The sequence below is a fragment of the Paracoccus sp. DMF-8 genome, from assembly GCF_029309835.1.
Classification (GTDB): Bacteria; Pseudomonadota; Alphaproteobacteria; order Rhodobacterales; family Rhodobacteraceae; genus Paracoccus.
Genome location: NZ_JARJHL010000010.1, coordinates 115,344 through 171,176, shown reverse-complemented (window position 1 = coordinate 171,176; position 55,833 = coordinate 115,344). Strand labels below are relative to the sequence as shown.

The following is a 55,833-nucleotide window of genomic DNA, read 5'->3' as shown; positions in this document are numbered from 1 at the left end:
CAGAAAGGCACGTTCGGCGGTGACGCGCAGCGCGCTGTCCTGATCGCCGATCGCGGCCAGCAGGGCGCCGGTCGCGCCATCGTTCAGGCGACGTTCGACCCCGATACAGCCCTGCGCCACGGCGGGCAGCATCTGGTCCGGGTCAATCGCGGAACGCGCGACCCCGGGCAGGCCAAGCCGCGACAGCCCGGCCATAGCAAGGAATGTCGCGACGGCGACGCCTTCGTCCAGCTTGCGCAGCCGGGTCTGGACGTTGCCGCGAAACTCGACCAGTTGCAGGTCGGGGCGGCGATGCAGCAGTTGCGCGCGCCGCCGCAGGCTGGAGGACCCGACCACCGCGCCCTGCGGCAATTCGTCGATCCCGCCGACATGCGGGCTGACGAAGGCGTCGCGCACATCCTCGCGCGGCAGATAGCAGTCGATGACCAAGCCATCCGGCTGGATCGTCGGCATGTCCTTCATCGAATGGACGGCGATGTCGATGGTCCCTGCCGCCAGCGCCTCCTCGATCTCGCGGGTGAACAGCCCTTGCCGCCTGCTTCGCGCAGCGAGCGGTTCTGGATCTGGTCGCCGGTCGTCGTCATCGGGACGATCTGAAAGGCAGCCTCGGGCAACCCATGCGCGGCCATCAGGCGGTCGCGCGTCTCATGGGCCTGCGCCAGCGCCAGTTTCGAGGCGCGGGTTCCAATGCGAAGCGGGCGGGACGGGTCGGGCAGATGTTCCATGCCAAAGCCCATAGCCTCAGCCCGCGCCCTTGACAACGCCCACCGGCTGGCGATGAAGGAAAGCCAAGGAGAAGCCATGACCCAAAAGACCATCCTGCGCGCCCTTGCCGGTGAGCGCCTGCCCGTGCCCCCGATCTGGATGATGCGTCAGGCGGGCCGCTACCTGCCCGAATATCGCGCCACCCGCGCGCAGGCGGGCGATTTCCTGTCGCTGTGCTACACGCCCGAACTGGCAGCCGAGGTCACCCTGCAGCCGATCCGCCGCTATGGGTTCGACGCGGCGATCCTGTTTGCCGATATCCTGCTGATCCCGCAGGCGCTTGGCGCCGATGTCTGGTTTGTGACGGGCGAAGGCCCGCGCCTGTCGACCATCACCGATGCGGCGGGGGTGACGGCGCTGCGGCCCGCCGATCAGGTCCATGAAAAACTGGCCCCCGTCTATGAAACCCTGCGCATCCTGTCGCGCGAATTGCCGCGCGAAACCACGCTGATCGGTTTCGCGGGCGCGCCCTCGACCGTTGCGACCTATATGGTCGCGGGTCGCGGCACCCCCGATCAAGGCCCGGCCCATGCGATGAAAACGGCGGATCGCGTGGCGTTTTCGGCGCTGATCGACCGCATCACGGATGCGACCATCGAATACCTGTCCGCCCAGATCGAGGCCGGGGCCGAGGTCGTCAAGCTGTTCGACAGTTGGGCCGGCAGCCTCAAGGGGCAGGATTTCGACGATTTCGCGCTGGCCCCGGCGAAACGCATCATCGCCGCGCTGAAAACCCGCCACCCCCATATCCCGGTCATCGCCTTTCCACGAGAGGCTGGCCCGCGTTACGCAGGTTTCGCCAAGGCGACCGGCGCCGATTGCGTGGCATTGGACCAGTCGGTCGCTGCCGATTGGGCCGCCGCCCATGTCCAGACCGACGGCTGCGTTCAGGGTAACCTGAACCCCGCCCTGCTGGTCGAGAGCGGGCCGCGTCTGGTCGACGAAACCCGCCGCATCGCCCGCGCCTTTGCCGGTGGTCCGCATATCTTCAACCTCGGCCACGGCATCACGCCGGACGCCGATCCCGACAATGTGTCGCGCATGATCGAGGCGCTGCGCGGCTAGATGCTCTGGATCGCGGCAACCCTGATCGCAGCCGTGGCGCAGACCGCGCGCAATGCCGCGCAACGGCAGTTGACCGGCGAAGTGGGGACGATGGGCGCGACCGCCGTGCGCTTCATCTTTGGCGCGCCCTTTGCGATCCTGTTGCTGGGGCCGCTGGCGCTGCATCAGGCCCTGCCGCTGCCCGGAACCGGGACCCTGCTTTGGGCCTGCGCGGGCGCCCTGTCCCAGATCGGCGCCACCGCCCTGATGTTGCAGGCGATGCGCAGCCGGGGCTTCGGCGTCATCACCGCGCTGATGAAGACCGAGCCCGTGACGCTGGCCATCCTTGGCGCGATCATTCTGGCCGAACCGCTTGGCCCCCTGCGCATGGCAGCCATCGCGGTTGCGACAGCGGGCGTCCTGCTGATGTCCGGCGCCGATCTGCGGCGCGGGAGTTTGGGGCCTGCCCTGCTGGGGATCGGGTCGGGTGTGCTGTTCGGCCTGTCGGCCATCGGCTTTCGCGGCGCGATCCTGGCGCTGCCGGACGGCGATTTCCTGACCCGCGCCGGCACCGTCCTCGCGATCAGCCTGACCATGCAGGCCGCGCTGACCCTGATCTGGCTGGCCGTCACCGACCGGCAGGCGCTGGCGGGCATCGCGCGCCACTGGCGCCATTCGGTCGGAGCGGGGTTTCTGGGTGCCTTCGCCTCGCTGTTCTGGTTCATCGGCTTTGCCCTGACCCCGGCCGCGAATGTCCGCACCCTGGCGCTGGTCGAGGTGGTGCTGGCGCAGATCGTCTCGGGCAGGCTGATGCGGCAGGAAACCACGCCGCGCCAGATCGCCGGGATGGCACTGATCGTCGCAGGCGTCGGTGCGCTGATTCTGGCCAGCCGTTAGCTGATCGGTCCCGGTGTGCAGCGCAACGGGCCGATGATGACGCAGATCCATGCCAGTGATCTGGGCCAGTGATCCGGGCCAGCCGGACATCCCGAGCCTGCGGGAAAAATCGGCCGCGATAAAGTCTGCATGCGTCGCGGATCGTGACGCCCACCGCGAAAGCGCCTCGCGGTTTCCCCTTGATCGCGCGGTTCATCCCTTCGCCGTATCTGTCGTTTCAGGGCATAGTCCGCGCGAGGATCTTGCGCAAAGGCGCTGGTGTCGTCGCTGCGATTTATGGGCTCTGCCCCCTTCCCGACCCTGCCCCCGAAATCCAGCCTTCGCTTTTGCGCCCCTCCGGGCTAATGCTGGCGCATGAATGGTCCCTCGCTCTTTCCCGAACCCGACGCCGCCCCTGCCGACAGCGGGCGCGATCTGCCGACCCTGTCCGCCGATCAGGCCGAGGCCTGGGATACGCTGGCCGAGGCGCTGGCCGCATCCGGCGTCGATCTGATTTCCGAGGAACTGATGCCCCCCGCCCCCGGCAAGGCGCGCGTTCTGGCGGTGATCGGCAAGGCGGGGTCGGGCAAGACGCTGATCCTGGCCGAACTGACCCGCGCGCTGAAAGCGGCGGGGGTCGAGATCGTTTCCGGCGATTACGAGGGCAAGCGCCGCAAGGAGCGCCGCACCGTCGCCGTGCTGGCCCCGACCAACAAGGCCGCTTTCGTGCTGCGGATGCGCGGCGTGCCCGCGACCACGATCCACCGCATTCTGTATACCCCGGTCTGTGACCCCGAATATGAACGCATCGCCGAATGGCTGGCGGGCACGGGCGAGCGCCCCAGGATCGAGGGCCTGACCGATGAGGCGCTGGACCGCGCCAAGGCGTTTTACGACCAGCATGCCTCGATCCCCGGCGCATTGGCGGCGGCAGGGCTGCGCGGTTCGGATTTCATCAAGGGCTGGAAACGGCGCGAAGACCCCCTGGACATCGGCTTGATCGACGAGGCCTCGATGCTGGATGAGCGCCAGTTCGACGACCTGCGTGAAATCTTTCCGCTGCTGGTGCTGTTCGGCGATCCCGCGCAGCTCGCGCCGGTCGGGCAGTCGGGGGAAATGGTCTTTGACCGGCTGGCCGCGCCGCAAAAGCTGATCCTGAACCGCATCCACCGTCAGGCCGATGACAGCCCGATTCTGGACCTTGCCCATGCGCTGGCCGATCCCGCGCTGGATTTCGCCGGGTTCGAGCGCATGATCCAGGACGCCGCCCGCCGCGACCCGCGCGTGATCTGGGCCGAACGCGTCGACAGCGACCTGATGGCGCAAAGCCCGGTGCTGGTCTGGCGCAACGCCACCCGCATCAAGCTGATCCATGCCTTCCGCACCGCCTTTGGCGCGCCGGGCGATGCGTTGTTGCCGGGCGAGCCGCTGATCTGCGACGGGCTGGAACTGCCGCTGAAGCACCGCAAGAAACGCATCGACCTGGAAGCGCGGGGCCTGATCAAGGGCGCGCAGGTCGTCTATCTGGGCCCGGGCCGCAAGCCCGGATTTTCGCGCCTGCATGTCATCGGCGCCGAGGATCCGCGCCTGTCCGCGGCATCCATCGTGAAAATCGAACAGCCCGATGTCGAGGAACCCTTCATCCCCTTTGCCGCGCGCATGGGCGCGGCCTTTCTGCATGGCGCGGCGGTGACGATCCACAAGGCGCAGGGGTCGCAATGGCCCGATGTCCAGATCTTCGGCCCCGACATTTCCGCCGCCGCATGGTCGAACCGGACCGAGGCGGGCGTGCCCTTGTGGAAACGTCTGGCCTATGTCGGTATCACCCGCGCGCAGGAACGGCTGCACTGGATCGTGCGTTCCCGGCTGGCGCGTCCGTCAGGGCCGCTGTCCGTCGACCATCTGGAACAACCCGCGACCCGGCTGGAACTGTCATCGCCCACCGAAGACGACGCCTGACCCTCAGCCTTTCATCGTCCCGTCGCGGATCTATCCGGCGATCTGTCCGGCACTGGCGTTACGGTCGCGCAGCCCGCTGTGGCGAATGTTGAGCGGTGACACTTGGATTGATATATTTCGGCCCAACAGGGGCGAAATCATCACCTGCGGCATGTATGCCGTCATAAATCATTCAATGAAATCAATGGATGGAAAACAGGGATAGGCAGATAAAACCGACCACCGTTCACCTCTTCAGCTCGGGACAGGCTCTTTCTTACCGCCCGCGCGGAGACGATGGGCCTGCCGATGAGCACCCATGACGATGCCGCACATCTAGCGCTGGCAGCGAGGCCCGTGACGGTCCAGAGCACGGACTATGCTCGCGCGGAAACCATGATGTTCATCGCGACGCATGAGGCGGCGGGGCTGAAATGGTGGCAGATTTCTGCCCTGCTGAAGGCGGCGGTGAAAGATGGCGCTGCCGTTCTCGCTCCTTCATATAAGACCAAGCGCCGTTGGAATACGCTGATCGCGGATGTGGATACCGCGAACTGGGCACCGGCTCTGGCCCCGGACTGTCAGGGCCGCACCGCCACTGCGGAACTTTCGCCCGAGGCATGGGCAGGGTTCGAGACGCTGCCTGGCCTTGCCCGCAAGAACGGCACCGGCTGGCCCGTGAAAGAGGCGTGGCGGCGGATTGTGGATCAGAAGGCCGCGCGCAGTTGGATGTGCCCCGGCTATCGCATGGCAATGCGCCGTTGGGGTCGTCAGGACGAGGTTCATAAGCGCGCCCTGCGCATGGGTGTGGACGGGGCTGTGAAATCCCTGATCCAGTATCAACCGCGCATCGTCGAGGGCATGTTCGCCATGAGCCATGGTCGACTGGACGGGTGGGAGGTCAAGGACCGGTTCCGGAACGGCAAGATTGGTTACCCGTGGGGGATCGTCTATACAGATCGGGCGTCTTCGCGCATCTTGCGCTATGCAATCTCGGATTCCGAAAATAAGGAAGCCATCATTCGGGTGTTCGACAATTCGGACCCCGATGGGCTTTCGGCGCACGGTCGCTCGATCTGCCGATTGACTATGAGCATCAGAACGACCGGCCCGAGGCCCGGCTGAATGGCCCGGTTCCGGCGGCTGGCTGGATCAAGGAGCTGATGCGCCAGGCGAACGGTATCTGGGGCCGGGTCGAATGGACCGCCCGCGCCCGCGACATGATTGCGAACCGGGAATATCGCTATCTCAGCCCGGCGATCAGATACCTCATGGCCGGAGGCAAGGTGACGATGATCAAGGGCGCGGGCCTGGTGCATTCGCCTGCGCTGCATCTGACTGCGCTGGCCGAGGAAGGTGAGGGCGACAAGCCGACGATTGCCGCCCAGGTCGTGGCCGAGGCGCTGGGGCTGTCGCCCGATGCCAGCGAGGCCGATATTCTCGACCTGCTGCGCGGCAGGCGAGGCCGGGTGACGGGGGCGACAGGCGCGGTCGCGCAGCTGGCCGAACTCGACCACATTGCGCGCGAGTTCGGCCAGCGTGACCGTCCCGCGCGCCATGCGGCGGGCAAACCGGACCCGGCCCGCTTCGTCCCGGCCGAGCCCCTGCAAGCGGTCCTGACCGAACGCAACGAGGCGCAGGCCGTCTTGCGTGAACAGAATGTCAGGGCGCGGGTCGATGATGCTTTCGCGCGGGGCTGGCTCTCGCCCGCCATGCGGGGCTGGGCCAGGGCGCTCTGCATGTCCGAACCCGACAGTTTCGATCTGTTCATCGAAAAGGCGATCCCGCCATTCGCGCATCTGTTCAGGCCTGCGACCACATCGGCCGCCCCGCCGGACCTTGCGCGCGGCAACCACGCGGGCGGCGCGGCCGAGGAAATCGCGATCTGCGCGCAACTCGGCCTGAAACCCCGCGCGCTTCGGGACTGACCGGATCGGGCCGTGCCTTCGGCGGTGTGCCTGATGCGCCGTCGAAACCCTGCGCGCCGGCCGTCCGGGGAGCCGCGACCGGCGCGCAGACCCACCACAAAAGAACGGACATGACGCGAAACGCCGGTTCAACGCCTGATGAAACCCTGTTGCAGCATGTGGCGGCGCATCGTCCCGGCCGACCCGGAAAGATCGCGCTCGACCCGGAATTGCGCGCCTTCGTCGAGGCACGGCTTGCGCGTATGGCATTCGCCGGGATCGAGATCGAGGTGGCCGCGCATTTCCCGCCCGACCGCCCTCAGCGCAATTCATCGCTGGTGGCAGCGAATGCAGCGGGGCGAAACGTGAGCCAACACAACCGCCCGCCTGCACCGCGCCCAACCGCGCAGGTCGCGCCTTTCGTCCAGGTCCTCGGGCGTGGGGGCGCGATTCGCCTCATCCTCGCCTTCGGTGGTGCCGAGCTTTCCATCGGCAAGAACCCTCGCGACACAAACGAGCCGGTCGCAGATGTTCGGGCGCGAATCCGTCGAGGCGCTGGCAAACCTCGCCACATTGCCCCGCCGCATTCCCCTGGCAAAGCCATGGCGCGCCGCCAATTGCCACCCGCAGGACCTGCCCATCGCCCAAATCGCCCGCAAACTGCGGGTGTCGGGTGTGGCGGTCCGCACCTACCTGCGCCGCGAGGCCGAGAACCGCGAAAGGCTGCGGACCGACGCGGAACGCCGCGCCAGAAAGAGGACGTGAATCATGATTGAAGTCGAGTTCAACGACGCTTCCCGTTGTTGACTTTGCGCGTCATCAGGCTGCATCCTTCAGGTCGGAAGCCGTGTAACCCCGATGGGCAAGGGGATGCGCCGCGCAAGCGGCGGATTGATGTTGGTTCGAGTCCAACCCGGCTTCCGCATCCACCAGCCAATCAGCCCATGGCACCGGCAATCATCTGTAATCGGCTATTCCCATTTGTTCCCACGAAAAACAGGCGCAGACCAAGTAGCATTCCACAGAATGCGGCTCAAAGGTGGCCCCCTCCCCTGATCATCGCGGCCTTTTTCATGATGGCACCGGCCTTGCGCCCTTGGGGCCAAAGCGGCACATCACGGCCGCCATCTGCCCCGCGCAAAAGGAAACATCCCAAAGATTGCGCTTTGGGATGTGCGTTCCTGTATGTCCTGCGCGTCAGGCGGGTTTGCGGGTCAGGCTGAACCGCGTGCCCCAGGGATCGGTCAGTTCCGATGTGGCCAGACCCGGATCCAGCAGCAACTGAACCTCGGCCAGACCGGTTTCACCGCTGGCGCGCGGGCCCGCGCCCTGGCTGTTCCAGATATTGCCCGCCAAGTGGTGGTGATACCCGCCCGAGCTGAAGAACCGCGCCCCCGGCCCGCGCTGCATCACATCCAGGCCCAGATCGCCGGTCATGAAGCCCTCGGCCCGGTCCAGATCGCCGACCTGCAGGTGGACATGGCCGACGACCGAACCGTCCGGCGCACCCGCCCAGGGCGTGTTCGTCGCGGCCATCAGATCCGCCAGATCCAGCCGGATCGAGAACATCCCGACCTCCTTGCCGTCCCAGGGCCACTGGGCTTTTTCGCGGTCGACATAGATCTCGATCCCGTTGCCTTCGGGGTCGCGCAGATACAGCGCCTCGCTGACGCCATGGTCCGAGGCGCCGTCCAGCCGCAGCCCGCGTTCCGCGGCATGGCGCAGCCAGGCGCCCAGATCCTTGCGGTCGGGCAGCAGGAAAGCCGTGTGGAACAGCCCCGCCTGCCGGTGGTCGGCGATCCGCGCGGCCTTGTCGCCGCGCAATTCGATCAGGGTGCGGTCGCCCACGCCAAGCCGGACGGTTTCCGGGTCGCGGGCCAGTTCGGCCAGCCCGATGTCGTCGCGGTAAAAAGCCGTCAGCCGTTCCAGGTCGCGGGCGACCAGCGCCACGCGGCCGATTTCGACAGGTGCATCACTCATCGCCATCGCGATTGTCCTTTCAGAGTTTGGGGTAATCTATCAGGCGTCGCGGCGCAGCGCATGGGCGCCACTGCCCAGCAATGCGATCACGACCATGATCACCGCCCAGAAGACGGGATATTCCCAACCGCCGCCTTCGTTGCTGAAGAAAAAGCCGGCCTTGCCATGGCCAAAGATCGCGGCGCCCAGCAGAACCGGCACCAGCGCGGCCGCAACGACCCGCGTATAGACGCCCAGGATCAGCGCGATACCGCCAGCCAGTTCGGCGGCAATCGTCAGATAGGCCAGAAAGCCCGGCAGCCCGAGGCTTTCGAAATAGGCGGCGGTCCCGGCGAGGGTAAAGACCAGCGCCTTCATCAGGCCATGGGCGATGAACAGCCCGCCGGTGGACAGGCGCAGGATCAGCTTGGCCAGATCGGGGTTGCCGGTATTGGTGATTTGGTTCGACATCTGTTGTCCTTTCGTTTCCTTGCCCAACAGATAGCAGCTTTGACATTCCACGATTAGAAGGTTATTCAGCGGAATATTGCCGCCATTTTGTGGATAGTCATGGACCGGATCGACATGTTGCGCGCCTTTGTGGCGGTGGTGGATGCGGGGTCGTTCACCGCTGCGGGCGAACGGCTGCGCATGTCGAACAAGCTGGTCAGCAAATATGTCGCCGCGCTTGAGGACCGGATCGGCGCGACCCTGCTCTATCGCACGACGCGGGCGCTGTCGCTGACCGCCGATGGCGAGGCCTATCTGGCGCAGGCCCGCCGCGCCCTGTCCGCGTTCGAGGCGCTGGAAGGTGTTCTGGACCGCGATCAGGGCGCACTGTCGGGCAATCTGCGCATCACTGCCCCCGCCACCTTCGGCGAGATATTCGTCACCGACCTGACCCATGACTTCCTGCGCGACCACCCGCGCGTCACCATCGACCTGGAACTGACCGACCGCTATATCAACCTGCCAGCCGAGGCTTTCGACATCGCGATCCGCATCGGAAACCTGGGCGATTCCAGCATGATGTCGCGCAAGCTGGGCCAGACAGAGGCATGGGTCGTGGCATCCCCCGCCTATCTGGCGATCAACGGGGCGCCGCAGGTGCCGGGCGATCTGCGCGACCATCGCTGCATCCGCGACACCAATGATTCATCCTTTACCCGGACCTCTTTCGTGGTCGCGGGCAAGCCGGTCAGCCTGGCGCTGCAATCGCGGATTTCGGTGAACAGCGCGGGCGCGGTCTGCCGTCTGGCGCTGGCGGGCGAAGGCGTGGCCATCGTCCCGGCCTTTGCCGTTCAGGCAGAGGTCGCGGCGGGGCGCCTGATCCGCCTGCTGGCACCCTATGCGACCAGCCAGCTGGACATTCAGGCGCTGCACCTGCCAAGGCCCTTTCCGGTGCCGCGCGTCGCCGCCTATCTGGATTATTTGCGCGAACGGCTGAAACCCCGCCTTAACCCAGAACTGCCCCGGGGTTCATGATCCCAAGCGGATCCAGCGCCGATTTGATCGCCCGCATCGCGGCCAGCCGCACCGGGTCGCCCCACCGCGCCAGATCCCCGACCTTCAGCCGTCCCACGCCATGTTCAGCGGAAAACGACCCGCCGCGTGCGACGACCATTCCGTGGATCGCCGCCGATATCGCGCCGCGCTGGCCGTCATATTCCGCGCGGCTGCGGCCCGGCGCGGGAAAGGCGTTGAAATGCAGGTTGCCATCACCCAGATGGCCGAAACAGTTGATGCGGATATCCCCCATCCCCGCGACCATCGCCCCCGCATCCGTGATGAAGCGCGGAATTTCCGACAGCGGCAGGCTGATGTCATGGCTGGCAATCGCGCCGATCATGCGGTTCGCTTCGGGCAGGTTTTCGCGCAACTGCCAGAAGGCTTCAGCCTGCGCGCCCGGTTGTGCGATCACGCCGTCAAGGACCAGCCCGCGCGCCATCCCTTCGCCCAGCAGGGTTTCCAGCGCGACCTCGGCAGGCAGGCCTTCAGGCAGGCCGACCTCCAGCAGCACGCTCCATTCCGCGTTGGGGAAAGGCTGGCGGATCGCGGGCAGTTTTTCGGCCAGAAAGCCCAGCCCCTGCCCCGAGATCAGCTCGAAACCCGTGACCCCGCCCGCCAGATGCCCTTCGGCCGGGGACAGCAGCGACAGGGCGGCGGCGGGATCGGGGACGACCAGCATCGCCGTGCCTGTGCCCGCAGGCGGCACGACCATGCGCAGGCTGGCCGCGGTGACGATGCCCAATGTGCCCTCGGCCCCGATCAGCAGGTCGCGCAGATCATAGCCGGTGTTGTCCTTGCGCAGCCGTTTCAGGTCGCGCAGGACCGAGCCGTCGGGCAGCACCGCCTCGATCCCCAGACACAGCGCGCGGGCGGTGCCGTGGCGCAGGGCGCTGACGCCCCCGCATTGGTGGACAGGCAGCCACCGATCGCCGCCGTCCCCTGACTGGCCAGCGACAGCGGAAACAGGCGGTCCCGCGCGGCGGCGGCGTCGCGCACCGCTTGCAGGGTCATGCCCGCCTCGGCCAGCAGGACGTTTTCCTCGGGCCAGATGCCGCGCAGCGCGGTCATGCGTTCCAGCGACAGGACCAGCGGTGCCGGGCCGTCCGGCATGACCTGTCCGCCGACCAGCCCGGTCCCGCCCCCGCGCGGCACGATGCCGACACGGCGCGCGGCACAGGCACGCACCACCGCCGCGACCTCATCCGTGTCGCGGGGGGCGGCGACCAGACCGGCACGGCCGTGAAAGCGCCCGCGCGGTTCGTCCAGATAGGCGGGGGTGACATCGCGCAGCACGCCATCGGGCAGCAGCGCGGCAAGGGTATCGTCGGCGGGATTCAGTTCGGCGGGGTTCGGCATCGGGTCATCCTGTCGGACAAGATCGCCCGCGATCTTGGCGACAATCGGGCCTGATGTTCAAGCCCGCCCTCAGCCCGAGGCATCAGGCGCGGCGATTTGCGGTTGCACCGGCGCGCGGCTCTGTCAGGATGATGCCCCCGCCCCTTTGCCAGATGAGCGCGCCATGTCCTCCTGTTCCTGTGGAAACCACCATCACCACCATCTTCCGATCGAGGGCGGGCAGGAACTGGCGCTGGCCCAACCCCTGATCGCGGTCGAGGGGCGGCTGATCTGCGCCGACATGGGCCAGATGATGCTGGCGCTGAACCTCTTGCCCGATCATGTCGCCGCCAGCCGGGCCGAGCCGGGCAACCTGCGTTTCGACCTGTCCCAGACCGACGACCCGCTGATCTGGTCGCTGAACGAGCTGTTCACCGATGCCGGGGCCTTCGCCGCACATCGCGACCGCACGGCGGCCAGCCGTTGGGGGCAGGACAGCGGCGCGATCACCCGCGATTTCCACGAACGCACCATCCAGCCCCGCATCCGCCCCGAGGCGGCGCAGGACCAGACCGGCATCCGCGCGGTGCATGGCCGCGCCTTCGGCGGCGATGCCGAATCGCGGCTGGTCGACCGGCTGCGCGACGACGGCGATCTGACGCTGTCGCTGGTCGCGGATGCCAATGGGCAGACCATCGGCCATCTCGCCCTGTCGCCGATCACCGCGCCGGATGCGGGGCGCCCCGTGCTGGCGCTTGCCCCGGTCGCGGTCGAGCCGCGCCTGCACGGGCGCGGCATCGGCGCGGCGCTGATCCGTGCGGCGATCGAGGCGGTGCCGGGCCATATCATCACCGTTCTGGGCGATCCGGCCTATTACGCGCGCTTTGGTTTCCGGCCCGTGGGCTGGGATTCACCCTATGCCGGCCCCGCGCTGCAGGCGCTTGGCGATGATCTGCCCCGGACCCTGACGATCCGCCACGCCCCCGCCTTTGACGCGATGGATGCCCACTGACTGACGCCGCCCCGTCCTGCCCTGCTCCGCCCCGAGAGCATGGGGCGGCACGGCTGGCGGGATTGCCGACAACCCGGCGTGGGTTCTGCCTGTCAGACTTTGACTGTCAGGCAGAGCGTCCGGAAGCGCAACCTGTCCTGTGCCGGAACCGGCACCATCACCGCAGATCGTCCCCGTAACGCCAGAGACATCAACGCCAGGGGCATCCCTGCGGATCGCCTTCCGTCGCCTGGCGAAAGGGATTGGCGCTGACCGGATAAGGGGCGCAATCAAACCCCATGCGGCCCCTGCGCGACGCACCGACCGCAAGACCCGATCCGCAAGACCCGATCCCGCACCGAAACCGGCAAGGGATCATTCGCCGGTCGCCTCTGGCTCGGGGGGCAGAAGGCGCAGGCGGGCACGTTTGACGCGGCGGGGGTCGGCATCGACGATCTCGACCTCGGTGCCATTGTCCAGCCGGATGATTTCGCCCTGGGTCGGGACCCGCCCGGTGTGCATGAAGATCAGCCCGCCAAGCGTATCGACATCGTCATCGTCATGTTCGACGCCAAGGGGACGGCCGATCAGGGTCTCGACCTCGGCCAGCGGCATGCGGGCCTGAATCAGCCATTGATCGGGCTTTTCGGCCAGCCACAGCTCGCCTTCGACCTCGTCATGTTCGTCTTCGATTTCGCCCACGACCTGTTCGACCAGATCCTCGATGGTGAGCAGCCCGTCAACGCCGCCATATTCGTCGATGACCAGCGCCATATGGATGCGCTTTTGCTGCATCTGCTGCAACAAGACGCCGATCGGCATCGAGGGCGGAACATAAAGCAGCGGGCGCAGCAGCGGGCGCAGCGCGAAATCGGTGGGGGGCTTGGCGTCAAAGCCGTATTTCAGCGCCAGATCCTTGAGATGGACCAGCCCAAGCGGGCTGTCAAGGGTGCCGCGAAAGACCGGAAAGCGGGAAAACCCCTGTTCGCGGAACATCTGGACCAGATCGGGCAGGTCGATATCGACCGGAACCGCCATGATTTCCGCCTTGGGCACCGCGACGTCATCGACGCGCAGCCGCCGCAGGTTCAGGATGCTCGGCGCGGGCGTCGTGGAAAGTTCGCGGCCCTCGACCACGCCGCTGTTGCCATCCGCATCGCTGTCGCCAGATCCGAAAGCGTCCAGAATACGCCCAAGCAAACCGCGCGATTGCGGCAGGTCGCGCCCGTCCCCGCCTGTGTCATCCGCCCAACTGGCAGGTTCTTCGGAAACGGGCGTGTCGGGACTTCGGTCGCTGCTCATCTTTCTTTCTCGATATAGGGATCGGGAATATCCATCATATTCAGAATTTCGCGCTCGGCGCCTTCCATGGTTTCGGCATCCAGATCGTCGATATGGTCATAGCCTGCCAGATGCAACGCCGCATGGACCAGCAGATGCGTCACATGATCGTCGAAATTCTTGTCCTGTTCACCGGCTTCGCGCAGGCAGGTGTCATAGGAAATCGCGATATCCCCGATTTCCGGCACGGGCGGCGGTTCGGGCATCGCGCCGGGGGCGCGTTCCGCGAATTCGTGACTGGGCCATGACAGGACGTTCGTCGGCACCTCGCGCCCGCGGAACTGGGCGTTCAGCCCGGCGATGCGGGTATCGTCGCAGCCCAGCACGACCAGCCGCAGATCCGGCATGTCCAGCCAATCCGCGACGGCACCGATGGCGCGCTGCGACAGCGCATCCAGATCGGCGTCGAGCCAGCGATCATCCTCGATCACCAGCTCGATCATGCCGCTGTCGTCGTCCTCATCGGGCCAGTCGGGCATGGCGCGTTCCTTCACTAGGCAAGGCTGCTGCTGCCGGGCGTGCGGCGGGGGATGCGCTGGCCGCGGTCATCGGGCGTTTCGCCCCGCGCCAGCGCGGCCTCGTCCTCGGCGTCATAGGCATTGATGATGCGCGCGACCAGGGGATGGCGTACGACATCGCTCGCGGTGAAATAGCTGAAACTGATGCCCTTGACGTCCTTGAGGATCCGTTCCGCATCGACAAGCCCGGAATAGATCCCGCGCGGCAGGTCGATCTGGGTGCGGTCGCCGGTCACGACCATGCGCGAGCCTTCGCCAAGACGGGTCAGGAACATCTTCATCTGCATGGTGGTGGCGTTCTGCGCCTCGTCCAGCACGACAAAGGCATTCGACAGGGTGCGCCCGCGCATGAAGGCCAGGGGCGCGATCTCGATACGCTTTTCCTCCATCAGCTTCTGCATCTGCTTGGCGGGCAGGAAATCGTTCAGCGCGTCGTAAAGCGGCTGCATATAGGGGTCGACCTTTTCCTTCATGTCGCCGGGCAGAAAGCCAAGCCGCTCGCCCGCCTCGACGGCGGGGCGGGACAGGATGATCTTGTCGACATGGCCGCCGATCAGCATGGTGACGCCGACCGCGACCGCCAGATAGGTCTTGCCCGTGCCCGCAGGACCGATGCCAAAGGCCAGTTCGTGCTTGAACAGGCTGCGGACGTAATCCTTTTGCGCGTCGGTGCGCGGCTCGACGGTTTTCTTGCGGGTGCGCAGCTCGAACTGGCCGGACTGGAACATTTCCAGTTGTTCGGCCGGTGTGGGCGTTTCGCGGGCCTGATCGCTGCCCATGCGCAGGGCGGCATCGACCTCGGCCATTTCGACGGGACGGCCCTGTTCCAGACGCGCGTAAAGGCCACGCAGGATCTGCGCCGCCTCGGCCTGCGCCTCGGGCGTGCCGACCACGGACAGCAGGTTGCCGCGTCGCAGGACGTGGATCTTCAACGCTTCCTCGATCCGCGCAAGGTGCCTGTCATGCGGACCGCAAAGGTCGATCAGCAGGCGGTTGTCGGGGAATTCCAGCAGGGTTTCCCCTGCGGGGACATCGGCGGTCGTGGGGGTCAGGCCCAAATCTTTCTCCGGTCAGGGTGGGACCAATGGTCATTCCGATGGTGGCAACCCGGCGGGATTCGCACAAGGGGGTCGGCAACCGTTTTGCCGCCGCGACGGCATTTTTCGCGTAAACGTCACATTCGCGGGCAGTTCGCGGGAACGGGTCATTCGCGCCAGATGCCACGGGTGAAGTCCCGCAGATAGGCGTCCGGGGCGCTGTCCATCTGCCCCGGCTGTCCCTGCCAGCGGATGCGCCCCTGATCCAGCAGTGCCACCCGGTCGGCAATCGCATGGACCGAGGTCATGTCATGGGTGATGGTGATCGCCGTCGCCCCGGTTTCGCGCACGATGCCCCGGATCAGCGCATTGATGCGCGCGGCCCGGATCGGGTCCAGCCCGGTGGTCGGTTCGTCGAAAAAGATCACCTGCGGATCGGCGGCAATCGCCCGCGCCAGCGCCGCGCGCTTGCGCATGCCGCCCGAGAGTTCAGCCGGGTGCAGGTCGGCGACCTCGGGGCCCAGACCGACGCGCGCCAGCTTGTCGATGGCGATGCGGCGGGCGGGGGCGGCGGGCATGGTCTTCAGCAGGCGAAAGGCGACATTGCGCCAGATCGGCAGGCTGTCGAACAGCGCCGCATGCTGAAACAGCATCCCGGATCCCTGCATGAAGGCGTCGCGGTTGCGCCCGGCCAGCGGCTGACCCTGCCACAGGATCTGGCCGTGATCGGGGCGTTCCAGCCCCAGAACGCAGCGCAGCAGCACCGATTTCCCGGTGCCCGATCCCCCGATCACCACAAGGCTTTCACCCCGCGCCAGATCCAGATCGACGCCGTCCAGCACCTTTTTCGCGCCGAAATGCTTGGTCAGGCCACGGATCCGCAACATCAGAAAAACAGCCCCGTCAGGATGAAGTTCGCGGCCAGAATCCCGATCGAGGCTCCGACGACGGCATTGGTCGTGGCCCGCCCGACACCTGCCGCCCCGCCGCCCGCGTGCATGCCGAACCAGCAGCCCGACAGCGCCACGATCAGGCCAAAGACCGCGCCCTTGATCAGCCCGGAGACCACATCCCAGCTTTCCAGATAGGCCCATGAATTCGACAGATAGGCGGCTGAGTTGAAGCCCAGCACATTCACACCGACCAGCCAGCCGCCCATGATCCCGATGATATCGCCGACGCCGACCAGCAGCGGCACGGTCAGGGCCGCCGCCCACAGGCGCGGCGAAACCAGCCAGCGGATCGGGTCTGTGGACAGCGTCACCAGCGCGTCGATCTGTTCGCTGACCCGCATCGTGCCCAGTTCCGCCGCGATGGAACTGGCCACGCGGGCCGCGACCATCAGCCCGCCCAGAACCGGGCCAAGTTCGCGCGCCATGCCGATGGCGACGACGGCGGGCACGACGTCGCCCGCCTGAAAGCGCTGGCCGCCGGAATGCAGTTGCAGCGCCAGCGCCGCCCCGGTGAACAGCGCCGTCAGTCCGACGACAGGCAGGGACAGCCAGCCGATCTGCATGATCTGGCGCAGCAGCAGGTCGGGCTGCAGCGGCACGATGCCCGCAAGCCCCCTGCCCGCGAAAATCGCCACCCGCCCGGTCTGGCGCGTCAGCGCGATGACCAGCCGCCCGATCAGCCTGACAGGGTTCAAAGGTATTCCCCGGGATAGCGCGCGCCAAGCGAGGTCAGGATCTCATAGCCGATGGTCCCGCCCAAGGCGGCCAGATCATCGACCTTTTGCCGGTGGTTCAGAATCTGCAATTCGGCGGGAACCTCGGCCAGACCGGTGACATCGACGGTGATCAGGTCCATCGAAATCCGCCCGACCACCGGGCAAGGCTGATCGTCCGCCCACAGGACCAGCCTGCCATCGCGCGCCAGCGCCCGCATCAGCCCGTCGGCGTAACCCGCCGCCACCGTCGCCACGCGCGACGGGCGCCGCGCCGTCCAGCTATAGCCATAGCCCACCGATTCATCACGCGCGACATCGCGGGTCTGGATGACCGGCAGCGACAGGGTGACGACCGGCTGCGCATCGGCAAAGGGTTCGCCGCCATACATGCCGATGCCAAGCCGGACCAGATCGAAATGGTAATGCGACCCCAGCAGCGTGCCCCCGGTCGCCGCCAGCGAACGCGGGACATGGGTGTCGTGGGTCATGGCGCGAAACGCCTCCAACTGCTGGCGGTTCGCCGGATGGTCGGGTTCGTCGGCGCAGGCCAGATGCGACATCAGCAGGACCGGACCGGCGGCCAGCGCCTCGTCACGGATGGCGGCCCATTCGGCAGGCTCGAAACCGAGGCGATTCATGCCGCTGTCGAGCTGGATGCCGAAGGCCCCGCCCGGCCGCATGGCACGGTCGCGAAAGAACTGTTCGGGGCTGTTCAGCATCGGGATCAGCCCGGTCAGATCCGCGCCCAGCATATGGCCGGACAGGACCATGATGCGGGCGTCATCGGGCAGATGGGGGCGCAGGGCGCGCCCCTCGGATGCCAGTGCGACAAAGAAATCGCGCGCCCCCGCGGCATATAGCGCGGGCGCCACACGGGTCGCGCCCAGCCCATAGCTGTCGGCCTTGACCACCGCCGCGGGACGCGCGCCCGGCGCGCGCGCGGCAAGTGCCTGCCAATTGGCCACGATGGCCTGCAAATCAATGATAAGTCCCATGTGCCCCGCATGAACCGCGCCCCTGAAAAGGTCAAGAGATTTGGCGCGGCGGCAGTTTGCAGTTTTGCAATTTAGCAGATTTCACGCCCGCACAATTTTGCAAATATTCCGCTTTCTGCTTTCCGCAAGGATATCCTGCCTGTAACCTCTGCCCCAATCGAACGGAGGGACGCATGAAGGACATCCTGGACGAACTGGAAAACCGTCGCCGCGAGGCCCGCCTTGGCGGCGGCCAGCGCCGCATCGACGCACAACATGCGCGCGGCAAGCTGACGGCGCGCGAACGGATCGAACTGCTGCTGGACGAAGGCAGCTTTGAAGAATTCGACATGTTCGTCCGCCACCGCTCCACCGATTTCGGGATGGAAAACGACCGCCCCTATGGTGACGGTGTGGTCACCGGATGGGGCACGATCAACGGCCGCATGGTCTATGTGTTTTCACAAGACTTCACCGTTTTCGGCGGATCGCTGTCGGAAACCCATGCGCAGAAAATCTGCAAGATCATGGACATGGCGCTGCAGAACGGCGCGCCGGTCATCGGGTTGAACGATTCGGGGGGCGCGCGCATTCAGGAAGGCGTGGCCAGCCTTGCGGGCTATGCCGATGTGTTCCAGCGCAACATCATGGCCTCGGGCGTGGTGCCGCAGATTTCGGTGATCATGGGGCCCTGCGCGGGTGGCGCGGTCTACAGCCCGGCGATGACCGATTTCATTTTCATGGTCAAGGACACCTCTTATATGTTCGTGACCGGCCCCGACGTGGTGAAAACCGTCACGAACGAGGTCGTCACCGCCGAACAACTGGGCGGTGCCTCGACCCATACGAAAAAGTCATCCGTTGCGGATGGGGCGTTTGAAAACGATGTCGAGGCGCTGACCGAAATCCGCCGCCTGTTCGATTTCCTGCCGCTGAACAACCGCGAAAAGGCGCCGACCCGGCCCTTTTTCGACGATCCGAACCGGGTCGAGGCCAGTCTGGACACCTTGGTTCCCGACAACCCGAACCAGCCCTATGACATGAAGGAACTGATCGTGAAGGTCGCGGACGAAGGCGATTTCTACGAAATCCAGAAAGATCACGCGGGCAATATCGTCACCGGTTTCATCCGCATCGAAGGCCAGACGGTCGGCGTCGTCGCCAACCAGCCGATGGTGCTGGCGGGCTGCCTGGACATCGACAGCTCGCGCAAGGCGGCACGCTTCGTGCGCTTTGCGACGCCTTCGAAATTCCGATCCTGACGCTGGTCGATGTGCCGGGCTTCCTGCCCGGGACCAGCCAGGAATATGGCGGCGTCATCAAGCACGGCGCGAAACTGCTGTTCGCCTATGGCGAGGCGACCGTGCCGAAAGTCACCGTCATCACCCGCAAGGCCTACGGCGGCGCCTATGACGTCATGGCCTCGAAACACCTGCGCGGCGATTTCAACTATGCACGGCCCTCGGCGGAAATCGCGGTCATGGGCGCCAAGGGCGCGGTCGAGATCCTGTATCGCGCCGAATTGGGCGACACCGACAGGATCGCGGCGCGGACCAAAGATTACGAGGACCGTTTCGCGAACCCCTTTGTCGCCGCCGAAAAGGGCTTTATCGACGAGGTGATCCAGCCGCGTTCGACCCGCAAGCGCGTGGCCCGCGCCTTCGCCAGCCTGCGCAACAAGAAACTGACCAACCCCTGGAAAAAGCACGACAACATCCCGCTGTGAGCTTATGGACTGCCGCTTTTGCCCTGCTGGCGTCGCCTTTTCTGGCGGCGACCGGCGCGGGCTGCGCGGCAGCCGGGCCGCAGGCGATGATCGACCTGCCTTCGGGCGCGCGGGCCTATCTGCAAGAGCGGCTTGAGGACAATCTAGGAGACATGGGTTTGACCTATCGCTACCGCTACGTCATGCCGGACCTCGCCCAGAGGGTCGCGTCGACCACCGGCCCCGCCGGTGAATATCTGCCTGCGGATGGCGACCGCGAACCCCTGGACATCGACCTGGACGCGATGGGCGACGATGGGGTCGATCAGGGCGACTATATCGACGACGGTCTGGTCGATCCCGCGGAATTCGACTTTGCCCCCGTCATCACCCTTCCCGGCGCCGAAGAGGCGGCGGATGCAGCCATCGACCAGAGCCTGTCGGGCGATGATCACGACCGCCTGCCCGCCGCCCCGGTTTCGGTTTTCAGGGATCCCGTTCACGATGATATCATCTGGCTGTGCGAGACAATCATCCTGCCAGAGATCGTCAGGGCCGCCGCCGGGGGCGCGGGCAGACCCGGACAGATCGTCATCAGCATGGCCGACCGCAGATCGCGCTTTGGCGAATACGACCCTGATGTTCTTCAGATTTTCGAGGCTTTCACCCTGCCGCGCGACCGCGATATCTGCGATTGGAGACCGTGGTGATGTGCCCGCGACCGCAGCATCATTCCGCCTGTGATGCAACCGCGCCACAGGGCCGCCGGGCAAAACCGTGGCGCCGCCTGCCGCCCTGTCTGCCGCGCATTGCCAAGGCTATCATGCGCCATCCGCTGCCCGTCGCAGCGGGTGCCAACCCGAGCAGTCGCGGGACAATGTTCCCGCACAACTGGAGTATGACTCAATGTCCAAGAAACTTGCTTTCGCAATCGTCCTCGTCGGCTTTGCCGCAGCTTGCGCGCCGAAACAGCCCGAGCCGGTCGTTCCTGTCGTCCCCGTCACGACCGAGCCGGTCTATCAGGGCAAATACGGCGCCAACTAAGGCCTGTCGACGCGGGCGGGTTTTCTTGCCCGCGTCAGCCGCTGCACCCCGCTGTGCAGCCAGTCCCGGCGCCCGCCGCCGCCCTCGCAACTTTTGTCACAGGGGGCGCAACATGCTGAAGCATCGCGGCTTTCCGGGTCGTCTACCCTCTTCCGATTTTCAATTCACCATCCGCCGCGCCAATAAAAAGGGCGCGACGAAACTGGTTGCGCGCGAACGTTTCCGCGACCGTCAGCCGCCGGACCGCCGCGCCGATGCGGCATTCCTGCAGGCGCTGATCCAGCATTTCGGCGATGAACCCTTTGAACGGGGCAATCTGGACGCGGGCCGCCTGTCGTGGCTGCTGAACCGCGAGGTCGTCGCCATCGGCAAGCTGGACCCGACCAGCTATGAACAGTTGCTGCGCGTCGATCTGAAACGGGCCGAGGCATCGTTCCCCGAACTGTTCGCGACCGAGGCGCCGGACTTTGGCTGGGACGACGAAGACCTTGACGATTGGGACGACGAGGACGAGGCCTGATGCGCATCTCTTTGCCGATCCACGATTTGTCACGGCCATTTCAATTGGCGGGAATAAAATCCTGTGCCATTGCGTATGCATCTGGTATTAACCACGACCCCGAGGCGGTGCTCAAGCCGCTCAGGCTCACAACACGAGGCAGTACGACATGCAAACCCGCAACATCTTCCGTCTTTCGGCCCTTCTGGTCGTCGCATCGACCCTGGCAGCCTGCCAGCCCGGCACCCAGGTCAGCCCGAACGTCCGCAACGCAGCCATCGGCGCCGGTGCCGGAGCGGTCGCGGCAAAAGCCTGTGACGGCGACGCGGCAAAAGGCGCGCTGGCCGGTGCTGCCCTTGGCGCACTGTGCAACGACGCAGGCGTTTGCAGCGGCTACTGATCGCCATATCCTTTCTGGTCAGCCACTGGCCGGACAATCCATCGACGCCGTCCCCGCCATGCGCAGGGGCGGCGTTTTCACGTTCAACGCCGGCCTATAGGCCCAATCCAAGGGACAGCCATGTTCAAGAAGATCCTGATCGCCAACCGCGGCGAGATCGCCTGCCGCGTCATCAAGACCGCGCGGCGCATGGGCATATCAGACGGTCGCCGTCTATTCCGACGCCGACGCGCGCGCGCCGCATCGTGCAGATGGCCGACGAGGCGGTGCATATCGGGCCGCCGCCTGCGAACCAGTCCTATCTCGATCGCCGACAAGATCATGGACGCCATGCACGCCAGACCGGCGCCGAGGCCGGTGCATCCGGGCTACGGCTTCCTGTCCGAGCGCACCGGACTTCGCCGCCGCGCTGGAGGCCGAAGGCGAATGATCGCCTTCATCGGCCCGCCCAGCGCCCGCCATCGCGGTCGATGGGCGACAAGATCGACGTCGAAAAGATCGCGCAGGACGCGGGCGTGAATACGTCGTGCCCGGCTATATGGGCCTGATCGCGCGACGCCGATGATGCCGTCGAGATCTCGAGTGACAGATCGGCTATCCGGTGATGATCAAGGCCAGCGCCTGGCGGCGGCGGCAAGGGCATGCGCCTCGCCTGTGAACGAAACGGAGGCGCGCGAAGGCTTCGAGATCGTCCGAACGTGAAGGCGCTGAACAGCTTCGGCGACGACCGCGATGTTTCATCGAGAAATTCATGCCGCAGTCCGCGCCATATCGAAATCCAGGTTCTCGGCGATCAGCACGGCAACATCGCTCTACCTGCAACGAGCGCGAATGTCAGCATCCAGCGCCGCCACCAGAAGGTCGTCGAGGAAGCGCCGTCAGCCCTTCGTCGACCGAAGCGACCCGCAAGGCCATGGGTGAACAGTGCCGTGGCACTGGCGAAGGCGGTGGGCTACTACAGCGCGGGCACGGTCGAACTCATCGTCGATGGCGACCGCAATTTCTATTTCCTGGAAATGAACACCCGTTTGCAGGTGGAACATCCGGTCACCGAACTGATCACCGGCGTCGATCTGGTCGAACAGATGATCCGCATCGCGAATGGCGAACCCCTGCCCTTCAAGCAGGAGGATCTGAAGATCAACGGCTGGGCAATGGAATCGCGCCTGTATGCCGAAGATCCCTATCGCAACTTCCTGCCGTCGATCGGGCGGCTGACGCGCTATCGTCCGCCTGCGGAAATCGCGCTGGACGATGTCGCGGTGCGCAATGATACCGGCGTCTTTGAAGGCGGCGAGATCAGCATGTTCTACGACCCGATGATCGCGAAACTGTGCACATGGGCGCCGACCCGCGAGAAATCCATCGACGCGATGCGCATGGCGCTGAACGAATTCGAGGTCGAGGGGATCGGCCACAACCTGCCCTTCCTGTCGGCGGTGATGGATCACCCGCGCTTTGTCTCGGGCAATATCACCACCGCCTTCATCGCCGAGGAATATCCCGAAGGTTTCCTTGGCGCGACGCTGTCGGATGAGGTGCTGGACCGTCTGGCCGCCGCCGCCGCCGCGATGTTCCGCGTCGCCGAAATCCGCCGCACGCGCATCACCGGGCGTCTGGACAACCACGAACGCCATGTCGGCGAGCATTGGGTCGTCGTGGCGCAGGGCCGCGAAATCCCGGTGCGCATCACGGCCGACAAGGGCGGTTCCACGGTGCAGATCGGCGACCGCAAGCTGCGCGTCGAAAGCGACTGGCTGCCCGGCCAGACGCTGGCCCGGATCAATGTCGATAGCGCGCCGCTGGTGGTCAAGGTCGAACGCAGATCCTCGGGCTTCCGGATGCGGCTGGACGGCGCGGATCTGAAGGTTCATGTCCGCCGCCCGCGCGCCGCCGAACTGGCGCGGCTGATGCCCGAAAAACTGCCGCCGGATACCTCGAACCTGCTGCTGTGCCCGATGCCGGGTCTGGTGGTGAAGATCAATGTCGAGGTCGGGGACGAGGTTCAGGACGGTCAGGCGCTGGCCACGGTCGAGGCGATGAAGATGGAAAACATCCTGCGCGCCGAGAAAAAGGCCGTGATCAAGGCGATCCATGCCGCCCCCGGCCAAAGCCTTGCGGTGGACGAAATCATCATGGAGTTCGAGTAAATCCCGATGGGTTTCCACGTCTTGCCTTTCGTGGTGCGGAATACGGATGCGCAGGTTTTCCTGCGCATCGCCCTGGCACCCGTCGGGCCTGATGTCATCACGCGCATCTGGCGAGGGTTGTGGTAACCATGCCGCCTCTGGACCCATATCTCAGCCCTCAGGCGCAGCAGGCGGTCATCGCCGGGCTGTTTCTGGCTGCGGGCTGGTGGGTCGTGGCGGTCCAGAACCTGCGCCGCGACGCCAAGCGCCGGGCGGAACGGGTCAGCGATATCCAGCGCGCCATTCTGGCCGAAATCCGCGCCCATGTCGTCGCGCTGGAAAACCAGCGGCTGGATCTGCGCGACGCCCATGACGCCGTGCGTCATATCCGCGAAAACGGCTTTATCCAGATGCTGCCCGACAACAGCAACGACCGGATTTTCTCGGCGATCATCGAAGAGGTGCATATCCTGCCCGGTTTGGTCATCGACCCGGTCGTGACCTATTACCGCCAGATCGCGCTGATGCGGTCGTTCGAGACGCAACTGCCCGATCTGGCCGCCCGCAACAGCGACCGCGCGGCGGATATGTTTGTCGATTATCTGGAACTGTCCGAAGTCGCGCGCGAAACCGGATATGAGGCGATCCGTATCCTGCTGGCCAGCCTGCATGGCGGCGATGCGACGATTCTGGAATTGCATGAAAGCGATGAGCGGGCGCGCGTGGACGCCATCGCGGCCAGTCTGCCGTCAGAACTGGCGGAAATGCGTGATCGCCTTAATAGGCGATCTTTGGACCGGAGCGGCCTTTGATGGGTTTCAATCCGATCAGGCTGGTCATTTCATTCGCCGTGCGGGCCTTGGCCAGCCGGGCGACGAAGCTGTCATCCGACGCAGCGGGGCGCGAATCAGCCGGACGGTTTTTCGAGGGCCGGGCATCCGGTTTGCGCGGCGAAAGCGGCGTTTTCATGGGCGGCTCCTTTCAGGGCAGGCATGACATTCGCGACGGGCAGCACCCTGCCCGTGACACAAAGGTAGTCATGACGCGCGCATTTCGCAATATCCCTGCGTGCAACGCGCGCAACGGCAACGGAATGCGCCCAATCCGCCGGGCCGCGCCCTATGGCACCAGCCCGGCCCTGCCGATTTCCTGCCTGCGCAGCGAGAATTTGTCGATCGCGCGCCAGATTTCGCGCACCGACCAGGGCGAGGGCTTGCGCTGTTTCACCTGCCCGTCCTTGTCCAGCAGGACCAGCGAAAACCCTTCGGGGCGCAGGTTGCGCCGCCATGCGGAACCGGCCGCCGGATCGGTGTCGGTGACGATCACCACATCGCGCGCCAGAAGCTGCGCCGGATCGCGTTCGATCATGCGCAACTGTTCAACAAAGGCCGGATCCTGCGGCGTATCGGCAAAGATCACTACGGGCCGCTGCTTCCACAGGAACTGGTCGGGGTCGGCCTCGGACGCGGCGACGATTTCCAGCTCGGCCGGGGCCACGGGCGCCTCGACCGGATCCGCAGGGGTTTCCTGCCCCGCGCCGACAACGCCCCGCACATACCGCGAGCCCTGCTCGTCTTCCTCGGACCGGCCCCCCATCGCTGCAATCAGCGGAACGGCCACCAGCAAAATCAACCGATTGAATTTCATCATCCCCTCACTTGCCTATCCATATAGGTTTCCAGGGGTCGTGGGAAAGGACGCAAGATGACCGAAAACGCAAAACCCACCATGGACGACTGGCGCAAGCTGGCCGCAAAGGAACTGAAAGGGGCCGAACCCGACAGTCTGGACTGGCAGACGCTGGAAGGAATCACGGTCAAGCCGCTGTATACCGAAGCCGATGTCCGGGACCTGCCGCATATGGGCACCCTGCCCGGCATCGCGCCATTCACCCGTGGTCCGCGCGCGACGATGTATGCGGGCCGCCCCTGGACAATCCGCCAATATGCGGGCTTTTCCACGGCCGAGGAATCGAACGCCTTTTACCGCCGCAACCTGGCCGCCGGTCAGCAGGGCGTGTCCGTGGCCTTCGATCTGGCGACGCACCGCGGCTATGACAGCGACCATCCCCGCGTCGAAGGTGACGTTGGCAAGGCCGGTGTCGCCATCGACAGCGTCGAGGACATGAAGATCCTGTTCGACGGCATTCCGCTGGATAAAGTTTCCGTGTCCATGACCATGAACGGCGCCGTGATCCCGATTCTGGCGAATTTCATCGTCGCGGGCGAAGAACAGGGCCATTCGCGGGCCGTGCTGTCGGGCACGATCCAGAATGACATTCTGAAGGAATTCATGGTCCGCAACACCTATATCTATCCGCCCGAACCTTCGATGCGGATCATCGCGGATATCATCGAATATACCAGTAACGAGATGCCGAAATTCAACTCGATCTCGATTTCCGGCTATCACATGCAGGAAGCGGGCGCGAACCTTGTGCAGGAACTGGCCTTCACCATGGCCGACGGGCGCGAATATGTCCGCGCCGCGCTGGCCACCGGCATGGATGTCGACAAATTCGCGGGCCGGCTGTCGTTCTTTTTCGCCATCGGCATGAATTTCTTCATGGAGGCCGCCAAGCTGCGCGCGGCGCGGTTCCTGTGGCACCGCATCATGCAGGAATTCAACCCCAAGAAGGAAAGCAGCCTGATGCTGCGCACACATTGCCAGACCTCGGGCGTGTCGTTGCAGGAACAGGACCCCTATAACAACGTCGTGCGCACCGCCTTCGAGGCGATGTCGGCGGCGCTTGGCGGCACGCAGTCGCTGCACACCAATGCGCTGGACGAGGCGATTGCCCTGCCGACCGATTTCAGCGCCCGGATCGCGCGCAATACCCAACTGATCTTGCAGGAAGAAACCGGCATCACCCATGTCATCGACCCGCTGGCAGGGTCCTATTACGTCGAAAGCCTGACCGCCGAACTGATCGAAAAGGCCTGGGCCCTGATCGAGGAGGTCGAGGAACTGGGCGGCATGACCAAGGCCGTGGCGACCGGCATGCCCAAGCTTCGCATCGAGGAATCGGCGGCGCGGCGTCAGGCGATGATCGACCGCGGCGACGAGGTCATCGTCGGCGTGAACAAGTATCGTCTGGCCAAGGAAGACGATCTGGACATTCTGGACATCGACAACATGATGGTCCGCGATGCCCAGATCGCGCGCCTGAACCAGATCCGCGCCACCCGCGACGAGGCGGCCTGTCAGGCCGCGCTGGACGAAGTGACCCGCCGCGCCCGCGAGGGTGGCAATCTGCTGGAGGCGGCTGTCGAGGCGGCCCGGGCCCGTGCATCTGTTGGGGAAATCTCTATGGCGATGGAAAAGGAATTCGGCCGTCACCGCGCCGAGGTCAAGACCCTGGCCGGTGTCTATGGCGCCGCCTATGAAGGTGATGCGGATTTCGCCGCGATCCGTGCCGATGTCGAGGCTTTCGCCGAAGAAGAGGGCCGCCGTCCGCGGATGCTGGTCGTCAAGATGGGTCAGGACGGCCATGACCGCGGCGCCAAGGTCATCGCGACCGCCTTCGCCGATATCGGCTTCGACGTGGACGTGGGACCCTTGTTCCAGACCCCGGCAGAAGCCGCGCAGGACGCCATCGACAATGACGTCCATGTCATCGGGATTTCCAGTCAGGCCGCCGGTCACAAGACTCTGGCACCCAAGCTGATCGAGGCGCTGAAGGCGCAGGGATCCGAGGATATCATCGTCATCTGCGGCGGCGTCATTCCCCAGCAGGATTACGATTTCCTGAAAGGCGCCGGGGTCAAGGCGATCTTTGGACCGGGGACGAATATCCCCGCCGCCGCCAAGGATATCCTGTCGCTGATCCGCGCCGCCCGCGCCTGATATCCGGCGCCTGATTCTGGGCCCGATCCTGCGCCGGGGACGCCTGATGGCGCTGCCGCATGGGTATTTGAGTGATGAAGAAAGGCCTGCCGTTCCGGGACCCGGGCGGCGGGTCTTTTCCGTTCCGGCCCTTTCCTTGGGCGGATGGCTGTGAAAAACTCCGGGGCAAGGACGGGAAGGACATGCGATGGACGAAAGCGGCGTGAACGACGGGCGGAACGGCTGCGTCAAGCAGATCATCTGCATCAAATGGGGCACGAAATTCGGGCCGGAATTCGTCAATCGCCTGCATGGGATGGTGTCGCGCAACATCACCCCGCCGTTCCGGCTGTATTGTTTCACCGATGACGGGGCGGGTCTGCATCCCGATATCGAGGTGCGGCCGCTGCCCGTTTTCGACTATGAGCCGCCGAAGAATACCTTGGGGAAGTGGCCGAAGTCGCGGTTGTGGGGGGATCTGGGCGATGTGAAGGGGGTCGTCCTGTTTCTGGATCTGGACGTGATCATCACCGGCAATCTGGATGATTTCTTTACCATCGGCGATCCCGACGACACCTGGCTTGGGCTGAACCCGAACACGCCATTCGAGAAGATGGGGCAGACCTCGGTCTATCGGATGAAGGTCGGCAACCTGGCGCCCTTGCAGGAGATTTTCCGCGCCGATCCCCAGGGGGTGGCCGACACCTACCGGTTCGAGCAGCGGTTCGTGACGCGCCACGCTCCGGGTGGGGTCAAGTTCTGGCCAAAGGGGTGGATGGCGCATTTCCGCATGCATTGCGTGCCGAATTTTCCGCTGAACTATATCCGCGAGGCGCGTATTCCCAAGGGCGCGCGGATCGTGATCTTTGCGGGCAACCTGAACCCGCCCGATGCGGTTGCCGGGCGGTGGGATGAGCAGGACGTGCATCGCGCCCCTCTGGATCACATCCGCGCCGCTTTCGACGGGCGGCGACGCGAAAGCCTGTCGAAACATCTGCGTCATTATCTGCGCCCCGTATCCTGGGTGCAGCGGTTGTGGCGCGAATGAGCGCGGCGCCGGAAGCCTATCACCGGCTGCCCGCCGAATTCGCGGCAGCGCTTGGCCATGCCGTTGCCGCTTTCGGCTGGCTGGAAGAGATCATGAAGCGCACGATCTATACGCTGGACCGTGCCCGGCTGGCCGATGATCTGTCCGACGCCGAAATGCAGCGCTGGCTGCGGCGGATGAGCGATATCGCCGATGATTCCATGGGCACGCTGGTCGAGCAGCTGGATGCCGCGCTGCGCCGCCATCCGGGGGTTCGCGGGCGCGATGCGCTGAACGATGAGCTGATCGCGATCAAGCAGATGCGCAACCTGCTCTGCCATGCCTCGTGGCGCCCGACCGGGGATCCGGGGCGCTGGCATCCGGCCTTTGTCAATACGCGCGGCGAGGTTTTCCCCGAGGACATGGGGATCGGTGATCTGGACCGCCTGACGCGCGAGACGCATGACATCGGGCTGCGCATCACCGCGATCATGCGCGGCACCGGAATCGACAGCGTTTGGCCCGGCGACGATTAGGCGGCGCCGTCAAAAGCCGTGATCGGGCGCGCGCCTGCGTTGCAACGCCCCCCTGCTTCGGATAACACCCGCAGAAGTCGTCAGAACGAGAACCCTATGTCCTCCCAAAGCATTGCGAACGAAACGACATCTCAGCACCCCGGCCCTTTGCGCCTTGGCATTGCCGGTCTTGGCACCGTCGGGACCGGGACCGTCAAGATCATCCAGAAAAATGCCGCGATGCTGGCGGCGCGCGCGGGGCGTCCGATCGTCGTGACGGCGGTTTCGGCACGCGACCGGCAGAAGAACCGCGACATGGATCTGTCGGATTATGCCTGGGAAAGCGATGCGCGCGCGCTGGCGCGGCGCGACGATGTCGATGTCTTTATCGAGCTGATCGGCGGCGATGAAGGCATCGCCCGCGAGGCGATCATGGTCGCCTTGCAGTCGGGCAAGGATGTGGTCACCGCCAACAAGGCGCTGCTGGCCATCCACGGTCAGGAAATCGCCGAATTCGCCGAGGCGCAGGGCCGCGTCGTGCGTTTCGAGGCGGCCGTGGCGGGCGGCATTCCGGTCATCAAGACGATGACGGGATCGCTGGCCGCGAACCGCATCAACCGCGTCATGGGCGTGATGAACGGCACCTGCAACTATATCCTGACCCGCATGGAAAGCGCGGGCCTGCCCTATGAAACCGTCTTTGAAGAAGCCCGCCAGCTGGGCTATCTGGAGGCTGATCCGACGCTGGACGTGGGCGGCATCGACGCCAGCCACAAGCTGGCCATCCTGTCGTCCATCGCCTTCGGCACCCGCCCGGCCTTTGACGCCGTCGAGATCGAGGGGATCGAGCGGGTCAGCATCGACGATATCCGCCGCGCCGCCGATATGGGGTATCGCATCAAACTGCTGGGCGTCGCGCAGATGACCGCGCGCGGGCTGGAACAGCGCATGTCGCCCTGTCTTGTGCCGGCCGACAGCCCCCTGGGACAGTTGCAGGGTGGCACGAATATGGTCGTGATCGAAGGCGACAGCGTCGGTCAGATCGTCCTGCGCGGTGCCGGCGCGGGCGAAGGGCCGACCGCAAGCTCGGTCATGTCCGACGTGATCGAGATTGCGCGCAATGTCCGCATCCCGACATTCGGTCAGCCCGCCGCCCGGCTGGAGCCCGCGCAACCCGCCCGGACCGCCGTGCCCGCCGCCTATTACATGCGGCTGGAACTGCAGGACAAGCCGGGCGCGCTGGCCAAGATCGCCTCGGTTCTGGGTGATGCCGGGATTTCCATCGACCGGATGCGCCAATACGGCCATGCCGATGGCTCCAGCGTGCCGGTGCTGATCGTAACCGACAAGACGACCCCCGACGCCATCGACTTTGCCATCGAGACCCTGCCCAAGACCGGGGTGATCGTCGGCGAGCCGGTCGAGTTGCGCATCGAGGAAGTCTGAGGGCGGCAACTCAAGGCAGAAACTCCGGAAAAGGGGCGATGCGCGCCCCTTTTCTTTTCCGCTCCGGCCGGTGTGGCGGGGGCGCCCCTGCCCCTATCCCGCCGCCGGGTCCACGCCGATGACGATGTCGGCCTCGAAACCGCCCCGATCCTGCCCCTGCCGCACCTCGGCATAGGAACGCGGACCGGCGCGGCGGGCGATGCCGTCATTGGCGTTCAGCGTATCCTGCGCCCGGTCGCGGCGATATTCGGCGGATTGGTCGTAGATCGCCTGATTGAAGGTCTCGTCGAAAAAGATCTGGCCGGTCAGCGCCTGCCTTGGCGCGTCCTCACCCAGCAGGACCTTGAAATGGATATGGGTCGTGCGGCCGGGATACCAGCCGGGCCAGATCGTGCGGAACTGCGCCACGCCGCGCGCATCCGCGAATTGCGTGCCGCGCAGAAAGGTCTGGCCGCTGGTGTCCAGCGCGGCCTGTCGGGCATAGCCCGAATAATTCCCCTGCGCATCGCATTGCCAGATATCGACGCGCGCGCCGTCGATCGGGCGGCAATCGGCGGTGACGACCTGCATGCGCAGATGCAGGGGCACGCCGGGCCGATCCTCGCGGATGTCCTGACGGACCAGCGCGGGGTCGAAGTAAAACGGCCCTTCGGTCACGCGCGGCGTCAGGGTGCAGACATTGCCGGTCAGCAGCCCCGCCTGCCGCGCCTGTTCCCGCGCCGCCGCGGGAACCGCCCCCAGAACCGAGGCGGCCGCCAGATATCTCAGCAAGGCCCGGCGTGAGGTCATGGCCGCGCTACCTTGTCCTGTGCAGCTGCGGCTGCTCCTCGGTCACCGAAAGATGGCGCAGCCCGTGGGTCACATCGGCGCGCACGGCCAGCCGCAGCGCGGGTTCGTCCCCCGCCCGCAGCGATGCCAGGATCATCCGGTGGTGGCGGGGCGGTTCGTTGCGGCGCACCCGGCCATAGACGGCGCGCATGGTCGGGCCAAGCTGCAGCCAGACGGTTTCCAGAATCGCCAGCATCGCCGGGGCCTGCGCGCGCAGATACAGGATGCGGTGGAATTCCAGATTGGTGCGGATATAGCCCACCGCATCGTGATGGGCGACCGATTCCTCGATGGTGTTGTTGATCGCGGCCATGCGTTCGATCAGGGCGAAATGGGCGCGGGGCAAGGCGCGGGCGGCCAGTTCCGGTTCGATCAGGGCGCGCAGGGCGGCCAGTTCCTCGATCCGTTCGACCGACAGCGCGGGCGTCGTCATCCGCCCCGAGGACGACAGCGTCAGCGCCCCTTCGGCCTACCAGCCGCCGCGCCGCCTCGCGCACCGGGGTCATCGAAACACGGTATTGCGCCGCAAGACCCCGCAGGGTCAGCGGCTGGCCGGGCGGGATCTTTCCGACCATGATTTCCGCGCGAAGGCTGCGATAAAGCCTTTCGTGCTCATGCGGTTCGGTCGTCTTGGCGCTGCTCATGATGCCATGTGATCACAAAGGGCAAGGCGTCAATCCCGCAATGCCGGATTGGGGCGCGCGTCGCCCTGATCGGCAAAAATCCACGCCTGCAACTCGGCGCCATGACGCCGCAACCAGTCCCGATGCGATTCGTAGCCGGGCATCAGCCGCCCGGTCAGCCCCCAGAAGGCCGCCGAATGATCCATGTGCCGCAGATGCGCGACCTCATGCGCCGCGACGTAATCCAGCACGGCGGGCGGGGCCATGGCCAGCCGCCAGGAAAACATCAGCCGCCCGTCATGGGTGCAACTGCCCCACCGCGACCGCGTATCGCGCAGCGACAGCGCGGCATAGGACCGCCCGGCCATCGCGGCATAGCGGTCGCAGGCCACGGCCAGCGCCGCCCTTGCCCGGTGCTTCAGCCAGGCCGCGACCACCGGCCCCGCAGGCCGCCCCAGGGGCACCAGCAGCGCGCCCTCGCGGATCTGGACGGTGCGGGTGGCCGCAGGGGTGACGGCCAGCCCCTGCCCCGCCACCGGCAGCGTGGCACCGGGGCGCAGGATGCGCAGTTCGGGCATGCCCGCGCGGGTCTGTCGTAGCCAGGCGCTGCGGGATTCGGCAAAGGCCCGCCCCTCGGCCAGTGAAACCGAATGGGGCAGCGTCAGCACGACGCCGCCGCCCGCCCGCGCAACCCGCAGGGTCATCCGCCGCGCCTGTGCCGAACGCCGCAATTCCACATGGATATCCCCGTCGACGGTGAAACCGCCCGGCTCTGCCCGCATCCGCCCCGCCATGTCCCGCGCCGTATTCCCGTCCCAGAAAGCCTTTGACACCCTCCGCAGCCTGTGGCAGGGGTCACGCGATTTACCTAACCCCGGCTGAAAGAGATTGTCATGCCCAAAGAGGAATGGGGTACGAAACGTCTGTGCCCGCATTGCAACACGCGCTTCTATGATCTGCAGAAAGATCCGATGACCTGCCCGGCCTGCGGCGCCGAATTCACGGTCGAAAGCCTGCTGAGCGGTCGCAGCCGCGCGCTGATCGCCGAAAAGGCCTCGGCCCATGATGACCAGGATGATGTCGTCGATCACGAGGATCTGGACGATGACACCGACGGCGGCGATCTGGACGACGATCTGCTGGACGACGACACGGATGACGGCGACGTTTCGCTGGACGACATCGCCGATGTCGCAGGCGACGACGACGAGTGATCGCATTTCAAGGCGATTTCCGACCTGCGCAAAGGGGCCCCGACCAGGGCCCCTTATCTTTTTCACGAGAGGGCATTTTTCCTCTTGCACCCACCCGCGCCCAGCCATATACGACCCCCCACGCAGAGGGTGACACCCCGACGCAGACCTCACGGTGGGGCCATAGCTCAGTTGGTAGAGCGCTTGAATGGCATTCAAGAGGTCAGGGGTTCGACTCCCCTTGGCTCCACCAAAAAATCAAAGACTTGCAGAACAAACAGCCCCGCAGGCAAGCGGGGCTTTGCTTTTCGGGTAACGTCTGGGGTAACATTCGGCACACCAGATCTTGTGCCTGCATTGGCCTCGATCAGCGCCGCCGCCATCAGTTGGGGGCCGGTCATCGTCGCTGGCCTTCTCCGCTTCCAGTTCTTCGATGCGCTTCACCATCTTGTAGCGCAGATCGGCGCGGTATCCCGTGATCAGGGTGACGGTCAGGTCTTTCGGAAGGCGGTATTCCGGGTATTCCTGCCCGTTCTGGGGGTTGGTCCAGAACGGGCATACCCCTCATCGGGCACCCCGATCTGTTCCAGCATAACCTTGATGTCGCGCATCACGTGCTTGTGCTGCTTCTCGCACAGGTCCGCGACTTCACGGCTGCTGGTGATAGCGCCGTTGGAGGGCGCCCATGCGCCCGACGCGCGCGCGCGAATGGCGCGCTACGTCCCGCCGTCACTGTGAACGCTCACAGTGAGGAACCCCGCACCTACACCACGAAGCACGGCGCACTGGCGATGCGGATGGCCTGAACCTGCTGGTGTTTGGACATGCCTGCGTCGCAGGTGGCGTCTTCTCGGGTGAATTGAGTATGGGCGCCCACACCTAATTCAGGTTTTGGACCAGTTTTCCCCGGCTCGATCTGCTTGAGCAGTTCGCCCGCCCGGCGCGTGGCGCGGGCGCGGATGCGCTGCGCATCGAGAATTGAGAAAGGGCGCGGCCACGACCGCGCCCCTTGATACTGAGTTGGGAATGGTTCAGTGCGCCCGCGCCGCCTCGATGGCGCGCGTCAGCAGGTTGTTGATGCGATCGGTCCCGTAACCGGGCCGGACAAGCACGTCGCGACAGGCGGCTTCGTCGGCCAAGTCGGCGCGGCGCAAGATCAGGGATGAAGCCATCTGGCCGACGATGATTGCCTTGACGGCATCGGCGACATGGGGCGGCATTTTGCGAACGATGACCCTGTCGTGATCTGCGTTGGAAGCAACGGCGGCGGCGGGTTTGGTTTTGCTGCGGATCGCCATCATGCTGCCATCCCGAGGGCATGGCGCGTCTCGGCCCAAAGATCATGATTCTTTGCGAGGTCCGCATCGTCGGCATTGGCCCGATACTGTTGAAGAAGTCGCTATTCTTCTCGGCGCTGTCGGCGCGCTGCACCTCCGCCATCGTTGTTTCAGGTGGCGTTTGGCATCATCGGCACCAGTTTCGCCAGTTTCCGCAGGTTCTGGACGGTGGCAGCCAGGAGGAATTCGTCCTTCGCGCCGTTCGGTCCCCGCAGGCGCAGGCGGTCGAGCCGCATGATGCGCTTGAGATGGGCAAAGAGCATCTCGACTTTCTTCCTGGCATAGCCTGAAGCTATGCAAGCATCCGTCTTCGCCAATCCCCGGGCATAATCCCGGGCGTCCTCATGTTTGTGCCGGGCGATCCTGCGGGCCTCGACATTCGGTGTGCATTTCGGTTTCAGGGCGCAGGCCGAGCAATCATGCTTGCTGGCATAATATCTGGTCGCACCGTCCTTGCAGACCCCGGTTCGCGGCTGACGCATCTCCCGCCAGTATTTCTTCAGCTTCTTGCCACCCGGGCAGGTATATTCGTTGTCTTCGGGATCGAAGGAGAAGGCCGTGGCCGGAAAGGCGCCGTCGCTGCGTTCGGTCTTGTCGAAGACCGGGATGTGCGGATCGATGCCCTGTTCATCAACCAGCCAGCCCAACATCTCGCCCGCTCCATAGGCGGTATCGGCGACCAGCGTTTCTGGATGCAGGCCGAACGTGTCCTCGGTGCGCGTGAGCATATCACGCACCGATCCGACCTCGGCCTGACGCACCGGTGCGGTCGCCTCGACATCCAGGATAATCGCATGCTCCAGATCGACGAGATAGTTGGTGCTGTAAGCAAAGAAGGGACGATCACCGTTGGCCCCGGTAAAACGGGCGGCCGGATCACTGGGAAACAGCGTTTTGGGCTGCACCGTTGTCGCGCCGCCGAAGGCCGCATCATCAAGGGTATCGAGGTAATCTTGCGCAGCCCGGCTGATGTTCTCGCCTGCGGACCAGTCTTCGGCCTGCACCTTGCGGTAGCGGCTCGCATCGGCCTTGATCAGAGAGGCATGCGGATCATCAACTCCGGGTCTACAGAGGGCCGACCAGTCGAGCTATAGGAAGAGGCAAGCAATGGCCGAACCGCTGACAAATCAACAAAGCGATCCATCGACCGCAGCAGGTGATCAGGCGGCACCATGGCGTCGAGCGAGAACTCGTAGAAAAGCTGACCTTGAGCGATCTGACGAGGACCCATCATTGCCGCCACCCCTATGCTTTTCCAAAGTGAATCAGCTCAAAGGCCGAACGGCAACAGGGTTTTTCAACAGAATCCGGGACGAAGCGGACGGATCGCGTCTGCTTGCGCAACAGGCAGCAAGCCGTGCCGTCAAAAATTGTGGCCATGCAAGACACTTGAATGACAGTGTCACTCAGCGTTGTTGCAGAACTCTCTTCCCTGAGGGGTTCCCATCGTGAATCCAGTGGGCTACGCCCTCGGGATGAGTAATCCTGAGCGCAGCCGCTACCGCAGGACGAACTGGACATCCTGCAAGGATGCCTTGAGGCGTCGGGGGTCGTTGCCGATCTGGCTGGACAAGGACATGGTGTGGCTGGCGCCCGGGGCTGGTCGTAATGGTCGGCCGCCGGTGTTCTCCGATGCCGCGATCCAGTTCTGCCTGATGGTGAAGGTCCTGTTCGGGCTTCCGCTTCGGCAAACAACCGGGATGGTGGCGAGCATCCTGTCGATGGCCGGGCTCGACTGGCCGGTTCCGGATTTTTCGACCCTGAGCCGCAGGCAGAGGAGCATCGAAGTGCAGATATCGAGCCGCCGTGCACCGGGGCCGCTGAACCTGCTGGTGGACAGCACGGGGATCAGGTTCCCCGGCGACGGGGAATGGCTGGCGCGCAAGCATGGCACCCGCCGCCGACGCCAGTATCGCAAGGTCCATCTGGCGATGGCCCCTGTCACCGGTGACATCCGGGCGGTGGAATTCACCTCCAGCGACAAGGGCGATAGCCCCATTCTGCCTCACCTGCTCGACCAGATCCCACCTGATGAGCAGATTGGCACCGTGACCGGGGACGGCGCCTTCGACACAAGACGCTGCCACACTGCGATCCTCGAACGCGGTGGCACGGCGGTCATACCCATACGCAAGAACGGACGACGATGGCGGCAGGACTGCCCTGCCGCCGCTGTCCGCAACGAGATCCTCCGGGCAACCCAACGCCCGGGCAGGACCATATGGAGGCGCTGGTCGGGTTATCACGCCCGAAGCAGGATCGAAGCCAGGATGCGGTGTCTCAAGGCATTCGGTGAACGCATCGCATCCAGAGACCCGGACCGCCAAACCGCCGAGATCCATATCCGCGTCGCTCTGATGAACCGATCCAATGCCCTCGGCTCCGCCGAGATCGAACGCGTGGCATGAAACAAACGGGGAAAGGGGCACCGGCGCCAACACCCTGACTGCTGCAACAACGCCACCTGACTGCGGGACAACCCGTGTGGCAACATGCCTGATCGGTGCCAGACCAACGGCAGGCCGCGCGCCCAAGACTCCTGTCAGGCCAAGCGGCGTCATTCCCGTGCCCCGATCCGACGGATGACGGGGCCGGATGACGGGGCGGAACTGTCAGTGGTCGTCGTGGGCGTGGTCGCGGTCGATGACGTAGCGGGTATCGCAATAGCCGCATTCCACAAAACCGGTTTCCGGCGGGATCACCAGCCAGACCCGCGGATGGCCAAGCGCCAGATCCGTTTCGCCATCACAGGCGACTTTCCATGTCGTGACGGTCTTGACCGAGGGGGCCGGAATGGAAGAGGCCGGATTGGTCATGGCGATTCCTTGAGCTTTGACGCGAAACGGGTTTTAACCGCCCATAATCATAGCCACAGCGTGACGCCGATGCCAGCCCCCCACCGATTGAATGCGATCGAGATCGCGGATCTTGGAAAAACCTATGCCTCCTCGGGGCGCGACCCTGCGAAACGGGCGCTGAAGGGGCTGAACCTGAATATCCCGGCGGGCAGTATCTTCGGCCTTCTGGGTCCGAATGGCGCGGGAAAATCGACAACGATCAACATTCTGGCCGGGCTGGTCAACAAGACGGCCGGGCGCGTGATGATCCATGGATTCGATCAGGACGTGAACCCGCGCCAGTCGCGCGCCGCCATCGGCGTCATGCCGCAGGAGCTGAACATCGACCCCTTTCTGACGCCGCGTGCCAGCCTGAACGTGCAGGCGGGCCTTTACGGCGTGCCAAAATCCGAACGCTGGACCGATGAACTGCTGGATTTCGTCGGGCTGAGCGAACAGGCCGAAAGCTATTCGCGCCACCTGTCGGGCGGCATGAAGCGGCGCCTGTTGCTGGCCAAGGCGCTGGTCCACCGCCCGCGCATTCTGGTTCTGGACGAGCCGACCGCAGGCGTCGACATCGGGTTGCGAGAGATGCTTTGGGCCAATATCCGCAAGCTGAATGCGGATGGCATGACGATCATCCTGACCACCCATTACCTCGAAGAGGCCGAACAGATGTGCGACCATATCGCCATCATCGACCGGGGCGCGCTGATCCTGCATGACGAAACCCGCGCGATTCTGGGGCGAACGGATGCGCGGACGCTGGTGCTGGACATCGGCGAGCGCACCGACATTCCCGCCCTGCCCGAAGGCGTCCGTGCCGAACGTCGCGCCGACGGGCGGCTGGCGATCAGCTATGCGCCATCGAAAATGCGCGCCGACCGGGTGATCGACGCGCTGCGCTTGGCGGGGGTTCCGATCATCGACGTCGCGACCGAAAACCCCGATCTGGAGGATATCTTCCTGAAGCTGACCGCCAGAAACTGAGCGCCAGCAGCCGGCCCGTCAGCCGGCGAAATCGGGCAGCATCCGGCCCAGCACGCGACCGCCCAGAATGTGCAGGTGGAAATGCGGCACCTCCTGCACGCCATCCTCGCCGGTATTGGCGATGGCGCGGAACCCGTTTCCGGCGTCCAGCGACACGCCTTCGTCCCTGGCGACCCCGGCCGCCGTGCGCATGAAGTCGAGGATTTCGGCATCCGAGGCATTGGCGGCGAAATCGTCAAAGCTGACATAGGCGCCCTTGGGGATCACCAGCACATGGACCGGCGCCTGCGGACGAATATCGCGAAAGACCAGCGTGTGTTCGGTTTCGGCCACGGTATTGTTCGGGATTTCCCCCCGCAGGATCTTTGCGAACACGTTTTGGTCGTCGTAAGTCACCATGCCATTCATCCTCCTGGCGAAAGCCGATAGCGGCAGTTTTGCGTGATTCAGCGCCTAATCGCTGAACAGATGCTCGGTCGCGGCAAGATCATGCGCAAGCGCGGCGGGAATATCCAGAAACTTTGCCAGAACCGCGGCATTCGCTTCGACGCTGCGGTTGACGCCGATCGTGTGGAACTGCGGGAATTCCATGTCGCGCAGGCGGTCGGCCTCGTATTCCAGATCGCGCCGCACGGTCGGCAACAGTCGGCTGACCAGTTCGGGCTGGGTCGTCTTGCCCGCCAGACCGACGCGTTCGATATGGCCACGCAGATATTCGTCGTCGAAACGCGATTCGATCAGCAGCAGCCGGGTATCCGCCTTGTCGCCGCAGAAATCGGTGATCAGCTCCAGCGCCGAAGGGTCCAGACAGATCACCAGCTTTTGCGATCTGAACTGCTGGAAAAGCAGCCTGACCAGCGCGCGGCGATGCCTTTCGCGCTTTTCAACGGTCTTTTCGACGCCCCCCATGTCGGGCAGATGGGCGTTCTCTTCGTTGAACAGGTAATCCACCGCCGGGATCGAGGTGTGGTAGCGGACCGCCTGCGTCAGCCGCTTGGCGACGTGCCATTTTTTCGACACGATGATGTTGAGCGTATGGCCCCGGCTCAGCGCGCCTTCGGTTTCCCAGAAACGCGGCGCGAAACGCTGGCCGATGCGGCCCCGCCCGGTCAGGAACTTGAAAAGCCCCGTCGCCTCGTTCGAGATGGCAAAGGGAACCCCTTCGCCCGCCCAAAGGTCGCCCAGCCTTTCGCGCAGTTCGATCGCTTCGGGGCTGATCTTGCGGGCAAACAGATAATCCTGCCGCACCAACAGGTTATACTGGTCGTTATAGAAAGTGACCGGCATGCCGTAATCGGTAAAGATCAGATAGGTCAGCGTCCGCGACCGGATTTCCGTGCGCGGCACGACATGGGGCACGATGGTCTGGAAAAACGTCTCGTCCGGGATCCAGGTCGTGGCGAAAAACCGCATGACGTCGCGGCGCTGTTCACAGAACTCCAGCACCCGTTCGATGGTCTGGCGCCGAAGGCACCACCATTGCGAACCGATCATCATCTGCAGATCCGCCGGCACCTTGCGCGTCAGGTTCAGCCGCTGCTGGATCGCCAATGAGGCGTAATACAGTTTCGACTGCGTCCGTTCGTTGAACCAGAACCGATAGATCAGCCGTTCTTCCTTGAGCCCGGTCTTGATCCAGTCGGAATTGAAAAAGTCGTTGTTTTCAATATAATCGCAGTCGTCAGCATCCAGAAAGGCATGGGCGTATTCGGCCGATTTGATCGGCATGCAATCGCCCGACAGCATGTAGAAATGCGAGGCGGCGGGAAAGGCCTGAATGGCTGCCCTGACCGCTTCCAGCGTGGCGGCGACCAGCGACCATTCGCCCCAGCCGCATTTGTGCCGCCGCTGCGCAAAGGTGACCCCAGGGTTATCCGCCAGCGCCGCGCGGATCGTCGCATAGGCGGCCGGGTCGGCGCGGGCGTCGAAATGGATTGCGACGAAATCACCCGACGCGGTAAGACGCCTTGCCTGGGCGACAACCCCCGGCGCGTCCTTGTGACACAGCAATATGAAGGCGATCCTCGCCATAACCACCAAATCTTTAGCTATTTTGCACAATACGCGATCATCGCCCGACAACCTGACCGGTTCGATTTGCATTTTCTGTCTAACGATTTTAGCAGGTAGGGCAAGCCGGGCGGCGCAGAACCGGCGGAACGCGACTGAAAGGTAGAAAGTCATGGGATTTCCAGGAACTTGGATGACCGAAAGCGAGAGCCTTGTCTATCGCGTGGTCCCGAAATGCGCCTGTTCGTCCATTGGACAGATCATGTTTCATTCCGACCATGGCCGCTACTTCGACGGCGACATCCATGATCTGACCGAAGGGCTGCACAAATGGTCGCAGGACCGCAGCCAGTCGCTGATCGAGGATCGCGTCCACAAGGGCGGCGCCCTGACCTTCACCTGCGTCCGCAACCCCTATTCGCGCATCCTGTCGTCCTTCTTCGACAAGATCGCGGGCATCCAGCGCAACGGCAAACGCTATCGCGGCAATCTGGTGCCGCAGTTGATCCAGCGCTATGGAATCGACGTCGGCAGCCCGGAAAACGGCTTTGAATTCGACCAGATCGCCAGCTTCCGCCGATTCCTGCTGTTCGCGCGCGACACCATCCGCTGGCGTCGCCCGATGGAGCCGGACATCCACTGGTCGGCCATGTCGGGCCATATCTCGACCTTCATCGTGAACGGCGGGCGCTACGACCAGATCTTTTTCACCGAGAAATTCGACGAGGGCATGCAGAAGGTGCTGGATGCCGCCGCAACCCCGGTCAAGGTCGATGTCAGGAACGTGCCCAAGTTCAACGAATCCGAAGGCCACGGCCCCAAGCGCGCCCACAAGGTCAGCGACTATTTCGACGACCTGTCGCGCCACCTGACCTGGGAAATCTATAAAAAGGATTTCCAGCTGTTCCGCTACGACTTCGACGATCCCGACAACAAATTCCCCAAGGGCGAGGTCGATCTGGACGAGGTTCACAAGAAGCTGGGCCGCTAAGGCCGCCCGCACCCCGGCCGGTTTCCAGAACGGGCCGGTTACCGCGTTTTTTTGCTTGCCAAAGACGCGAATATGGTTATTTTCCCGCGTTCATTCGACCGGCGGGGCTGTCCCGGACCGTGGCCCCCTTTATCTCTTGCGGTCACCATGCGTCTGGCCTATCCCGGCGTCGATCCGAAACGCATAACTTGGAGCCGGGCCAGATTGCCCCTCGCTCCCCGAACCACCCGAGGTTGAGACATGGCCGTCCCTCAGAACCGAGTTACCCGGTCCCGCCGCAACATGCGCCGCTCGCATGACGCGCTGGTTGCTGGCAACCCGAACGAATGCACCAACTGCGGCGAACTGAAACGCCCGCATCACGTCTGTCCGTCCTGCGGTCATTACGCCGATCGCGAAGTCGTCGCTCAGGCGAATGAAGTCGATCTGGACGACGACGCGGCCTGATCAGACCGACTGCGGAAATGTCGTCGGCAGCATCCAGTCCTTCGCCACGCCCCGAGGAATCTGGCGGCATCGTGGTGATTTCCGTTGACGCAATGGGAGGAGATCGTGGCCCCGCCGTGGTCATCTCTGGCGTCGCGGATAGTGCTGCCGAACAGCCCGACGCGCGTTTCATTGTCCACGGCCCGAAAGCCGATCTGGACAGGCTGATCGCGCAGCACAAGGGGCTTGCGGAACGCTGCACCGTTCGCGATGCGGCGGGTGTCGTCACGATGAGCGACAAGCCCAGTCAGGTCGTGCGCAACGGCGACGGGACCAGCATGTGGTCCACCATCGAATCCGTGCGCACGGGCGATGCGACCGTGGCCGTGTCCTGCGGCAATACCGGCGCGCTGATGGCGCTGTCGATGATCCGCCTGCGCAAGCTGCCGGGCGTGAACCGGCCGGCGATTGCCTGCCTCTGGCCCTCGCGCAATCCGCAGGGCTTCAACATCATGCTGGATGTCGGCGCCGATATCCGCGCCGATGCCCCCGATCTGTTGCAATATGCACTGATGGGCGCGTCCTATGCCCGCAATGGTCTGGGCGTGGAACGCCCGCGCATCGGCCTGATGAATGTCGGGACCGAAGAGCACAAGGGCCGGGCCGAGCTGAAACTGGCGCAGGAACTGATCCAGAATGCCGCGACCAGCGCCAATTACGACTATATCGGCTTTGTCGAAGGGGGCGATCTGGCCTCGTCCAAGGTCGATGTCATCGTCATGGACGGTTTCACCGGCAATATCGCGCTGAAAACCGGCGAAGGCACGGCCAAGCTGGTCGGTGAATTCCTGAAGGAAGCCTTCAGCAACTCGATCCTGTCGAAATTCGCGGCCCTGCTGGCGATGACCTCGCTGAAACGCCTGCAGCGCCGGATCGACCCGCGCCGGGTCAATGGCGGGGTGTTTCTGGGGCTGAACGGAACGGTGGTGAAATCCCACGGCTCTGCCGATGCGACCGGCGTCTCCGCCGCGATCCGGCTGGCCTATCAGCTGGCCAGCTCGGGCTTTCAGGCCCGTCTGGCCGCCCGCGTCGCCCAATCGCTTGCCGCGACCGACGGTGACAAGACCGCCGACGCGCCGACCAATGACAAGACAGAGGCCCCCGCCAGCGATGCGGGCCGGACCTCTGCCACCGAGGAGCAGGAATGACACGTCGTTCAGTGGTCAGGGGCACGGGTCACTACCTGCCCGAGCGTATTGTCGCGAACGCTTTTTTCGAACAGAGCACGGACACCAGCGACGAATGGATCCGCACCCGCACCGGGATCGAGCGTCGCCATTTCGCCGCCGAGGGCCAGACGACCAGCGATCTGGGCCTGCGTGCCGCGCAGGCGGCGCTGGAGCGTGCCGGGCTGACGGCGGATGATATCGACGCGGTGATCGTCGCCACCTCGACCCCGGATCTGACCTTCCCTTCGGTTGCGACGATGATCCAGTCGGGTCTGGGGATGAAACGCGGCTTTGCCTATGACATTCAGGCGGTCTGCGCGGGCTTTGTCTATGCGCTGGCCAATGCCGATGCGATGCTGCGCGCGGGGCTGGCCGATCGCCTGCTGGTGATCGGCGCCGAAACCTTCAGCCGCATTCTGGATTTCACCGACCGCGCGACCTGCGTGCTGTTCGGCGACGGTGCCGGCGCCGTCATTCTGGAGGCGCAGACCGGCACGGGCGACAACAGCGACCGGGGCATTCTGTCGGTCGATCTGAACAGCAACGGCGATTACCGCGACCTTTTGTATGTCGATGGCGGCGTGGCCACCACCGGCACCTCGGGTCATCTGCGGATGCAGGGCAATTCGGTCTTTCGCCATGCCGTCGAAAAGCTGGCGGCGACCGCGCATCACGCGCTGGATCTGGCCGGGCTGACATCCGATCAGGTCGACTGGCTGGTCCCGCATCAGGCCAATATGCGCATTATCGAAGCGACCGCCAAACGCATGGGCCTGCCAATGGACAAGGTCGTGCTGACCGTGGCCGATCACGGCAATACCTCGGCGGCCTCGATTCCGCTGGCGATGTCGGTGGCCGATGCGCAGGGCCGTTTCAAGCCCGGTGACATTCTGGTCGCCGAGGCGATCGGCGGCGGGCTGGCCTGGGGCAGCGTCGTTCTGCGCTGGTAGGCGCCGCCTGTCCCGACCGCCTGTTTCAGCTGCAGATCCTTGGACCCGCGCCGGTTGATGCCGCTGCGCGTGCGAAAGCTTGCGGTCCCGTCCCTGCTGACAATCGACGCAGAGGGTGACGCCCGGCACGGCCTTGCGTCGCGCGGGCGGGATCGGTTCGCCGCATTCGGCGCATTCATCCAGCCCCTCGCCCCTTGGCGCCTCGATCTGCGCGCGCATCCGCGCCAGTTCGTCATTGATCGAGGCTTCGATCTGTTCGTTGACCGCCCCGTCCCGTGCCCATCCGCCTGCCATGATGCCTCTCTTTCACCAAGCCATCAAAGATAGGCACTGGACCGGAATCTTCAATCTTTGTGACAACGGCATGGCGCCGCACCGGTTTTGCCGCATCGCAGCACCGTGTCGCAGGTGGCAAACTTCTGCCCAAAAGAAACCATTCCCCAAGGTAACCCAACCAAATCAAGGAAAAACACCGTTCCGGGGGAACAGAATCAGGTGGCAAATGTTGACTCGAAAGATCAATATCAGCATCCTGACCTGCAATCGAAAGGTTGATATAATGAGCAGATCTACCCTGACACGCATGGATCTGGCCGAGGCCGTTTTCCGCGAGGTCGGGCTTTCCCGCCACAGATCGGCCCAGCTTGTCGAAAGCGTGCTTCGTCACATCTCAGATGCGCTGGTGCGCGGCGAGCAGGTGAAGATTTCGTCCTTCGGAACCTTTTCCGTCCGCGACAAGAACGAACGCATCGGCCGCAATCCCAAGACCGGCGAAGAAGTTCCGATCACGCCCCGGCGCGTCCTGTCCTTCCGTCCCTCGCATCTGATGAAGGACCGCGTGGCCGCCGGCAACAAGCGATAGCGACATGGTGAAATCCCCCGACGCCTTCCGGTCCATCGGCGAGGGTTTCCCGCCTCGTTGGCGTCGCGCCCCATGTGCTGCGCTGTTGGGAAGGGCAGTTCACCCAGCTTTCCACGGTCAAACGCGCCGATGGCAGGCGCTATTACCGTCCCGATGACGTGCGTCTGGTCGCGGGCCTGTGTCAGGTCCTGCGCGAAGAAGGGCTGAGCATCCGGGGCGCAAAGCGTCTGATCACCGCCGACCGCGGCGCCGGGTTGCGAGAGATCGGCGCCGCGCGTCTTGGCGAAGGCGCCGATATCACGGACGAAACACCGCGCATGCGCAGCGCCGCCGTCCGTCTGGCCCGGCCCCATGAAAGCACGCCCGAACCCGCGCCCGAACCTCCTGCGGAAAATAGCAGAACAGAATCACCCGTGGCAGCAGACGACAAGATCGAATCGCCCATTCAGGAACCGGCCCGCGACAGCGCGCGCCGCCGCACACGCCCGGCGGCCAGCACCGAATCGCTGCCCCTGTTTCCCGGTATCGACCACACGCCCCCCGCCGAATGGCTGGGTCGGCTGGTTACCGTTTCGGCGGCATTGCGCGGTGCGCTGGCCGGGGGCGGCGCCCTGCCCGCCAAGGCCGCGCAACTGCGCGAACGGCTGGCCAGCGGCCGCGTTTCGGCCAGCTGATCCCGGAATGGCGCGGGTTTCGCAGTCTGCCCCTTCGGCCCGTCGCAATCCCTGCACAAGTTTTTCATGATGATCGAAAAAACGGCCCCAAAGCCCTTGTGCTGGTCGCAGGCTTCGCTCTATATCACCGGCGTCGGGCCGTGGCGCAGCCTGGTTAGCGCGTCCGTCTGGGGGGCGGAAGGCCGCGAGTTCGAGATCTCGCCGGCCCGACCATTCCCGAAAACGCCCATCCTCGGCCGAGGATGGGCGTTTCCCCTTTTCCGGGCCATCCGCATGCCCTGATCAAAGGTGTTCCCGCATGAACGGCGTTCTTCCCGACAGCGCGCTGCGCAAGCTGATCGACGACGGGGCCATCCGGGCCGGCACGCCGATCCTGCCCGAACAGGTCCAGCCCGCCAGCCTTGACCTGCGCCTTGGCCAGACCGCATGGCGGCTGCGCGCATCCTTTCTGGCCGGTCGCGACCGCCGCGTGTCGGACCGGCTGGCGGATTTCGAAATGCACCGCATGGACCTGAGCGGCGGCGCGGTTCTGGAAAAGGGCTGCGTCTATCTGGTTCCCCTGATGGAACATCTGTCCCTGCCCCACGGGCTGGATGCGGTGGCGAATGCGAAATCCTCGACCGGGCGGCTGGACCTGCTGACCCGGCTGGTGACCGACAACGGCACCGAATTCGATCGCCTGCCCGATGGCTATGACGGCCCGCTGTATGCGGAAATCTGCCCGCGATCCTTTTCGGTGCTGGTGCGTCCGGGGATGCGCCTGAACCAGCTGCGGCTGCGCGATGGTCAGGCGGTTCTGTCGGATGCCGACCTGACCGCGCTGCACGCGACCACGCCGCTGGTGTCGGGCGAGGCGCTGATCGACGAAGGGCTGGGCTTTTCCGTCGACCTGCGCCCCCGTGCGGGCGATCTGGTGGGCTTTCGCGCCCGTCCCCATACCGGCGTCATCGACCTGGACCGTATCGGCGCCTATGAGGCGCGGGATTTCTGGGATGCGCTGCATGCCGAAAACGGGCGGCTGATTCTGGATCCCGGCGCCTTTTATATTCTGGTCAGCCGCGAGGCGGTGACGATCCCCCCCGATTACGCCGCCGAAATGTCGCCCTATCTGGCGATGGTCGGCGAATTCCGCGTTCATTACGCAGGCTTTTTCGATCCCGGTTTCGGCCACGGCACGGCGGGCCAGGGCGCGCGCGGCGTGCTGGAGGTGCGCTGCCACGAGGCACCCTTTGCCCTTGAACATGGTCAGGTTGTCGGCCGTCTGGTCTATGAACGAATGGCGGCGCGGCCTGACCGGCTGTATGGCACGGGCATCGCCTCGAACTATCAGGGTCAGGGGCTGAAACTGGCCAAGCAGTTCCGCTGATCAGCGCCCCAGACGGCGGGTGATCCGGGCGGCCTGACGGGCGCGTTTCGCCGCTTCGCGCGCGGCGCGGTTCTGCAGATTTCCCCGTCGGGGTCGCCCCCTTGCTGCCCGGTTGCCTGGCGCCGGTTTTCGAAATCTGGCGCGTCGCCTTGTTGATGCCCCAATTGATGCCGCGCCGCATGACCATACGCGTCAGCATATTAATAATCTGCTGCATGTTCATGCCGCAACCCTTTCATTCATCTTCAAAAAGATCATCCGCCGGGCCATCGTCCCGATCCTCGGGGGCGGGTTCGGGGAACAGCCCCGGCGCCACGACGCCCTCGGACGGGGGGCGCGATTCCAGCAGGCCCGCCGCCCGCAATTCGGTCAGTCCCGGCAGGTCGCGCGCGCTTTCCAGCCCGAAATGATCCAGAAAGCTTTCGGTCACGACAAAGGTCGCCGGACGGCCCAGAGTCATCCGCCTGCGCCCGATCCGCACCCATTCCATTTCCATCAGCTGGTCCAGCGTGCCGCGACTGACGGCGACACCCCGGATCTCTTCGATTTCGGCGCGGGTGACGGGCTGGTGATAGGCGATGACGGCCAGCGTTTCAGTCGCGGCGCGCGACGGGCAGCGGGTATCGACCGCCTGTTCCTGCATCAGGAAACCCAGATCCCCCGCCGTGCGAAAGGCCCAGGAGATCGCCGACGCGGGCCAGTTGCACGCCCCGCCCGTCATAGCGCGCGACAAGGCCCGCCATGACCTCTGCCGGGTCACAGCCGACAGGCATGCGCGCGCCGATCTCGCGCAGCGTCATGGGCGCGGCCGAGGCGAACAGGATCGCTTCCACCATGCGTTCCTGTTCGGGCAAGGGCGGCGGCGGGAAACGCGGTGCCTCGTCGATGATGTGAGCGTTTTCGGTCTGGTCGGTCATGGGGTTTCCCGCCCGCTGTTGTCGGGCCTGTCATCTGCGGTCCTGCGCCGGATCGAGATCGGCGCGAAGGTCTCGGACTGGCGAATTTCCAGCGCCCCCTGCCGCGCCAGCTCCAGCGTCGCGGCAAAGGTCGCCGCCGTGGCCGAACGCCGCCGCCCGCCCTGATCGGCCCAGCCATCGGGCAGGAAATCGGCCAGTTCGGTCCAGTCGCCGACATAGCCGATCAGGCCGCGAACCCGCTCCAACGCCTGTTCCATCGTGAAAATATCCCGCCTGTCAAAGGCATAGGGGCGGAATTCGTCACGGGTGCGCAGCCGCGCATAGGCGCGCATCAGGTCGATCAGCCCGGCCTGCCAGCGCGTCTGGCGGTTGCGGGTGATCTGTTCCGGCGCGCCGCGCACAAACCGCTGCTGGCCAAGCCGGTCCCGCGCCATCAGCCGCGCCGCGGATTCGCGCATCGCCTGCAGCCGCTCCAGTTGAAACGCCAGATGCGCGGCCATGTCTTCGGCGCTCGGGCCTTCGGCCTCGGGGTCGGGGGGCAGCAGCAGGCGCGATTTCAGGAATGCCAGCCAGGCGGCCACTGACCAGATAATCGGCGGCCAGTTCGATCCGCAGGGCGCGGGCCTGTTCGACGAAAACCAGATATTGTTCGGCCAGACCAGGGACCGAGATCTGCATCAGATCGACCTTTTGCGTCCGCGCCAGTGTCAGCAGCAGGTCCAGCGGGCCTTCGTAGCCGGAAACATCGACGACCAGCACCTCTTCGGCCCGCCGCTCCTCGACCGAGGGGGCGGTGGCGTGGATCAGCGGCGATTCCGCGTCGGGAACGGGCGTCGGATAGGGGACCTTGGTCATCTGCGGGCTTTGGACATCAGGCGTGCAGGATCGGGCAAGGCGGGGGGCAAGTCAACCAAAGCCGTGCGATCAGGCCATTGCGGCAAGTTCGGCCCGCAACCCCGCCAGATCCAGATCCTGCGGCGCGCGGCGCATGGCCAGCGCCGCATCGGCGCGCGCCACGGCGGCGGGGGTCATCGGCCCGGCAGCCGCGACAATCGCCTGCATCTGCGCGATGGTTTCGTTGCAGCTCAGCACCAGATCGCAGCCCGCAGCGACCGCAGCCGCCGCGCGTTCGCCGGGGCTGCCCGACAGCGCCTGCATGCCGATGTCATCGCTCATCAGCAAGCCGCCAAAGCCGATGCGCTCTCGGATCAGCCAGATCGCCGGGGCCGAGGCCGTCGCGGGCGCATCATCCAGCGCGGTCAGGCGGATATGCGCGGTCATCGCCATCGGCAGATCGGACAGCGCGCGAAAGGGCGCGAAATCGCTCTGGTCCAGATCCTCCAGCGCGGCGTCGATCACCGGCAGGTCATGGTGGCTGTCCACCCGCGTCCGTCCATGGCCGGGCAGATGCTTGATCACCGGCAACACGCCCGAGGCCAGCAGCCCATCCGCCGCCGCCCGCCCCATCCGCGTCACGGTTTCGGCGTCAAAGCCAAAGCAGCGGCTCATCAGAAAGGGGTGGGTGGTTTCCGTCGCGATATCCAGACAGGGCGCGCAATCGCTGTCGATGCCGCAATCGCGCAGTTCTCGGCCCATCAGCACATGCTGCAACCAGACCGCACGGGCGCCGCGCGCCGCCTGATCCATCGCGTTCGGCCAATCGGTCCAATGGGGCGCGCGCATCCGCTGGACACGACCGCCTTCCTGATCGATCAGGACGGGGGCATCGCGGCCGACGGCGTCCCGCAGATCGGCGGTCAGGCGGCGCAGGCGATCCGGCGTGTCGATATTGCGGCCGAACAGGATAAAGCCCCAGGGGTCGGCGTCACGGAAAAAGGCGCGCTCTGCCCCGGAAAGGTCGGGACCGGCGATTCCACCCAGAATGGTGGCGCCGGTCCCTTTGCTGGAATGATCGGACATCAAGGGCTTACTGGGCCGATGCCGGGATACAATCGGTGCCTTCGGCAACCAGCGCGGCGCAGAATCGGCGGGCCTCGTCGCGGCTGTCGAACCCTGCGACGCGCAGGCGCCAGAAGGTGCGGCCATTGCTTTCGGCGCGTTGGATCACCTGCCCCTTGCCGGAAAACAGCGCGCCGAACTTGCCCGAGATGCGATTCCATCCGCCCTCGGCCAGCGCATTGCTGTCGAAGGCGCCGATCTGGACCAGCGGCGCGCCGGAGGCGACGGCGTTCGGGGCGACGCGCTGGACGGGTGCGGCTGCAGGGGCGGCCACCGGCGCGGCATCGCTGACCACCGTGGGCTGCGCCGCGGCGGTGCGGCGCGGGCGCGGTGCGGGCCGGGCCGATGTGGCCAGACCGCCCGGCGTCGGCTGCGCCGCGGCGGCGGCGGCTTCGGCCAGAACGGCATTGATGGTTTCGGGGGCGACGACCTGCTGGCCGTCCAGATCGGTCAGCGCCTCGTTCACCGGGCCTTCGTTGGCCGGAGCATCGGAAAGCTGGGCCTGCGCGGCCGAGGCCTGCGCCTCGGCACGGGCGGCGGCGGCTTCGGCATCGGACAGGGCGACGATGCGGGCATTCGTCGCCTCCAGCGGCAATTCGGTTTCGCGCGAGGGCTGGCGGGCGGTCGCGCCCAGTTCGCCCATCGCGACATCTTCCTCGCCAAGGCCGGTCGCCTCGGGGGCGATGGCGACCTGGTTGGCGGGGCGCGCATCGGTACCGGCAGCGACGGCATTCACGGCCAGCCCGGTGCGGGCGACCAGTTCGCCGCCGGGATTGTCGGGAGCGGTGCGGGCCTCGCCCTCGATCGCGCGGATCACCGGGACACCCGAGACATCGCGCATCACCAGCTTGTAGCCCCAGACCGCCAGCATCACCATCAGCCCGACCGAAATCACCGCGCCCAGATAATGCGTCAGCCGACCGACACGCGCACCGACGGAAATATCGGCGGCGTAACGGGCATCGGAATCGTCATGGTAGCGTTCTTCGTCCCAATGGCCGTGTCCGGCCCATTCGGATTCTTCGGCCCGAGGGTCCTGTCCATAGGGGTAGTCGCGCACCTGACGAGGTTGCGCACCCACGAATCCACCGCCAGAGCGGAAATCAACCACTGCCATTGTCCTGCCTGCCTGCCGGTTGATCCGGCTTTGCTGTCACTGCTCGAAACCCGGCCCGGCGCTGTTCGATCAGCGCATTTCAGTTGCCGGAGTCACCCCAAGAATACCAAGACCGTTCGAAATGACAACGCCAACGGACCGCGCCAGCGCAATTTTTGCCGCCGTTTCCGCCCTGTCGCCATCCTGCACGAAACGCAGGGTCGTGTCGTCATTGCCCCGGTTCCACAGCGAATGCAGGTCCGACGCGATATCATACAGGAAAAACGCGATCCGATGCGGCTCGTTTGCGCGGGCGGCGATTTCGACCGTGCGTGGCCATTCTGCAACTTTGCGGGCCAGTTCCAGTTCGGCCTGATGGGTCAGGCGGCCCAGATCGGCATTGGACAGCGCGCTGTCAGTGGTATCGACGCCCATATCGGCGGCCCGGCGCAGGACCGAATTGATCCGCGCGCTGGCATATTGGACATACCAGACCGGGTTGTCCTTGGACTGTTCCAGAACCTTGTCGAAATCGAAATCCAGCGCCGCGTCGTTCTTGCGCGTCAGCAGGTGGAAGCGCGTGACGTCCCTGCCCGCCTGTTCGACGACATCGCGCAGCGTGACAAAGGTGCCCGCGCGCTTCGACATCTTGAAGGGTTCGCCGTTCTTGAACAGCTTGACCAGCTGGATCAGCTTGACGTCCAAGGGCACGCGCCCATTCGACAGCGCCTTGACCGCAGCGGACATGCGCTTGACATAGCCGCCATGATCGGCACCGAAGACGTCGATCAACTGATCGAAACCCCGGTCGATCTTGTCCCAGTGATAGGCGATATCCGGGGCGAAATAGGTCCATGCGCCATCCGATTTCCTGACCGGGCGATCCACGTCATCGCCATGCGCCGAGGACCGGAACAAGGTCTGTTCGCGCGGCTCCCAATCGTCGGGGATCTTGCCCTTGGGCGGGTCCAGCACGCCTTCGTAGATCAGGCCGGCCTGACGCAGCCGTTCGATCGCGGCCTCGATCCGGCCGGTGCCATACAGGGCCTTTTCGCTGGAATAAACATCCATTTCGACGCCCAGCAGGGCCAGATCATCGCGGATCATCGCCATCATGCGTTCGGTCGCGAAATCGCGGATCGGGACCAGCCATTCGCTTTCGGGCAGGTCCAGCAGGCTGTCGCCATATTCGGCCTTCAGCGCCTCGCCCACGGGGATCAGGTAATCGCCGGGATACAGGCCTTCGCGGATTTCCGGTTCCAGCCCGTTGGCCTCGCGGTAGCGTTCATAGGCGGAACGGGCCAGCACATCGACCTGCGCGCCGCCGTCGTTGATGTAATATTCGCGCGTGACGTCATAGCCCGCGAATTGCAGAAGCGCGGCCAGCGCATCGCCGAACACCGCGCCCCGCGTATGGCCGACATGCATCGGGCCGGTCGGGTTGGCGCTGACGAATTCGATATTGACCTTGACGCCCCGCCCCAGATCGGCGCGGCCAAAGCCGTCGCCGTCATGCAGGGCGGCGCGGATCACGTCACGCCACTGATCGGGCGCGATGCGCAGATTCAGAAAGCCCGGTCCCGCCACCTCGGCCGAGGTAATGCGATCATCTTCGCGCAGATGGGCGGCCAGCGTTTCCGCGATGTCGCGGGGCTTTTTGCCCGCGGGCTTGGCCAGCACCATCGCGGCATTCGTGGCCATGTCGCCATGCGCGGCGTCAGCGCGGCGGCTCGACCGCGACGGCGGTCATATCCAGCCCCGAGGGCAGTTCGCCCGCCGCAGCCATCTGGTTCAGCGCATCGATGACGAGCGCGCGAATATCCGAAAAGAGGTTCATTTCTGCCATCCGTTGTCGCCTGCGGGATAGCCCCTGCCCAAGGGGCGCGTCAACCACGGCCCTCGATTCCCCATGGCGGTTCATGCTATCATGGCTGACGAAACCTGAATGCTGCCCATGCCCGCGACACAATCTTTCGCATCAGATTGACGCAAGGCCGGTTTTCCTTTACCCAGCCCCATGTCTGCATCCGGCAGGCAAGGCAAGGGTGCGGAACAGGTCCCGGACAGCCGAGGAAAGCCGATCACCTTGATGATCGCGCCGACCCCGGCCATGGACGCTGAACGCTGCGGCAGAATGACCGCACAATATGACGAAAGCCCTGAATGACCAAATTTTCCGATCTGAAACTTGACCCCAAGGTCCTGAAAGCCATCTCCGAAGCCGGATATGACAGCCCGACGCCGATTCTGGCCGGGCGATCCCGCCCGCTCTGGAAGGTCGCGATGTGCTGGGGATCGCCCAGACCGGGACCGGCAAGACCGCAAGTTTCACCCTGCCGATGATCACGCTGCTTGGCCGTGGCCGGGCGCGGGCGCGGATGCCGCGCAGTCTGGTTCTGGCACCGACGCGGAACTGGCGGCGCAGGTCGCCGAAAACTTCGACACCTATGCGAAAACACACCAAGCTGACCAAGGCGCTGCTGATCGGCGGCGTCGGCTTTGGCGAACAGGACAAGCTGATCGACCGCGGCGTCGATGTGCTGATCGCAACGCCGGGCCGCCTGCTGGACCATTTCGAGCGCGGCAAGCTGTTGCTGACCGGTGTGCAGATCATGGTCGTGGACGAAGCCGACCGGATGCTGGACATGGGTTTCATCCCCGATATCGAACGCATCTTTCAACTGACGCCCTTCACCCGTCAGACGCTGTTCTTCAGCGCGACGATGGCGCCGGAAATCGAACGCATCACCGACACCTTCCTGCATTCGCCCGAACGGATCGAGGTTGCGCGTCAGGCGACGACCAGCGAAACCATCACGCAGCGGCTGGTCGAGATCACCCCTACCCGCAAGGACCAGACCGCGAAACAGAAACGCGAGTTGCTGCGCGCCCTGATCGACGCCGAAGGCGAGGCGCTGAAGAACGCCATCATCTTTTGCAACCGCAAGACCGATGTGGATATCGTCGCGAAATCGCTGAAGGCCCATGGCTATGACGCCTCGCCGATCCATGGCGATCTGGACCAGCGCCATCGCATGGCGACGCTGGACGGCTTCCGCGAAGGTTCGCTGCGTTTCCTGATCGCCTCGGACGTGGCGGCGCGCGGGCTGGACATTCCGGCGGTCAGCCATGTCTTCAACTTCGACCTGCCCAGCCATGCCGAGGATTACGTCCACCGCATCGGCCGCACCGGCCGCGCCGGGCGGCAGGGCACGGCGATTTCCATTTCGACGCCCGACGGATGAAAAATACCTGACCGCCATCGAATCGCTGGTCAAGCAGACCCTGCCCCGCGCGCCCCTGCCCGAAGGCTTCACCCTGTCCCCGGCCGCGCAGGATCGCCGCTGCAGCGGTTCGCGCGATGGCCGCGATGGCGCGCGATGCGGCGCGACCGTGATCGCGGTCGTGGCCGCGACAACGACCGCCGCCGTGGTGGCCGCGATCAGGCTGCTGGCGAACAGCCCGCCGATGCGCCCATGCGCGAGGAACATCTGGACAGCCGCCCGACAGCCAGCGAACAGCCCGCCCCCCGCGCGCAGCGCCACGATCACGACCAGCCGCGCGACAGTCGGCCAGAGGGTCGCACCGAACCCCGTCACGACGACCGCAACGATCTGCGGGGCGAACAGCGCAATGGCGACCGCCGCGACCGTCGCCGTGATCGCGGTGGCGAACGCGACCGCCACACGGTTCTGGGCATGGGCGATCACGTCCCCGACTTCATGCTGCGCAGTTTCCGCACCGATGCCTTCCCTGCCCGCCCCGAGCCGGAAGAGACGGTTTCGATCGTGTCCGAACCCGCGCCGGAACCGCTCCGCCAGCCTGCCGCAGAACCGGCTGCCGCTCCTCAGGCAACCATGGTCGCTGTGGCGCCTGCGGAACAGGCCAGCGTCGCGGAACCCTCTGCCGAGGCTGCCCCGGAAGTGAGCAGCGCGGCGGCAGGCGAAACCGCTCCGGCAGAAAAACCGAAAGCCCCGCGCAAACGTGCCCCGCGCAGCCGCAAAGCCGCCGAGGTCCCCGCAACGGAAGCCCCCGCAGCGGAAGTTGGCGCAACGGAAGCTCCCGCCGCCGACACCACCCCGCCCGAGGCCATCGCAACCACCCCGGCAGAACCCGAGGCCGGGAAAAAGCCGGTCCGCAAGCGCGTCTCGCGCGCCCGCAAAACCCGCAGCCGATGCGGCAGCGGCGACTGAGGCCCCCGCAGAATCCCTCGCAGAATCCCCTGCCGAGGCCGTCGCCGAAACAGGTGAAACCGCCGCAGAACCGGCCCCCGTCCGCAAACGCGCGCCCCGCACCCGCAAACCGGCCGCGAAAAAGACCGACACCGATCAGGCAGCCCCGGCGACCGAAGCCCCCGCCGGTTCCGAGGCCTGACGCAAAACCCAGCCATGCCGATGCAGCCCCGCGCGCGACGTGACAGCCTGCTTTCCGCGCTGCTCCATGTCGCGACGGGCGCGGCGGCGGCCCTCGGGCAGGCCCCCTGGGGGCTTTGGCTCGTCACCCTTCTGGCCCTTGCGCTGCTGTGCTGGCGTATCGCGCGCAGCCGCACCCCTCTCTCGTCCCGCCTTTCTGGCAGCGCCAGCGGCTATTTCGCCGCCAGCATGTTCTGGATCGTCGAGCCCTTTCTGGTCGAACCGGAGATCTACGGCTGGATGGCGCCTTTTGCGCTGGTGCTGTTCGCGGCGGGCGGCGGGCTGTTCTGGGCCGTGCCGGGCTGGCTGGCGGGGCGGATCAGCACCGGCTGGCAGGACCGCGCCACGGGTTTTGCCGCGGCGCTTGTCCTGTCCGACTGGATCCGGGGCTGGATCTTTACCGGCCTGCCCTGGGCGCTGACCGGCCATATCTGGATCGACACGCCCGCCGCGCAACTGGCCGCGCTGACCGGCAGCATCGGCCTGTCGGCGCTGACCATGCTGGCGGCGGCCCTGCCGATCCTGCTGTGGCGCGGCCCGGCGACCGACATGCGCGGCGCGTTGCGCGGATCGGTCATGGCTGCGCTGGTCATCGCGCTGGCCCATGGCTGGGGCCTCAACCGCATCATCGCCCCCCTGCCCGCCGACCGCGACTTTACCCTGCGGCTTGTCCAGCCCAA

The 55,833-nt window shown here is 65.2% G+C and carries 52 protein-coding genes, 3 tRNA genes and 9 pseudogenes (2 of these 64 running past the window's edge); 36 read left to right on the top strand and 28 right to left on the bottom strand.

All coding sequences use genetic code 11. The annotated features are described in order from the left end of the window. A pseudogene (gene hemC, locus PE067_RS07730) lies at positions 1-725 on the bottom strand (hydroxymethylbilane synthase) (it extends 216 nt beyond the left edge of the window). A gap of 76 nt (positions 726-801) precedes the next feature. On the opposite strand from hemC, the gene hemE reads away from it, so the two are divergent. From hemE to PE067_RS07705, 5 genes are all read left to right on the top strand, one after another. Beyond that, complete coding sequence (gene hemE, locus PE067_RS07725; protein ID WP_276188627.1) at positions 802-1,830, top strand: uroporphyrinogen decarboxylase; 1,029 nt, start codon at positions 802-804, stop codon at positions 1,828-1,830. Next, complete coding sequence (locus tag PE067_RS07720) at positions 1,831-2,706, top strand: DMT family transporter (RefSeq protein ID WP_276188625.1); 876 nt, start codon at positions 1,831-1,833, stop codon at positions 2,704-2,706. It begins immediately after the preceding gene. Positions 2,707-3,060: 354 nt separating this feature from the next. Further along, complete coding sequence (locus PE067_RS07715) at positions 3,061-4,644, top strand: AAA family ATPase (RefSeq protein WP_276188623.1); 1,584 nt, start codon at positions 3,061-3,063, stop codon at positions 4,642-4,644. A gap of 288 nt (positions 4,645-4,932) precedes the next feature. After that, complete coding sequence (locus PE067_RS07710; protein WP_276188621.1) at positions 4,933-5,748, top strand: hypothetical protein; 816 nt, start codon at positions 4,933-4,935, stop codon at positions 5,746-5,748. Further along, on the top strand, positions 5,700-6,551 hold the full coding sequence (locus PE067_RS07705) for a phage protease (RefSeq protein ID WP_346429683.1): 852 nt from the start codon (positions 5,700-5,702) through the stop codon (positions 6,549-6,551). Before PE067_RS07710 ends, PE067_RS07705 begins: the two co-directional genes overlap by 49 nt. A 128-nt stretch (positions 6,552-6,679) precedes the next feature. On the opposite strand, the gene PE067_RS07700 is transcribed toward PE067_RS07705, so the two are convergent. Continuing rightward, the gene (locus PE067_RS07700; protein WP_276188619.1) at positions 6,680-6,832 is read right to left on the bottom strand and encodes a hypothetical protein; all 153 of its coding nucleotides are present in this window, start codon (positions 6,830-6,832) and stop codon (positions 6,680-6,682) included. 226 nt (positions 6,833-7,058) lie between these two features. Between PE067_RS07700 and PE067_RS07695 the strand changes: the two genes are divergently transcribed. Together PE067_RS07695 and PE067_RS07690 are read left to right on the top strand one after the other, a co-directional pair. Continuing rightward, on the top strand, positions 7,059-7,295 hold the full coding sequence (locus PE067_RS07695; RefSeq protein ID WP_276188617.1) for a hypothetical protein: 237 nt from the start codon (positions 7,059-7,061) through the stop codon (positions 7,293-7,295). Between the two features lie 76 nt (positions 7,296-7,371). After that, positions 7,372-7,452: transfer RNA gene (locus PE067_RS07690), tRNA-Ala, on the top strand. Between the two features lie 275 nt (positions 7,453-7,727). Here PE067_RS07690 and PE067_RS07685 read toward each other — a convergent pair. Continuing rightward, on the bottom strand, positions 7,728-8,510 hold the full coding sequence (locus PE067_RS07685) for a VOC family protein (protein WP_276188615.1): 783 nt from the start codon (positions 8,508-8,510) through the stop codon (positions 7,728-7,730). Between the two features lie 39 nt (positions 8,511-8,549). Beyond that, entirely contained in the window at positions 8,550-8,960 is a 411-nt protein-coding gene (locus PE067_RS07680; protein WP_276188613.1) for a DoxX family protein, read from the bottom strand. Positions 8,961-9,059: 99 nt separating this feature from the next. On the opposite strand from PE067_RS07680, the gene PE067_RS07675 reads away from it, so the two are divergent. Beyond that, entirely contained in the window at positions 9,060-9,974 is a 915-nt protein-coding gene (locus PE067_RS07675) for a LysR family transcriptional regulator (RefSeq protein WP_276188611.1), read from the top strand. Here PE067_RS07675 and PE067_RS07670 read toward each other — a convergent pair. Further along, positions 9,946-11,354 (bottom strand): annotated as a pseudogene (locus PE067_RS07670) (FAD-binding oxidoreductase). The gene PE067_RS07675 and the pseudogene PE067_RS07670 overlap by 29 nt on opposite strands. Before the next feature lie 163 nt (positions 11,355-11,517). On the opposite strand from PE067_RS07670, the gene PE067_RS07665 reads away from it, so the two are divergent. Then, positions 11,518-12,345: a GNAT family N-acetyltransferase gene (locus PE067_RS07665; protein WP_276188609.1), complete on the top strand. Its 828-nt coding sequence runs from the start codon at positions 11,518-11,520 to the stop codon at positions 12,343-12,345. 354 nt (positions 12,346-12,699) lie between these two features. On the opposite strand, the gene PE067_RS07660 is transcribed toward PE067_RS07665, so the two are convergent. The 6 genes from PE067_RS07660 to alr all read right to left on the bottom strand — a co-directional run bounded on the left by PE067_RS07660 (position 12,700) and on the right by alr (position 17,884). After that, on the bottom strand, positions 12,700-13,626 hold the full coding sequence (locus PE067_RS07660; RefSeq protein ID WP_276188607.1) for a hemolysin family protein: 927 nt from the start codon (positions 13,624-13,626) through the stop codon (positions 12,700-12,702). Then, positions 13,623-14,144, bottom strand: a complete 522-nt coding sequence (gene ybeY, locus PE067_RS07655) for an rRNA maturation RNase YbeY (RefSeq protein WP_276188605.1) — start codon at positions 14,142-14,144, stop codon at positions 13,623-13,625. The genes PE067_RS07660 and ybeY overlap by 4 nt, the downstream gene beginning before the upstream one ends. A 14-nt stretch (positions 14,145-14,158) precedes the next feature. Beyond that, entirely contained in the window at positions 14,159-15,241 is a 1,083-nt protein-coding gene (locus PE067_RS07650) for a PhoH family protein (RefSeq protein WP_276188604.1), read from the bottom strand. A 146-nt stretch (positions 15,242-15,387) separates the two neighbouring features. Then, positions 15,388-16,107 (bottom strand): ATP-binding cassette domain-containing protein, encoded by a 720-nt coding sequence (locus tag PE067_RS07645; protein ID WP_276188602.1) that lies wholly within the window; start codon positions 16,105-16,107, stop codon positions 15,388-15,390. Further along, positions 16,107-16,868 (bottom strand): ABC transporter permease, encoded by a 762-nt coding sequence (locus tag PE067_RS07640; RefSeq protein ID WP_276188600.1) that lies wholly within the window; start codon positions 16,866-16,868, stop codon positions 16,107-16,109. The genes PE067_RS07645 and PE067_RS07640 overlap by 1 nt, the downstream gene beginning before the upstream one ends. Beyond that, positions 16,865-17,884: an alanine racemase gene (gene alr / locus PE067_RS07635; protein WP_276188598.1), complete on the bottom strand. Its 1,020-nt coding sequence runs from the start codon at positions 17,882-17,884 to the stop codon at positions 16,865-16,867. The genes PE067_RS07640 and alr overlap by 4 nt, the downstream gene beginning before the upstream one ends. A 173-nt stretch (positions 17,885-18,057) precedes the next feature. Between alr and PE067_RS07630 the strand changes: the two are divergent. From PE067_RS07630 to PE067_RS07595, 8 genes and pseudogenes are all read left to right on the top strand, one after another. Next, positions 18,058-19,589: pseudogene (locus PE067_RS07630) on the top strand (acyl-CoA carboxylase subunit beta). Continuing rightward, positions 19,586-20,278 (top strand): DUF6497 family protein, encoded by a 693-nt coding sequence (locus tag PE067_RS07625; protein WP_276188596.1) that lies wholly within the window; start codon positions 19,586-19,588, stop codon positions 20,276-20,278. The pseudogene PE067_RS07630 and the gene PE067_RS07625 overlap by 4 nt, the downstream one beginning before the upstream one ends. Before the next feature lie 196 nt (positions 20,279-20,474). Continuing rightward, positions 20,475-20,612 carry a hypothetical protein gene (locus PE067_RS07620; RefSeq protein WP_276188594.1) on the top strand — a complete coding sequence of 46 codons (138 nt, stop codon included), beginning with the start codon at positions 20,475-20,477 and terminating at the stop codon, positions 20,610-20,612. A 112-nt stretch (positions 20,613-20,724) separates the two neighbouring features. Next, positions 20,725-21,132, top strand: coding sequence for a hypothetical protein (locus tag PE067_RS07615; RefSeq protein WP_276188592.1), 408 nt, complete (start codon positions 20,725-20,727; stop codon positions 21,130-21,132). Positions 21,133-21,280: 148 nt separating this feature from the next. Next, on the top strand, positions 21,281-21,511 hold the full coding sequence (locus PE067_RS07610; protein WP_276188590.1) for a hypothetical protein: 231 nt from the start codon (positions 21,281-21,283) through the stop codon (positions 21,509-21,511). A 251-nt stretch (positions 21,512-21,762) separates the two neighbouring features. After that, positions 21,763-22,059, top strand: a complete 297-nt coding sequence (locus tag PE067_RS07605) for a hypothetical protein (protein WP_276188588.1) — start codon at positions 21,763-21,765, stop codon at positions 22,057-22,059. 93 nt (positions 22,060-22,152) lie between these two features. Beyond that, entirely contained in the window at positions 22,153-23,661 is a 1,509-nt protein-coding gene (locus PE067_RS07600) for a biotin/lipoyl-containing protein (RefSeq protein ID WP_276188586.1), read from the top strand. A gap of 128 nt (positions 23,662-23,789) precedes the next feature. Continuing rightward, positions 23,790-24,452, top strand: coding sequence for a hypothetical protein (locus PE067_RS07595; RefSeq protein WP_276188584.1), 663 nt, complete (start codon positions 23,790-23,792; stop codon positions 24,450-24,452). Here the strand turns inward: PE067_RS07595 and PE067_RS07590 are convergent. Then, positions 24,418-24,609, bottom strand: coding sequence for a hypothetical protein (locus PE067_RS07590; protein ID WP_276188582.1), 192 nt, complete (start codon positions 24,607-24,609; stop codon positions 24,418-24,420). The genes PE067_RS07595 and PE067_RS07590 overlap by 35 nt on opposite strands. A 150-nt stretch (positions 24,610-24,759) precedes the next feature. Next, on the bottom strand, positions 24,760-25,287 hold the full coding sequence (locus tag PE067_RS07585; protein WP_276188580.1) for a DUF4174 domain-containing protein: 528 nt from the start codon (positions 25,285-25,287) through the stop codon (positions 24,760-24,762). Between the two features lie 57 nt (positions 25,288-25,344). On the opposite strand from PE067_RS07585, the gene scpA reads away from it, so the two are divergent. From scpA to PE067_RS07565, 4 genes are all read left to right on the top strand, one after another. Further along, a complete protein-coding gene (gene scpA, locus PE067_RS07580) occupies positions 25,345-27,486 on the top strand; it encodes a methylmalonyl-CoA mutase (RefSeq protein ID WP_276188578.1) in 2,142 nt (713 codons plus the stop codon). A gap of 187 nt (positions 27,487-27,673) precedes the next feature. Continuing rightward, positions 27,674-28,513 carry a glycosyl transferase gene (locus PE067_RS07575; RefSeq protein ID WP_276188576.1) on the top strand — a complete coding sequence of 280 codons (840 nt, stop codon included), beginning with the start codon at positions 27,674-27,676 and terminating at the stop codon, positions 28,511-28,513. Then, a complete protein-coding gene (locus tag PE067_RS07570; protein WP_276188574.1) occupies positions 28,510-29,028 on the top strand; it encodes a hypothetical protein in 519 nt (172 codons plus the stop codon). Before PE067_RS07575 ends, PE067_RS07570 begins: the two co-directional genes overlap by 4 nt. Before the next feature lie 96 nt (positions 29,029-29,124). Beyond that, positions 29,125-30,453 carry a homoserine dehydrogenase gene (locus PE067_RS07565; RefSeq protein ID WP_276188572.1) on the top strand — a complete coding sequence of 443 codons (1,329 nt, stop codon included), beginning with the start codon at positions 29,125-29,127 and terminating at the stop codon, positions 30,451-30,453. A 93-nt stretch (positions 30,454-30,546) separates the two neighbouring features. Here PE067_RS07565 and PE067_RS07560 read toward each other — a convergent pair whose 3' ends face one another. The 3 genes and pseudogenes from PE067_RS07560 to PE067_RS07550 form a co-directional block, all read right to left on the bottom strand. Beyond that, positions 30,547-31,242, bottom strand: coding sequence for an intradiol ring-cleavage dioxygenase (locus tag PE067_RS07560; RefSeq protein ID WP_276188570.1), 696 nt, complete (start codon positions 31,240-31,242; stop codon positions 30,547-30,549). A gap of 7 nt (positions 31,243-31,249) precedes the next feature. Continuing rightward, a pseudogene (locus PE067_RS07555) lies at positions 31,250-31,925 on the bottom strand (GntR family transcriptional regulator). 29 nt (positions 31,926-31,954) lie between these two features. After that, the gene (locus tag PE067_RS07550; protein WP_276188568.1) at positions 31,955-32,737 is read right to left on the bottom strand and encodes a SprT family zinc-dependent metalloprotease; all 783 of its coding nucleotides are present in this window, start codon (positions 32,735-32,737) and stop codon (positions 31,955-31,957) included. Between the two features lie 60 nt (positions 32,738-32,797). Between PE067_RS07550 and PE067_RS07545 the strand changes: the two genes are divergently transcribed. Both PE067_RS07545 and PE067_RS07540 read left to right on the top strand, forming a co-directional pair. Next, on the top strand, positions 32,798-33,118 hold the full coding sequence (locus PE067_RS07545) for a TIGR02300 family protein (RefSeq protein WP_276188566.1): 321 nt from the start codon (positions 32,798-32,800) through the stop codon (positions 33,116-33,118). Positions 33,119-33,274: 156 nt separating this feature from the next. Then, a tRNA-Ala gene (locus PE067_RS07540) sits at positions 33,275-33,350 on the top strand. Between the two features lie 778 nt (positions 33,351-34,128). Here the strand turns inward: PE067_RS07540 and PE067_RS07535 are convergent. Together PE067_RS07535 and PE067_RS07530 are read right to left on the bottom strand one after the other, a co-directional pair. After that, positions 34,129-34,398: a hypothetical protein gene (locus PE067_RS07535; protein WP_276188564.1), complete on the bottom strand. Its 270-nt coding sequence runs from the start codon at positions 34,396-34,398 to the stop codon at positions 34,129-34,131. 146 nt (positions 34,399-34,544) lie between these two features. Beyond that, positions 34,545-35,668, bottom strand: a pseudogene (locus PE067_RS07530) (transposase). Positions 35,669-35,909: 241 nt separating this feature from the next. Between PE067_RS07530 and PE067_RS07525 the strand changes: the two are divergent. Then, positions 35,910-36,842 (top strand): IS5 family transposase, encoded by a 933-nt coding sequence (locus tag PE067_RS07525; protein WP_276189500.1) that lies wholly within the window; start codon positions 35,910-35,912, stop codon positions 36,840-36,842. A gap of 204 nt (positions 36,843-37,046) precedes the next feature. On the opposite strand, the gene PE067_RS07520 is transcribed toward PE067_RS07525, so the two are convergent. Next, on the bottom strand, positions 37,047-37,250 hold the full coding sequence (locus PE067_RS07520; RefSeq protein ID WP_276188563.1) for a zinc-finger domain-containing protein: 204 nt from the start codon (positions 37,248-37,250) through the stop codon (positions 37,047-37,049). Positions 37,251-37,319: 69 nt separating this feature from the next. On the opposite strand from PE067_RS07520, the gene PE067_RS07515 reads away from it, so the two are divergent. Further along, positions 37,320-38,261: an ABC transporter ATP-binding protein gene (locus PE067_RS07515; protein ID WP_276188561.1), complete on the top strand. Its 942-nt coding sequence runs from the start codon at positions 37,320-37,322 to the stop codon at positions 38,259-38,261. A gap of 18 nt (positions 38,262-38,279) precedes the next feature. Here the strand turns inward: PE067_RS07515 and PE067_RS07510 are convergent, their stop codons facing one another. Then, positions 38,280-38,660, bottom strand: a complete 381-nt coding sequence (locus PE067_RS07510) for a histidine triad nucleotide-binding protein (protein ID WP_276188559.1) — start codon at positions 38,658-38,660, stop codon at positions 38,280-38,282. Between the two features lie 54 nt (positions 38,661-38,714). Continuing rightward, on the bottom strand, positions 38,715-40,292 hold the full coding sequence (locus tag PE067_RS07505) for a DUF5928 domain-containing protein (RefSeq protein WP_276188557.1): 1,578 nt from the start codon (positions 40,290-40,292) through the stop codon (positions 38,715-38,717). Positions 40,293-40,443: 151 nt separating this feature from the next. Here PE067_RS07505 and PE067_RS07500 point away from each other — a divergent pair, with 151 nt between their 5' ends. From PE067_RS07500 to PE067_RS07485, 4 genes are all read left to right on the top strand, one after another. Next, on the top strand, positions 40,444-41,262 hold the full coding sequence (locus PE067_RS07500) for a sulfotransferase family protein (RefSeq protein WP_276188556.1): 819 nt from the start codon (positions 40,444-40,446) through the stop codon (positions 41,260-41,262). A gap of 240 nt (positions 41,263-41,502) precedes the next feature. Beyond that, on the top strand, positions 41,503-41,709 hold the full coding sequence (gene rpmF, locus PE067_RS07495; protein WP_145398788.1) for a 50S ribosomal protein L32: 207 nt from the start codon (positions 41,503-41,505) through the stop codon (positions 41,707-41,709). 17 nt (positions 41,710-41,726) lie between these two features. Then, the gene (gene plsX, locus PE067_RS07490) at positions 41,727-42,896 is read left to right on the top strand and encodes a phosphate acyltransferase PlsX (protein ID WP_276188554.1); all 1,170 of its coding nucleotides are present in this window, start codon (positions 41,727-41,729) and stop codon (positions 42,894-42,896) included. Beyond that, positions 42,893-43,867 (top strand): ketoacyl-ACP synthase III, encoded by a 975-nt coding sequence (locus PE067_RS07485; protein ID WP_276188552.1) that lies wholly within the window; start codon positions 42,893-42,895, stop codon positions 43,865-43,867. The genes plsX and PE067_RS07485 overlap by 4 nt, the downstream gene beginning before the upstream one ends. 23 nt (positions 43,868-43,890) lie before the next feature. Here PE067_RS07485 and PE067_RS07480 read toward each other — a convergent pair. Further along, positions 43,891-44,161 (bottom strand): annotated as a pseudogene (locus PE067_RS07480) (DksA/TraR family C4-type zinc finger protein); the annotation flags it as partial. 265 nt (positions 44,162-44,426) lie between these two features. Between PE067_RS07480 and ihfA the strand changes: the two are divergent. From ihfA to PE067_RS07460, 4 genes are all read left to right on the top strand, one after another. Then, positions 44,427-44,729, top strand: a complete 303-nt coding sequence (gene ihfA, locus PE067_RS07475) for an integration host factor subunit alpha (protein WP_276188551.1) — start codon at positions 44,427-44,429, stop codon at positions 44,727-44,729. 74 nt (positions 44,730-44,803) lie between these two features. Continuing rightward, positions 44,804-45,403 (top strand): MerR family transcriptional regulator, encoded by a 600-nt coding sequence (locus PE067_RS07470; RefSeq protein ID WP_276188549.1) that lies wholly within the window; start codon positions 44,804-44,806, stop codon positions 45,401-45,403. Between the two features lie 134 nt (positions 45,404-45,537). Then, positions 45,538-45,616 (top strand) — tRNA-Pro (locus PE067_RS07465). An 85-nt stretch (positions 45,617-45,701) separates the two neighbouring features. Continuing rightward, positions 45,702-46,769 carry a 2'-deoxycytidine 5'-triphosphate deaminase gene (locus PE067_RS07460; RefSeq protein WP_276188547.1) on the top strand — a complete coding sequence of 356 codons (1,068 nt, stop codon included), beginning with the start codon at positions 45,702-45,704 and terminating at the stop codon, positions 46,767-46,769. Between the two features lie 235 nt (positions 46,770-47,004). Here the strand turns inward: PE067_RS07460 and PE067_RS07455 are convergent. The 6 genes and pseudogenes from PE067_RS07455 to PE067_RS07430 all read right to left on the bottom strand — a co-directional run bounded on the left by PE067_RS07455 (position 47,005) and on the right by PE067_RS07430 (position 52,853). After that, positions 47,005-47,686, bottom strand: a pseudogene (locus tag PE067_RS07455) (SMC-Scp complex subunit ScpB). Further along, positions 47,683-48,541, bottom strand: a pseudogene (locus tag PE067_RS07450) (ScpA family protein). Before PE067_RS07450 ends, PE067_RS07455 begins: the two co-directional pseudogenes overlap by 4 nt. Positions 48,542-48,610: 69 nt before the next feature. Next, a complete protein-coding gene (locus PE067_RS07445; RefSeq protein WP_276188545.1) occupies positions 48,611-49,606 on the bottom strand; it encodes a glycoside hydrolase family 3 N-terminal domain-containing protein in 996 nt (331 codons plus the stop codon). Between the two features lie 7 nt (positions 49,607-49,613). Continuing rightward, positions 49,614-50,762, bottom strand: coding sequence for an SPOR domain-containing protein (locus tag PE067_RS07440; protein WP_276188544.1), 1,149 nt, complete (start codon positions 50,760-50,762; stop codon positions 49,614-49,616). Between the two features lie 69 nt (positions 50,763-50,831). After that, positions 50,832-52,578: pseudogene (gene argS, locus PE067_RS07435) on the bottom strand (arginine--tRNA ligase). A gap of 80 nt (positions 52,579-52,658) precedes the next feature. Further along, a complete protein-coding gene (locus PE067_RS07430) occupies positions 52,659-52,853 on the bottom strand; it encodes a hypothetical protein (protein WP_276188543.1) in 195 nt (64 codons plus the stop codon). A 173-nt stretch (positions 52,854-53,026) separates the two neighbouring features. Between PE067_RS07430 and PE067_RS07425 the strand changes: the two genes are divergently transcribed. The 3 genes from PE067_RS07425 to lnt all read left to right on the top strand — a co-directional run. Beyond that, on the top strand, positions 53,027-53,986 hold the full coding sequence (locus tag PE067_RS07425) for a DEAD/DEAH box helicase (RefSeq protein WP_276188542.1): 960 nt from the start codon (positions 53,027-53,029) through the stop codon (positions 53,984-53,986). A 135-nt stretch (positions 53,987-54,121) separates the two neighbouring features. Next, positions 54,122-54,934: a hypothetical protein gene (locus PE067_RS07420; RefSeq protein WP_276188541.1), complete on the top strand. Its 813-nt coding sequence runs from the start codon at positions 54,122-54,124 to the stop codon at positions 54,932-54,934. A gap of 195 nt (positions 54,935-55,129) precedes the next feature. Continuing rightward, positions 55,130-55,833, top strand: partial view of an apolipoprotein N-acyltransferase gene (gene lnt, locus PE067_RS07415; protein WP_276188540.1) — the 5' end (the start) only. Its footprint extends 856 nt past the window's final position; the window shows 704 of its 1,560 coding nt (coding positions 1-704); the start codon lies at positions 55,130-55,132; its stop codon lies beyond the right edge, outside the window.

Bases quoted from the DNA above. Each gene is read 5' to 3' on its own strand.
- PE067_RS07520 (WP_276188563.1), bottom strand. From the start codon at position 37,250: ATGACCAATCCGGCCTCTTCCATTCCGGCCCCCTCGGTCAAGACCGTC.
- PE067_RS07515 (WP_276188561.1), top strand. From the start codon at position 37,320: ATGCCAGCCCCCCACCGATTGAATGCGATCGAGATCGCGGATCTTGGA.
- PE067_RS07675 (WP_276188611.1), top strand. From the start codon at position 9,060: ATGGACCGGATCGACATGTTGCGCGCCTTTGTGGCGGTGGTGGATGCG.
- PE067_RS07695 (WP_276188617.1), top strand. From the start codon at position 7,059: ATGTTCGGGCGCGAATCCGTCGAGGCGCTGGCAAACCTCGCCACATTG.
- PE067_RS07445 (WP_276188545.1), bottom strand. From the start codon at position 49,606: ATGTCCGATCATTCCAGCAAAGGGACCGGCGCCACCATTCTGGGTGGA.
- PE067_RS07570 (WP_276188574.1), top strand. From the start codon at position 28,510: ATGAGCGCGGCGCCGGAAGCCTATCACCGGCTGCCCGCCGAATTCGCG.
- PE067_RS07565 (WP_276188572.1), top strand. From the start codon at position 29,125: ATGTCCTCCCAAAGCATTGCGAACGAAACGACATCTCAGCACCCCGGC.
- plsX (WP_276188554.1), top strand. From the start codon at position 41,727: ATGTCGTCGGCAGCATCCAGTCCTTCGCCACGCCCCGAGGAATCTGGC.
- PE067_RS07700 (WP_276188619.1), bottom strand. From the start codon at position 6,832: ATGCGCGGCCACCTCGATCTCGATCCCGGCGAATGCCATACGCGCAAG.
- PE067_RS07460 (WP_276188547.1), top strand. From the start codon at position 45,702: ATGAACGGCGTTCTTCCCGACAGCGCGCTGCGCAAGCTGATCGACGAC.
- PE067_RS07595 (WP_276188584.1), top strand. From the start codon at position 23,790: ATGCCGCCTCTGGACCCATATCTCAGCCCTCAGGCGCAGCAGGCGGTC.
- PE067_RS07665 (WP_276188609.1), top strand. From the start codon at position 11,518: ATGTCCTCCTGTTCCTGTGGAAACCACCATCACCACCATCTTCCGATC.
- PE067_RS07545 (WP_276188566.1), top strand. From the start codon at position 32,798: ATGCCCAAAGAGGAATGGGGTACGAAACGTCTGTGCCCGCATTGCAAC.
- PE067_RS07535 (WP_276188564.1), bottom strand. From the start codon at position 34,398: ATGATGGCGATCCGCAGCAAAACCAAACCCGCCGCCGCCGTTGCTTCC.
- PE067_RS07645 (WP_276188602.1), bottom strand. From the start codon at position 16,107: ATGTTGCGGATCCGTGGCCTGACCAAGCATTTCGGCGCGAAAAAGGTG.
- PE067_RS07485 (WP_276188552.1), top strand. From the start codon at position 42,893: ATGACACGTCGTTCAGTGGTCAGGGGCACGGGTCACTACCTGCCCGAG.
- PE067_RS07585 (WP_276188580.1), bottom strand. From the start codon at position 25,287: ATGAAATTCAATCGGTTGATTTTGCTGGTGGCCGTTCCGCTGATTGCA.
- rpmF (WP_145398788.1), top strand. From the start codon at position 41,503: ATGGCCGTCCCTCAGAACCGAGTTACCCGGTCCCGCCGCAACATGCGC.
- PE067_RS07615 (WP_276188592.1), top strand. From the start codon at position 20,725: ATGCTGAAGCATCGCGGCTTTCCGGGTCGTCTACCCTCTTCCGATTTT.
- PE067_RS07510 (WP_276188559.1), bottom strand. From the start codon at position 38,660: ATGGTGACTTACGACGACCAAAACGTGTTCGCAAAGATCCTGCGGGGG.
- ybeY (WP_276188605.1), bottom strand. From the start codon at position 14,144: ATGCCCGACTGGCCCGATGAGGACGACGACAGCGGCATGATCGAGCTG.
- PE067_RS07710 (WP_276188621.1), top strand. From the start codon at position 4,933: ATGAGCACCCATGACGATGCCGCACATCTAGCGCTGGCAGCGAGGCCC.
- PE067_RS07430 (WP_276188543.1), bottom strand. From the start codon at position 52,853: ATGGCCGGGGTCGGCGCGATCATCAAGGTGATCGGCTTTCCTCGGCTG.
- PE067_RS07505 (WP_276188557.1), bottom strand. From the start codon at position 40,292: ATGGCGAGGATCGCCTTCATATTGCTGTGTCACAAGGACGCGCCGGGG.
- PE067_RS07600 (WP_276188586.1), top strand. From the start codon at position 22,153: ATGCGCCTCGCCTGTGAACGAAACGGAGGCGCGCGAAGGCTTCGAGAT.
- PE067_RS07590 (WP_276188582.1), bottom strand. From the start codon at position 24,609: ATGAAAACGCCGCTTTCGCCGCGCAAACCGGATGCCCGGCCCTCGAAA.
- PE067_RS07560 (WP_276188570.1), bottom strand. From the start codon at position 31,242: ATGACCTCACGCCGGGCCTTGCTGAGATATCTGGCGGCCGCCTCGGTT.
- PE067_RS07715 (WP_276188623.1), top strand. From the start codon at position 3,061: ATGAATGGTCCCTCGCTCTTTCCCGAACCCGACGCCGCCCCTGCCGAC.
- hemE (WP_276188627.1), top strand. From the start codon at position 802: ATGACCCAAAAGACCATCCTGCGCGCCCTTGCCGGTGAGCGCCTGCCC.
- PE067_RS07440 (WP_276188544.1), bottom strand. From the start codon at position 50,762: ATGGCAGTGGTTGATTTCCGCTCTGGCGGTGGATTCGTGGGTGCGCAA.
- PE067_RS07575 (WP_276188576.1), top strand. From the start codon at position 27,674: ATGGACGAAAGCGGCGTGAACGACGGGCGGAACGGCTGCGTCAAGCAG.
- PE067_RS07500 (WP_276188556.1), top strand. From the start codon at position 40,444: ATGGGATTTCCAGGAACTTGGATGACCGAAAGCGAGAGCCTTGTCTAT.
- PE067_RS07720 (WP_276188625.1), top strand. From the start codon at position 1,831: ATGCTCTGGATCGCGGCAACCCTGATCGCAGCCGTGGCGCAGACCGCG.
- PE067_RS07420 (WP_276188541.1), top strand. From the start codon at position 54,122: ATGCGGCGCGACCGTGATCGCGGTCGTGGCCGCGACAACGACCGCCGC.
- PE067_RS07605 (WP_276188588.1), top strand. From the start codon at position 21,763: ATGGCCGACGAGGCGGTGCATATCGGGCCGCCGCCTGCGAACCAGTCC.
- PE067_RS07525 (WP_276189500.1), top strand. From the start codon at position 35,910: ATGAGTAATCCTGAGCGCAGCCGCTACCGCAGGACGAACTGGACATCC.
- PE067_RS07685 (WP_276188615.1), bottom strand. From the start codon at position 8,510: ATGAGTGATGCACCTGTCGAAATCGGCCGCGTGGCGCTGGTCGCCCGC.
- PE067_RS07610 (WP_276188590.1), top strand. From the start codon at position 21,281: ATGCAAACCCGCAACATCTTCCGTCTTTCGGCCCTTCTGGTCGTCGCA.
- PE067_RS07680 (WP_276188613.1), bottom strand. From the start codon at position 8,960: ATGTCGAACCAAATCACCAATACCGGCAACCCCGATCTGGCCAAGCTG.
- alr (WP_276188598.1), bottom strand. From the start codon at position 17,884: ATGGGACTTATCATTGATTTGCAGGCCATCGTGGCCAATTGGCAGGCA.
- scpA (WP_276188578.1), top strand. From the start codon at position 25,345: ATGACCGAAAACGCAAAACCCACCATGGACGACTGGCGCAAGCTGGCC.
- PE067_RS07660 (WP_276188607.1), bottom strand. From the start codon at position 13,626: ATGAGCAGCGACCGAAGTCCCGACACGCCCGTTTCCGAAGAACCTGCC.
- PE067_RS07620 (WP_276188594.1), top strand. From the start codon at position 20,475: ATGTCCAAGAAACTTGCTTTCGCAATCGTCCTCGTCGGCTTTGCCGCA.
- ihfA (WP_276188551.1), top strand. From the start codon at position 44,427: ATGAGCAGATCTACCCTGACACGCATGGATCTGGCCGAGGCCGTTTTC.